46 protein-coding genes (2 of these 46 cut by a window edge) are annotated in these 57671 nt (G+C 53.4%); 17 read left to right on the top strand and 29 right to left on the bottom strand.

The features are described from left to right. Both ydiJ and ppsA read right to left on the bottom strand, forming a co-directional pair. On the bottom strand, positions 1-639 hold the beginning of the coding sequence (gene ydiJ / locus RC73_RS03960) for a D-2-hydroxyglutarate dehydrogenase YdiJ (RefSeq protein ID WP_039033410.1). Its footprint begins 2400 nt before the window's first position; only the first 639 of its 3039 coding nucleotides appear in the window; the start codon lies at positions 637-639; the stop codon falls past the left edge of the window. Between the two features lie 91 nt (positions 640-730). After that, positions 731-3100 (bottom strand): phosphoenolpyruvate synthase, encoded by a 2370-nt coding sequence (gene ppsA, locus RC73_RS03965; RefSeq protein WP_039033411.1) that lies wholly within the window; start codon positions 3098-3100, stop codon positions 731-733. A gap of 124 nt (positions 3101-3224) precedes the next feature. On the opposite strand from ppsA, the gene ppsR reads away from it, so the two are divergent. From ppsR to RC73_RS03985, 4 genes are all read left to right on the top strand, one after another. After that, the gene (gene ppsR / locus RC73_RS03970) at positions 3225-4037 is read left to right on the top strand and encodes a posphoenolpyruvate synthetase regulatory kinase/phosphorylase PpsR (protein ID WP_039033412.1); all 813 of its coding nucleotides are present in this window, start codon (positions 3225-3227) and stop codon (positions 4035-4037) included. A gap of 241 nt (positions 4038-4278) precedes the next feature. Next, positions 4279-5343 (top strand): 3-deoxy-7-phosphoheptulonate synthase, encoded by a 1065-nt coding sequence (locus tag RC73_RS03975; protein ID WP_039033413.1) that lies wholly within the window; start codon positions 4279-4281, stop codon positions 5341-5343. 195 nt (positions 5344-5538) lie between these two features. Continuing rightward, positions 5539-5970 (top strand): acyl-CoA thioesterase, encoded by a 432-nt coding sequence (locus tag RC73_RS03980; protein WP_025011189.1) that lies wholly within the window; start codon positions 5539-5541, stop codon positions 5968-5970. A 236-nt stretch (positions 5971-6206) separates the two neighbouring features. Continuing rightward, entirely contained in the window at positions 6207-6872 is a 666-nt protein-coding gene (locus RC73_RS03985; protein WP_039033415.1) for a response regulator transcription factor, read from the top strand. A 21-nt stretch (positions 6873-6893) separates the two neighbouring features. On the opposite strand, the gene RC73_RS03990 is transcribed toward RC73_RS03985, so the two are convergent. The 3 genes from RC73_RS03990 to RC73_RS04000 form a co-directional block, all read right to left on the bottom strand. Then, entirely contained in the window at positions 6894-7355 is a 462-nt protein-coding gene (locus RC73_RS03990) for a hypothetical protein (protein ID WP_039033416.1), read from the bottom strand. A 163-nt stretch (positions 7356-7518) separates the two neighbouring features. Beyond that, positions 7519-8355: an S-formylglutathione hydrolase gene (fghA, locus tag RC73_RS03995; protein WP_039033417.1), complete on the bottom strand. Its 837-nt coding sequence runs from the start codon at positions 8353-8355 to the stop codon at positions 7519-7521. A gap of 10 nt (positions 8356-8365) precedes the next feature. Beyond that, positions 8366-9490 (bottom strand): S-(hydroxymethyl)glutathione dehydrogenase/class III alcohol dehydrogenase, encoded by a 1125-nt coding sequence (locus RC73_RS04000; RefSeq protein ID WP_028781420.1) that lies wholly within the window; start codon positions 9488-9490, stop codon positions 8366-8368. A gap of 132 nt (positions 9491-9622) precedes the next feature. Between RC73_RS04000 and RC73_RS04005 the strand changes: the two genes are divergently transcribed. Continuing rightward, positions 9623-10516: a LysR substrate-binding domain-containing protein gene (locus tag RC73_RS04005; RefSeq protein ID WP_039033418.1), complete on the top strand. Its 894-nt coding sequence runs from the start codon at positions 9623-9625 to the stop codon at positions 10514-10516. A 221-nt stretch (positions 10517-10737) separates the two neighbouring features. On the opposite strand, the gene RC73_RS04010 is transcribed toward RC73_RS04005, so the two are convergent. Beyond that, positions 10738-11241, bottom strand: coding sequence for a YaiI/YqxD family protein (locus tag RC73_RS04010; RefSeq protein WP_256213869.1), 504 nt, complete (start codon positions 11239-11241; stop codon positions 10738-10740). A gap of 278 nt (positions 11242-11519) precedes the next feature. Here RC73_RS04010 and RC73_RS04015 point away from each other — a divergent pair, with 278 nt between their 5' ends. The 3 genes from RC73_RS04015 (at position 11520) to RC73_RS04025 (ending at position 14441) form a co-directional block, all read left to right on the top strand. Further along, positions 11520-11747 (top strand): hypothetical protein, encoded by a 228-nt coding sequence (locus RC73_RS04015; RefSeq protein ID WP_039033419.1) that lies wholly within the window; start codon positions 11520-11522, stop codon positions 11745-11747. 25 nt (positions 11748-11772) lie between these two features. Then, positions 11773-14010 carry a TonB-dependent receptor gene (locus RC73_RS04020; protein WP_039033420.1) on the top strand — a complete coding sequence of 746 codons (2238 nt, stop codon included), beginning with the start codon at positions 11773-11775 and terminating at the stop codon, positions 14008-14010. A 107-nt stretch (positions 14011-14117) separates the two neighbouring features. After that, positions 14118-14441 (top strand): hypothetical protein, encoded by a 324-nt coding sequence (locus RC73_RS04025; RefSeq protein WP_071475877.1) that lies wholly within the window; start codon positions 14118-14120, stop codon positions 14439-14441. 80 nt (positions 14442-14521) lie between these two features. On the opposite strand, the gene RC73_RS21415 is transcribed toward RC73_RS04025, so the two are convergent. The 4 genes from RC73_RS21415 to RC73_RS04040 all read right to left on the bottom strand — a co-directional run bounded on the left by RC73_RS21415 (position 14522) and on the right by RC73_RS04040 (position 19083). Beyond that, positions 14522-14779 (bottom strand): AAA family ATPase, encoded by a 258-nt coding sequence (locus RC73_RS21415; RefSeq protein ID WP_327268104.1) that lies wholly within the window; start codon positions 14777-14779, stop codon positions 14522-14524. 119 nt (positions 14780-14898) lie between these two features. Continuing rightward, on the bottom strand, positions 14899-15588 hold the full coding sequence (locus tag RC73_RS04030; protein WP_039033421.1) for a helix-turn-helix transcriptional regulator: 690 nt from the start codon (positions 15586-15588) through the stop codon (positions 14899-14901). A gap of 227 nt (positions 15589-15815) precedes the next feature. Further along, entirely contained in the window at positions 15816-16199 is a 384-nt protein-coding gene (locus RC73_RS04035; RefSeq protein ID WP_039033422.1) for a VOC family protein, read from the bottom strand. A 415-nt stretch (positions 16200-16614) separates the two neighbouring features. Then, the gene (locus tag RC73_RS04040) at positions 16615-19083 is read right to left on the bottom strand and encodes a VolA/Pla-1 family phospholipase (RefSeq protein ID WP_039033423.1); all 2469 of its coding nucleotides are present in this window, start codon (positions 19081-19083) and stop codon (positions 16615-16617) included. Between the two features lie 261 nt (positions 19084-19344). On the opposite strand from RC73_RS04040, the gene RC73_RS04045 reads away from it, so the two are divergent. The 3 genes from RC73_RS04045 to RC73_RS04055 all read left to right on the top strand — a co-directional run bounded on the left by RC73_RS04045 (position 19345) and on the right by RC73_RS04055 (position 21896). Beyond that, complete coding sequence (locus tag RC73_RS04045; RefSeq protein ID WP_039033424.1) at positions 19345-20082, top strand: YciK family oxidoreductase; 738 nt, start codon at positions 19345-19347, stop codon at positions 20080-20082. A gap of 95 nt (positions 20083-20177) precedes the next feature. Continuing rightward, positions 20178-21095 (top strand): M14 family metallopeptidase, encoded by a 918-nt coding sequence (locus tag RC73_RS04050; RefSeq protein ID WP_039033425.1) that lies wholly within the window; start codon positions 20178-20180, stop codon positions 21093-21095. 390 nt (positions 21096-21485) lie between these two features. Beyond that, positions 21486-21896, top strand: coding sequence for a hypothetical protein (locus tag RC73_RS04055; protein WP_039033426.1), 411 nt, complete (start codon positions 21486-21488; stop codon positions 21894-21896). A 37-nt stretch (positions 21897-21933) separates the two neighbouring features. Here the strand turns inward: RC73_RS04055 and RC73_RS04060 are convergent, their stop codons facing one another. From RC73_RS04060 to RC73_RS04080, 5 genes are all read right to left on the bottom strand, one after another. After that, the gene (locus tag RC73_RS04060; RefSeq protein WP_039033427.1) at positions 21934-22785 is read right to left on the bottom strand and encodes a tetratricopeptide repeat protein; all 852 of its coding nucleotides are present in this window, start codon (positions 22783-22785) and stop codon (positions 21934-21936) included. A gap of 122 nt (positions 22786-22907) precedes the next feature. After that, entirely contained in the window at positions 22908-24152 is a 1245-nt protein-coding gene (locus RC73_RS04065) for a peptidoglycan DD-metalloendopeptidase family protein (protein ID WP_152608408.1), read from the bottom strand. A gap of 210 nt (positions 24153-24362) precedes the next feature. Then, entirely contained in the window at positions 24363-27557 is a 3195-nt protein-coding gene (locus tag RC73_RS04070; RefSeq protein ID WP_039033428.1) for an AAA family ATPase, read from the bottom strand. After that, a complete protein-coding gene (locus tag RC73_RS04075) occupies positions 27554-28696 on the bottom strand; it encodes an exonuclease SbcCD subunit D (RefSeq protein ID WP_039033429.1) in 1143 nt (380 codons plus the stop codon). The genes RC73_RS04070 and RC73_RS04075 overlap by 4 nt, the downstream gene beginning before the upstream one ends. A 124-nt stretch (positions 28697-28820) precedes the next feature. Continuing rightward, positions 28821-29594, bottom strand: a complete 774-nt coding sequence (locus RC73_RS04080; protein WP_039033430.1) for a TSUP family transporter — start codon at positions 29592-29594, stop codon at positions 28821-28823. Positions 29595-29715: 121 nt separating this feature from the next. Between RC73_RS04080 and gcvA the strand changes: the two genes are divergently transcribed. Beyond that, positions 29716-30609 carry a transcriptional regulator GcvA gene (gene gcvA, locus RC73_RS04085; protein ID WP_039033431.1) on the top strand — a complete coding sequence of 298 codons (894 nt, stop codon included), beginning with the start codon at positions 29716-29718 and terminating at the stop codon, positions 30607-30609. Positions 30610-30904: 295 nt separating this feature from the next. Beyond that, a complete protein-coding gene (locus RC73_RS04090) occupies positions 30905-31309 on the top strand; it encodes a GFA family protein (RefSeq protein WP_039033432.1) in 405 nt (134 codons plus the stop codon). A gap of 106 nt (positions 31310-31415) precedes the next feature. Here the strand turns inward: RC73_RS04090 and RC73_RS04095 are convergent, their stop codons facing one another. Continuing rightward, a complete protein-coding gene (locus RC73_RS04095) occupies positions 31416-33035 on the bottom strand; it encodes a dipeptidase (RefSeq protein ID WP_039033433.1) in 1620 nt (539 codons plus the stop codon). Between the two features lie 202 nt (positions 33036-33237). On the opposite strand from RC73_RS04095, the gene RC73_RS04100 reads away from it, so the two are divergent. Next, on the top strand, positions 33238-35448 hold the full coding sequence (locus RC73_RS04100) for a M3 family metallopeptidase (RefSeq protein WP_039033434.1): 2211 nt from the start codon (positions 33238-33240) through the stop codon (positions 35446-35448). A gap of 125 nt (positions 35449-35573) precedes the next feature. Here RC73_RS04100 and RC73_RS04105 read toward each other — a convergent pair whose 3' ends face one another. Beyond that, a complete protein-coding gene (locus tag RC73_RS04105) occupies positions 35574-36002 on the bottom strand; it encodes a GFA family protein (RefSeq protein WP_235369956.1) in 429 nt (142 codons plus the stop codon). A gap of 47 nt (positions 36003-36049) precedes the next feature. Continuing rightward, a complete protein-coding gene (locus tag RC73_RS04110) occupies positions 36050-38215 on the bottom strand; it encodes a M3 family metallopeptidase (RefSeq protein ID WP_039033436.1) in 2166 nt (721 codons plus the stop codon). 494 nt (positions 38216-38709) lie between these two features. Between RC73_RS04110 and RC73_RS04115 the strand changes: the two genes are divergently transcribed. Next, complete coding sequence (locus RC73_RS04115) at positions 38710-40761, top strand: bifunctional 2',3'-cyclic-nucleotide 2'-phosphodiesterase/3'-nucleotidase (protein ID WP_039033437.1); 2052 nt, start codon at positions 38710-38712, stop codon at positions 40759-40761. A gap of 170 nt (positions 40762-40931) precedes the next feature. Beyond that, a complete protein-coding gene (locus tag RC73_RS04120) occupies positions 40932-41552 on the top strand; it encodes a DUF938 domain-containing protein (RefSeq protein ID WP_039033438.1) in 621 nt (206 codons plus the stop codon). 79 nt (positions 41553-41631) lie between these two features. Here RC73_RS04120 and RC73_RS04125 read toward each other — a convergent pair whose 3' ends face one another. The 10 genes from RC73_RS04125 to fabB form a co-directional block, all read right to left on the bottom strand. Continuing rightward, complete coding sequence (locus RC73_RS04125; RefSeq protein ID WP_039033439.1) at positions 41632-42414, bottom strand: class I SAM-dependent methyltransferase; 783 nt, start codon at positions 42412-42414, stop codon at positions 41632-41634. A gap of 115 nt (positions 42415-42529) precedes the next feature. Beyond that, a complete protein-coding gene (gene purF / locus RC73_RS04130) occupies positions 42530-44044 on the bottom strand; it encodes an amidophosphoribosyltransferase (protein WP_039033440.1) in 1515 nt (504 codons plus the stop codon). Positions 44045-44087: 43 nt separating this feature from the next. Further along, positions 44088-44576 carry a CvpA family protein gene (locus RC73_RS04135; protein WP_025010464.1) on the bottom strand — a complete coding sequence of 163 codons (489 nt, stop codon included), beginning with the start codon at positions 44574-44576 and terminating at the stop codon, positions 44088-44090. Between the two features lie 108 nt (positions 44577-44684). After that, positions 44685-45275 carry an SPOR domain-containing protein gene (locus RC73_RS04140; protein WP_039033441.1) on the bottom strand — a complete coding sequence of 197 codons (591 nt, stop codon included), beginning with the start codon at positions 45273-45275 and terminating at the stop codon, positions 44685-44687. 126 nt (positions 45276-45401) lie between these two features. Then, the gene (gene folC, locus RC73_RS04145; RefSeq protein WP_039033442.1) at positions 45402-46673 is read right to left on the bottom strand and encodes a bifunctional tetrahydrofolate synthase/dihydrofolate synthase; all 1272 of its coding nucleotides are present in this window, start codon (positions 46671-46673) and stop codon (positions 45402-45404) included. A 68-nt stretch (positions 46674-46741) separates the two neighbouring features. Further along, the gene (gene truA, locus RC73_RS04150; RefSeq protein ID WP_039033469.1) at positions 46742-47527 is read right to left on the bottom strand and encodes a tRNA pseudouridine(38-40) synthase TruA; all 786 of its coding nucleotides are present in this window, start codon (positions 47525-47527) and stop codon (positions 46742-46744) included. A gap of 132 nt (positions 47528-47659) precedes the next feature. After that, a complete protein-coding gene (locus RC73_RS04155) occupies positions 47660-50812 on the bottom strand; it encodes a FimV/HubP family polar landmark protein (protein WP_039033443.1) in 3153 nt (1050 codons plus the stop codon). A gap of 243 nt (positions 50813-51055) precedes the next feature. Then, positions 51056-52072: an aspartate-semialdehyde dehydrogenase gene (locus tag RC73_RS04160; protein ID WP_039033444.1), complete on the bottom strand. Its 1017-nt coding sequence runs from the start codon at positions 52070-52072 to the stop codon at positions 51056-51058. Beyond that, positions 52073-53203, bottom strand: a complete 1131-nt coding sequence (locus RC73_RS04165) for a 4-phosphoerythronate dehydrogenase (RefSeq protein WP_039033445.1) — start codon at positions 53201-53203, stop codon at positions 52073-52075. Positions 53204-53368: 165 nt separating this feature from the next. Continuing rightward, the gene (gene fabB, locus RC73_RS04170; RefSeq protein ID WP_039033446.1) at positions 53369-54580 is read right to left on the bottom strand and encodes a beta-ketoacyl-ACP synthase I; all 1212 of its coding nucleotides are present in this window, start codon (positions 54578-54580) and stop codon (positions 53369-53371) included. A gap of 209 nt (positions 54581-54789) precedes the next feature. On the opposite strand from fabB, the gene mnmC reads away from it, so the two are divergent. Next, on the top strand, positions 54790-56775 hold the full coding sequence (mnmC, locus tag RC73_RS04175) for an FAD-dependent 5-carboxymethylaminomethyl-2-thiouridine(34) oxidoreductase MnmC (RefSeq protein ID WP_143078357.1): 1986 nt from the start codon (positions 54790-54792) through the stop codon (positions 56773-56775). Between the two features lie 301 nt (positions 56776-57076). On the opposite strand, the gene RC73_RS04180 is transcribed toward mnmC, so the two are convergent. Continuing rightward, positions 57077-57671, bottom strand: partial view of a peroxiredoxin gene (locus RC73_RS04180; RefSeq protein ID WP_025009505.1) — the 3' portion only. It continues 11 nt past the right edge of the window; the window shows 595 of its 606 coding nt (coding positions 12-606); the start codon falls outside the window, past its right edge; the stop codon is at positions 57077-57079.

Here is a 57671-nt window from a genome sequence, read left to right on the forward strand (position 1 = left end):
GTTGCCGAGCGGGTTGTCAGTCACCTTCTCACCCGATTCCAGTGCCTCGCGGCTCACCGGAGCCGTGTGCAGCACACTGCCATCCACCAACACACTGGTAAGCTCCAGCACATGATCCGAGGTCTTGCCATACACCAGCGAGCCGGCGCCGGAGGCATCGGTATTAATCATGCCGCCCAGGGTGGCACGGTTGGAGGTGGAAAGATCCGGGCTGAAGAAAAAGCCGTGCGGCCGCAACGCATCATTGAGCGCATCCTTGACCACACCGGCCTCGACTCTAACCCAGCCTTCCTCTGGATTAACTTCCAACACCCGGTTCATATGGCGCGAGAGATCCAGCACTATCCCATGAGTCAGCGCCTGACCATTGGTTCCGGTACCGCCGCCGCGGGCACTGAAGACCACCTTGGCAAAAGCTTCCTCACAGGCGAGCTGCAACGCCATGGCAATATCGGCGCTGTCTCTGGGGTAGAGCACCGCCTGTGGCAGAAACTGATAGACGGAGTTATCCGTCGCTTGCGCCAAGCGGGCACTGTAACGCCTGTCGATATCGCCGCGAAAACCGCGCTGATCCAGCGCATCCAGATATTCCAGATACAGGGGTTCCAGAGTTTGTTGGTGTGATAGTAAGGGTAACATCTTATGCTCGAATAAATTTTTTGTTATCGGGCCATTATAAACAAAAAAAAGCCGCTAAAAAGCGGCTTCCTTCATAAGAACTGTTTCTGACTTAGCCGTGGGCTTCAGCCAGGTACAGCCAGGTGTCAATCACTGTGTCTGGGTTCAGAGACACAGTGTCTATGCCCTGCTCCACCAACCAGGCGGCGAAGTCAGCATGATCCGAAGGACCCTGACCACAGATACCCACATAGGCACCCTTGGCCTTGGCAGACTTGATAGCCATCGCCAGCAGCGCCTTAACGGCTTCGTTACGCTCGTCGAACAGGTGACTGATGATGCCGGAGTCGCGGTCCAGGCCCAGAGTCAGCTGAGTCAGGTCGTTGGAGCCGATGGAGAAACCATCGAACATCTCCAGGAACTGATCCGCTAGCAGGGCGTTGGATGGCAGTTCGCACATCATGATGACGCGCAGACCATCTTTACCACGCTCCAGACCTTGCTCTTTCAGTAGTTCGATAACCTGACGGCCTTCTTCCAGAGTACGAACGAACGGGATCATGATCTCAACGTTCTTCAGCCCCATGTCGTTACGAACCCGCTTGATGGCTTCACACTCGAGGGCAAAACAATCGCGGAACGACTCTGAGATGTAGCGGCTGGCGCCACGGAAGCCCAGCATTGGGTTCTCTTCCTCTGGCTCATATTTGTCACCGCCGATCAGGTTGGCGTATTCGTTTGACTTGAAGTCAGACATACGCACGATAGCCTTCTTGGGGTGGAATGCTGCAGCAATAGAAGAGATACCTTCCACCAGACGGGCAACATAGTATTCAACCGGAGATTCATAACCGGCGATCATCTCAGTGATCTCGGCTTTCAGCTCTTCGGTTTGCTGATCGAATTCCAGCAGAGCCTTGGGGTGAATGCCTATCATGCGGTTGATGATGAACTCGAGACGGGCCAGACCCACACCTTCATTAGGCAGACGGGCAAAGTCGAAGGCGCGGTCAGGGTTACCTACGTTCATCATTATCTTCATAGGCAGATCAGGCATGGAATCAACGCGGCTGGAAATCACATCAAACTCCAGCTTGCCTTGATAGATATAACCTGTATCACCTTCGGCGCAGGATACTGTTACTTCCTGACCGTTTTCAATTTTGTCGGTCACGTCGCCACAACCCACTACCGCAGGCACGCCCAGTTCACGGGCAATAATGGCAGCATGACAGGTACGGCCACCACGGTTGGTGACAATGGCGCTCGCGCGCTTCATGATAGGTTCCCAATCCGGGTCAGTCATATCGGTAACCAGTACATCGCCTGGCTGGATCTTGTCCATTTCGTCGATAGATTTGAGCACCTTGGCAACACCTGAGCCCACCTTGTGACCAATAGCACGACCTTCACAGATCACTTCGCCGCGGCTCTTGAGGTGATAACGCTCAATCAGTTGCACATCTTCACGGGAACGCACGGTTTCGGGGCGAGCCTGAACTATGTAGAGACGACCGTCGTTACCGTCTTTGGCCCATTCGATATCCATCGGACGGCCATAATGCTTTTCAATGATCATCGCCTGCTTGGCCAGTTCCATCACTTCTTCATCATTGATGGAGAAAGTCATGCGCTGTTCTTTGGCGACATCTTCAATTTTCACCTGCTTGCCGTGAGATGCATCATCTGAGTACACCATCTGGATCAGCTTGCTGCCGATATTACGACGAACAACAGCCTTGTGACCGGCAGTCAGGGTTGGCTTGTGTACATAGAACTCGTCCGGGTTAACCGCACCTTGCACTACCATTTCGCCCAAACCGAAGGAAGAAGTGATAAATACCACGTCCTTGTTGCCGGACTCGGTATCCATGGTAAACATCACACCGGAAGCCGCTTTATCGGAACGTACCATGCGCTGAACACCGGCAGACAGTGCCACACCGCGATGGTCGTAACCCTGATGCACACGATAGGAGATAGCGCGATCGTTGAACAGAGAGGCAAACACATGCTTGATGGCAACCAATACAGCTTCAAAGCCCTTCACGTTGAGGAAGGTTTCTTGCTGACCGGCAAATGAAGCGTCGGGCATATCTTCTGCGGTGGCAGAGGAACGCACGGCGAATGAAGCGTCTTGGGTTTCAGAGGCTAATTTTTCGTAAGCTTCTCGAATCGCTTGTTCGAGTTCTGGCTGAAATGGGGTTTCAATAACCCACTGTCTGATCTGTGCACCAACTTTAGCCAGTGCGTTGACATCATCTACATCCAATGTGTCAAGAATGTCATATATCTTCTGGTTTACTCCACTTTGCTCAAGAAACTCATTGAACGCGTGGGATGTGGTCGCAAAGCCGCCAGGTACTTGAACACCGGCATTGGCCAGATTACTGATCATTTCACCAAGAGAAGCGTTTTTACCGCCGACCTTGTTGACGTCACCCATGCCTAATTCCTGATACCAGAGTACGTATTGCTGCACAGTTCTATCTCCGCAAGTTTATTTCAGTGGCCCCTTCACACGAGGGCAGCGGCATTTTACACTCCGAGGCAACAAGCGTAAATCTATAATTTTATTTGTAATTTTATTACTACATGAGGTCGGCATGGCACGTAAAGTATTCTACATTTCTGATGGAACAGCAATCACGGCCGAAGTGTTTGGTCACGCAGTGCTTTCTCAATTTCCATTGGAATTTGATTCACTTACCATTCCTTTTGTGGAAAATACCGTTAAAGCAGAAGCCGTTAAAAAACAGATTAATGATAGTTTTATTACAACAGGGGAACGGCCTCTGGTGTTTCATTCCATCGTCAAACCGGAAATTCGCGACATCATTTATTCCAGTGAGGGCCTGGACTACGACTTCCTCAACACTTTCGTCGCCCCCTTGGAGCAACAATTAGGGGTCACCGCCAGCCCTTCACTGCATCGAACCCATGGAATGGCCAAAGCGGGTTATGATGCGCGTATCGACGCCATCAACTTTGCCATGGATAACGACGATGGCCAGACCATGAAGCATATGGACAAGGCCGACATTATCCTGCTGGGGGTTTCCCGCTGCGGCAAGACGCCATCCAGCCTCTATCTGTCGATGCAGTTCGGCATCAAGGCCGCCAACTACCCCTTTATTCAAGACGACATGGACAACCTCAAGCTGCCTGAAGTGCTAAAACGCAACAAATCCAAACTGTTTGGCCTGACCATTGAACCTGTACGCCTGCATGAGATACGTCAGAGCCGGATGGAAAACAGCCGCTATTCCTCTTTGCGCCAATGCCGCCTCGAAGTGAAAGAGGTGGAGATGATGTTTAAGAAAGAACGCATCCCTTATATAGACACCACCAACCAATCGGTCGAGGAAATTGCCACCAAGATCCTCGACGCCACAGGTCTTGAGCGCCATATGTTCTAAAAAACGCCCTAGCGGCAGACAAATGCTGCTCGAGTTGAAACTGAGTTACATATTGGCATTTTCTGGCTAACTACTTGTTACCACGGTGCGAATCCTGAATGATTCAAGTGGGTCTTGACACTTTTTCAAGGCCCACTTGGGCAATTATCGGACAATTGCCACTTTGCAGCTCGGCTCGATTGGTTATAATCCGACACAAGATAAGCGCAAAGCGCTCAAGAAATTTCCCCCGGTATCATGAATGACCATTAAAACAGACGAATTACGCACCTCTCTCTTATGTAAAGTGATCTCACCTGCCCAACTCGCATCTGAGTATCCATTGACTCAGGAAGCCGCAGATTACCTGATTGAACAGCGCCGCGAAGTCGAAGCCATTATTCAAGGTGACGATCCGCGTTTGTTGGTCATCATAGGCCCTTGCTCCATCCATGACACAGAAGCAGCACTTGAGTATGCCGGCCGCCTGGCCAAACTGCACCATGAACTCAAGGACGATCTGTGCATTCTAATGCGGGTCTATTTTGAAAAACCACGCACCATAGTCGGCTGGAAAGGCCTGATTTCCGATCCTGACTTGGACGGCAGCTTCAGCCCCAATAAAGGTCTACGCCTGGCCCGTAAGTTGCTGCAGCAGATCACCGAACTGAAACTGCCTATCGCCACCGAATTTTTGGATATGGTGAACGGCCAGTATATTGCCGATCTCATCACCTGGGGCGCCATCGGAGCCCGCACCACAGAAAGCCAAATTCACCGTGAAATGGCCTCGGCGCTCTCCTGCCCTGTAGGCTTCAAGAATGGTACCGACGGCAACATCAATATTGCCGTCGATGCAGTGCGCGCCGCCAGAGAACCGCATATCTTCTACTCTCCGGACAAGGACGGCTCACTGGCGGTCTATCGCACCCATGGTAATCCCTATGGGCATATCATTCTGCGCGGCGGTAAAACCCCCAACTACAGCGAGCAAGATGTAGCCAAAGCCAGAGAGCAGATGGATTCGGTTGGGATCCATTCCGGCATAGTGGTCGACTTCAGCCATGGCAATAGCCAGAAGCAGCACAAGAAGCAGTTGGAAGTCGCCGAAGATATCATGGCACAGCTGCGCAGTGGCTCTACTGCTATTGCCGGTATTATGGCCGAGAGCTTTATTGTCGAAGGCAATCAGAAAGTTATTGCAGGTGAGCCCCTCACTTACGGCAAGAGCATCACGGATGCCTGTCTCCATTGGGAAGACTCGGAAAAACTGCTCAGAGATCTGGCCGCTGCCGCCAAGGAAAGACGTCGCCTGCTGGGCAAGTAAGCCCCCCAGATACAGGCCACTGAAATGGAATCGCCCCGCTATCTCCACGCTGGAGATGCCGGGGCTTTTTCATGCCCGGATACTTTCGAACATCCAATATTTTTCATGCAGAGCTTTCTGGCCCAGGCTGTCAATCCGCCTTTGGTCGAACTATAATACCGCCCCTGATTTTCCAGCATAACCAGAGGTTGCCGTATGCCAGAAACGACACAGAGCCAATATGAAGTGGCCGTAGCACGCCGAATTGAACAAGCCGAGGCTCGGGTGATCAAGGCGGTTTTCCCGTCCATTACCAATCATCACAACACACTGTTTGGCGGTGAAGCCCTCGCCTGGATGGATGAAACCGCTTTTATTGCCGCCACCCGCTTTTGTCGCAAGACACTGGTCACCGTCAGCTCTGACAGAATCGATTTCAAAAAGCCTATCCCCGCCGGCAGCTTGGCAGAATTGATCGCCCGAGTGATCCATGTGGGCAACACCTCGATGAAAGTCGAAGTGAACATTTTTGTAGAAGATATGTATCAGGATAAGCGCGAGCACGCTATCCGCGGTGTCTTCACCTTCGTGGCCGTCGATGAAGACAGAAAGCCGACCCAGATCTGGAGCGATGATCTAGCCAACTAGGCCCTTTCGCTTATTTCGCATAATCCGAGCCTGTTTCTGACTAAAGGCTATGTAAGTTTTATCCGGCAACCCTGTTTGCCGCTGAAAAGGCTTTTATTGACTGTCGTTCTCGACTAAAGTCTAAAAGCGACGGTAACAAAAAGTCACTTAAAGCCTGATAAAGCAATAGGATTATTTGTCACTTTTCTGTTACATTGACCCTTCTTCAGCGTGCAGAGCCATAATCATAACAAGCCATGAAGCCAGAAAACTTAAATATTATCATCGCCGATGATCACCCATTATTTCGCAATGCCCTGCGCCAGGCGCTTAACAGCGGCTTTTCCAACACTCGCTGGTTTGAGGCCGACAGTGCCGATGGGCTGCAACAGCTGCTTGAGCAAACTCACCAGGACTATGATCTGGTGCTGCTGGATCTGCAGATGCCAGGCTCCCATGGCTACTCCACCCTTATCCATCTGCGTGCTCACTTTCCCGAACTGCCGGTAATAGTGATTTCAGCCCATGAAGATGCCGCCACTATCAGCCGTGCCCTGCACTACGGCGGCGCCGGCTTTATTCCCAAGTCAGCCTCAATGGAAACCTTTATCGACGCAATCACCGCGGTAATGTTCGGCGATATCTGGCTGCCTAGAGGCATAGAATTGGTTGAAATTGATGATGAAAATGATACCGACAAGGTCGCCGGCAAGCTCTCTGAGCTGACGCCGCAGCAATACAAGGTGTTGCAGATGTTTGCCGAAGGCCTGCTCAACAAGCAGATAGCCTACGACCTGGGCGTATCCGAGGCGACCATCAAGGCCCACGCCACCGCTATCTTCCGAAAGCTAGGGGTTCGCAATCGCACCCAGGCCGTGATAGCGCTGCAGCAACTGGGAATGGAAAAGGTCGAAATAAACTGATCTCAGCTTCCCTAAGGTTTCTCAATCCTCCTTGGCAGCACATTTGCCAAGATAGATGATTTCCGGCGCGCTCGGGCACAACACCTCAACACACTCATCGCCGGTGCAGATAAGATGTGACCAACCGTCACTGTGCCCATGGAAGAAACTGATTGGGCTTTCCTGCGACCAGGCGTGATCTTTAATCAGGCGGCTGTTGTAACCCTGTTCGTCCCCAAGCTCGCTCAGCGCCTGCCATAGCTCCAGCAACCCATGTTCATCCAACATACGAAACGCAGTGACCGAGCGGTAATGCAGCCGATAGCGCCCTTCACTCGGTAAATGAAACAGCTCCAGGCTGAGATCGCCCCCGGGATGGGGCGTATTTTTGATTTGATAGCGTTTGCCGCCGGGAAGCTGCAACATGAAATCACCGCCCCAGAAGAGCCCAGTGATAAAAAGATCCCCCTGCTCGAAGGGTGTCTGCCATCTGCCTATTTTCATGCTCCCTCCCATTAACCCCTGCGCTCGTTAATCCCCCTCAGACAAAAGTGGGGTAAACCAGAAAGTACTCAACAAGCGGATACCGGGCAATGGCCGCTATAACCCATAAAAAAGCGCCGCCGGGGCAAACCCTCGGCGGCGCTGCATTTGAGAGGCTCAGCGTTTACAAGCCCAGATGGCTGGCATGAAACTTAAGCTGCTCGTCGATAAATGAGGCGATAAAATAGTAGCTGTGATCATAGCCGGGGTGGCTGTGAAAACTCAGCGCAATTCCAGCGTCAGTGGCGGCGGCCTGCAAGGCCTGTGGCAGTAACTGCTCGGCCAGAAACAGATCACTCTCGCCCTGATCGACCCGCATCGGCAGCCCTTTGGCACCACTTTTTATCAGCTCTACCGTGTCATAGGCCTTCCAAGCCTCCCTGTCACTGCCAAGATAAGCGGCAAACGCCTTCTGGCCCCAGGGGCACTGGCTAGGATGACTGATGGGGGCAAAGGCGCTGGCGCTGAGATAACGGCCTGGATTTTTCAGGGCTATCATCAACGCGCCGTGGCCGCCCATTGAGTGACCGGCAATAGCGCGCTTATCCGATACCGGAAAGTGCTGCTCTATCAAGGCCGGCAACTCATCTACCACATAGTCATACATACGATAGTGATTGCTCCAGGGAGCCTGGGTAGCATTGACATAAAAACCGGCCCCCAACCCCAGATCGTAAGCGGCATCTTCGGCATCGGCCACACCTTCTCCGCGCGGACTGGTATCCGGGCAAACTATCGCCAGCCCCAGCTGAGAAGCGAGGCGCTGGGCCCCGGCCTTTTGCATAAAGTTTTCATCCGTACAGGTCAGCCCGGAGAGCCAATACAGCACAGGTACCTTTTGGCTATTAGCCTGCTCCGGCAGATAGATGGCGAAACGCATCTCGCAGTTCAGACTGCTGGAGTGATGACGGTACTGCTTGTGCCAGCCTCCAAACGACCTGTTATTACTGATATTTTCCATCAGAAGGTCCTCAGAAGTGGATCACGCTGCGTATACTCTTGCCTTCATGCATCAGCTCAAAGGCTTCATTGATATCTTCAAGCCCCATGGTGTGGGTGATAAAGTCATCCAGCTTGAACTTACCGGCCAGATAATCTTCCACTATGCCTGGCAACTGTGAGCGTCCTTTGACACCACCGAAAGCCGAACCTTTCCATACCCGGCCGGTCACCAGTTGGAAAGGTCTGGTGGAGATCTCTTGCCCGGCACCGGCAACCCCAATGATCACTGACTCGCCCCAGCCCTTGTGGCAACACTCGAGCGCCGAACGCATCACATCCACATTACCGATGCACTCAAACGAGTAATCGACGCCGCCATCGGTCAAATCCACAATCACCTGCTGAATAGGCTTGTCATAGTCCTTGGGGTTGATGCACTCGGTCGCCCCCAGCTTCTTCGCCAGTTCAAACTTGGACTCATTGACATCTATGCCTATGATACGACCGGCTTTCGCCATCACAGCGCCAATCACCGCCGATAACCCTATACCGCCGAGCCCGAAGATGGCTACAGTGGCGCCCTCTTCCACCTTGGCAGTGTTCATTACAGCGCCCATGCCGGTAGTGACACCGCAGCCCAGAAGGCAAATCTCTTCCAGCGGCGCCGACTTGTTGACCTTGGCCAGGGAGATCTCAGGCAATACCGTATATTCAGAGAAAGTCGAGCAGCCCATGTAGTGGAAAATCGGCTTGCCGTCTTTGAAGAAACGGGTGGTACCATCCGGCATCAGGCCCTTGCCCTGGGTCTCACGGATCTTCTGACACAGATTGGTCTTGCCCGAGCGGCAGAACTTACACTCACCGCATTCAGGCGTGTAAAGAGGAATAACATGATCGCCCACCGCCACACTGGTGACGCCTTCGCCGACCATCTCCACTATGCCGCCGCCCTCATGGCCGAGAATGGCCGGAAACACGCCTTCAGGGTCGTCGCCGCTCAAAGTAAAAGCATCGGTATGGCACACACCACTGGCAACAATGCGCACCAACACCTCACCGGCCTTGGGCAACATCACATCCACCTCTTCCATCTTCAACGGCTCACCTGCAGCCCAGGCTACGGCGGCGCGGGACTTGATAAATTTGTCTGTCATTGTCGCTTCCTTCTGTTGTGATTGATTCGGTATCGAACCTCTTGGCTCATAAACCGGATGCCAACATTGTATTTATTCCAAAATAAAAGATAATCAGCCAAATATACAAATCACTTTTACTGAGAAGTAATAATGAACCACTGGGAAGGGATCAGCGAATTTATCGCCGTGGCCGAGAGCCAGAGCTTTACCCGCGCCGCCGAGCGACTCAACTTGTCTGTGGCGCAGATAAGCCGCCAAATCGCCGCGCTGGAGAAACGCCTGGCGAGCAAACTCTTCTATCGCACTACCCGCAAGGTGTCGCTCAGTGAAGAGGGTCAGCTTTATTATCGCCACTGCCGCTTGCTGCAAGATGGTATAGAAGAAGCCGAACGCGCCCTTGGCAGTTTGAAACAAACCCCGCAGGGCTTGCTGCGGGTGACGGCGCCTGTCACTTACGGCGAGCAGTTTATTCTGCCGCTGCTGAATGACTTTCTCTGCCTGCACCCCAAGCTGGATCTGCAACTGGATCTCAACAACAAGACGCTGGATCTGATTGATGGCGGTTATGATTTGGCGATTCGGCTGGGTAAGCTGGCGGACTCTAGCTTGATGGCGCGGCGTCTTGGCAGTCGCCGCAATTATGTCTGTGCCAGCCCGGAGTATCTGGCCAACCACGGCGTGCCCCACACTCTGGGCGAGCTGCACCGGCATCAATGTTTGCTGGGTAACCACCCTTACTGGCGTTTTATCGAGCTGGGCCAGGAACGTCAATGGCGTTTGAGTGGCCGCTTGGTGTGTAATTCTGGCCCTGGGTTATTGGATGCCGCCCGCAAAGGGCTCGGGCTGGTGCAACTGCCCGATTATTATGTCGGCGAGGATCTCGCCAGCGGTGCCCTGGTATCAGTGCTTGAGGCTTACCAGGCGGCGCCGGAGGGGATTTGGGCCTTATACCCACAGAACCGCCATCTGTCGCCCAAGGTCAGCCTGCTCTTGGACTTTCTGCAGCAGGCGCTGCCGGAGGCGCCGGATCTGGCCGACTCTTGAGTGGATGCCCAGTCTTGAATGGAGCGTTAAGTCTTGAATGGATGACAGGTCTTGAGCTGCAGCCAAATCTTAAATAGGAAATAAATTCTGTATCGGCTCTGAATCTTGCATAGCCGCGAAACTTGCGAGCCACTATGTTTTCGAATCGCTGAACTTTCGAATCGCTGAGCTTTCAAGTTTCCAGGCTTTTGATTCTCTGAGCGAACTATTACTTGGCCGGCTTAGCCCTGACGCGTCTTAGCGCGCTGCCAGTGCAGCAGATATTTATCCAGCTCATTAGCAAAGGCCTGTCTATCTGCCTGGCTCAACTTGGGACTGCCGCCGGTATCTATACCGCTGGCACGCAGGGTATCGAGAAAATCCCGCATATTGAGGCGGGCACGCACATTGTCTCGATTCAGCAGCTCACCACGGCTATTGAGCGCCTTGGCTCCCTTGTCTATCACTTCGGCCGCCAGCGGAATATCATTACTGATCACCAAATCACCGGCGTGACACAGGCGCACGATTTCGTTATCGGCCACATCAAACCCCTTGGGCACCTGTAAGGTTTTGACACTGGCAGCGCCTGTGATCCTGAGTGCCTGATTGGCGACAAAAGTGATATTGATGCCGGTACGCGCTGCCGCCCGCACCAACATCTCGCGGACCACAACCGGGCAGGCATCGGCATCAACCCAGATTTGCGCCGGACAAGAGGCCTGATAAGGATTATTCTGCTGCACTGACACTCCTTCTATGACAGCAAGGCATTTCATCAAGACAGACCCCCATATTGACATCTGACTTTGCCTTGCACCGAAATTAGGTGGGTCATTTTATACTATTCCGGCTAAAAGTTTGATCTTTCAAGAACGCGAGTGAAAGCGATATATGTAAGATGAATTGCGTTAACGTGAGACTCATTCACAAGTAACCCCCATTCCCGCCCGCACTGTAAATTCAATTGCGAACCATTTTTATTTGCAATTAAAATATAGCCTCATTCTGGAGGCAAAATAATATGGAAACGTCCCCGCTGTTGTTGCGCTGTAACCAACTGCTTTGGTGTGAGGGATTGGTCTTGCTGGCAATCATGCTGGTATTGGCCAGTTTTGGGCTGGATGCCCGGCTGTTGATCCTGCTGTTGGCACCAGCCTTGGTGCTGTCTTTAGCCTTGGGATACCAACCCGGCAAGAAGACACTCAGCCTGGTGTTCGCCTGCTGGATCCCTGTCTGGTGCCTCATTTAACCCCTGATTTTTATAGGAGAATGTTATGCCCAAATCCACGGCTCGGATGAGCCTTGTTGCCGCTGCTGTCTGCAGTCAATTGCTGCTGATGGGAGCCGCCTTGGCCGAAGAAGCCCAGATGGAGCGTATGGTAGTCAGTGCCAACCGTACCCCGACCCAGATAAGTGAGCTCTCCGGCACAGTTTGGTTAATTGATGAAAACAGCATCCGTGAGCAGATAAACAGCGGCAAAGGCGTGAAAGAGATGCTGGCCGCCCTGGTTCCCTCCATGGACGTATCCAGCCAGGGCCGGACCAACTTTGGTCAGAACATGCGCGGCCGTGCCATGGTGGTGCTGATAGACGGCGTATCCATGAACACCTCCAGGGGGATCAGCCGCCAGCTGGACAGCATAGATCCCTTTAACATCGCCCGCATTGAAGTCTTGGCCGGCGCCTCGGCCCTCTATGGCGGCGGTGCTTTGGGCGGCGCTATCAATATAGTGACCAAAAAAGCCGCCGACAGCCTGGATACCTTTGAAGCCGAGGCAGGTTTCAAATCGGGTTTTAACGGCAGTGATGACTTGGATTACCGCACTGCCTTTGCCGTGGCCGGTGGCAGCGATACCCTCAAGGGACGTTTCAGTGCCGCCTGGCAGGAAAATGGCCAGTGGTTCGACGGCAGCGGCGATCAGGTGATGCCGGATATCACCCAAACCGGCATGCAGTACACCCAAGGTTATGATCTGATGGCCAACCTGGATTGGAGCCTGCCAAACAATGCCACCCTCAGTGCCCTGGTGCAGTTTTACAACAATGAGTCCGATGGCGACCACGGCCTCTATATGGGGGAAAACTTCAGCGGCGTCACCTCAGATGCTTCCCAGCTTGAAAGCCGCAAGGGATTGAATGCCGATCGCAGTCCCAAAACCGATCGTACCTTACTGAACCTCAGCTATACCCAGGCTGACTTTCTCGGCCAAACCTTGTACCTGCAAGGCTTTTACCGCAAGGAAGATCTCGACTTTCACCCCTTCCCTTATGTCAGTGAAACCCTCGGGGTTTACAACTTCTCGGCCTCATCACAAAACACCGGCATTTATGGCCTGAAAGCCGTGTTGGAATCCAGACCCAGCGACAGCCTCAAACTCACCTGGGGCATCGACTGGGACAAGGAGAGCTTCGACTCGGATCAGATGAGTTTTGATCTCGACGCCGCCAACCAGAGTGGCGGTTTGACCATGAAGGAGCTGTTCACCACAGGCCGATATGTCGACTTCAGTGTCGAGTCCATCGCAGCCTTCCTGCAGGGCAGCTGGGATATCAACGACTATCTGGTGCTCAACGCAGGTTATCGTTATCAGCAGATGGACAACAGTGTCGATGACTTTATCGGCTATAACCAACAGGTGGCGATTGCCCAGGGTAAGGCGCCGGGCGCCGATATTATCAAGGGCGGCAGCACAGACTACCATGTCGGCCTGGTTAACCTGGGCTTGGTGGCTAAACTGAGCCGGGATCAACAACTGTGGCTCGCCTACTCGCAAGGCTTTGAGCTGCCGGATCTGTCCAAATACTATGGTCGCGGCAGCTATCAGGCCGATGCCGATGGTTATCTGCAACTGACCAACAGCATCAATATCAATGATTCCCGCCTCGATGGCATCAAAACAGACTCCTTTGAACTGGGCTGGCGCTATCTGGCCGACCGTTGGCAGGCCCAGGCCAGTCTGTATTACGCCATCTCGGATAAGGTGATTGAGGTCAATCGCAGCGATCTGACCATAGAAGTCAAGGACAAGGATAAACGCACCTATGGCCTGGAAGCCCAGCTGAACTTCGATATCAGCAGCGCCTGGCAGGTGGGCAGCAACCTGCATCTGGTTCGCAGTGAAATCAAAAATGGCTCCGACTGGATTGATGAGACAGTCACCTATGCTTCACCTTCCAAAGCCACGGCCTTTATCGCCTGGCGCGGTGACAGCCAGCAGTTAAGATTGCAGGCCGAGCACAGCTTCAGCGCCGACTCTGACTATCGCTTCAAGGCAAATGATGGCCAGAGAAGTGAGTTAGGCAGCTATACCACTTTGGATCTGCTCGGCTCCATCGAACTGGCAGTCGGCACCCTGAGCTATGGCATCGAAAACCTGCTTGATAAGGACTACAGCACCCTTTGGGGCCAGCGAGCCGCTTACTTCTACAGCCCGACTTACGGCCCGGAGAAGATGTTTGACTATCACGGCCGTGGCCGCACTTTTGCCATCAATTACCACCTGAGCTGGTAAATGGCGTCAAAAAGCGTCGCCCCTGCGGCGCTTTTTCTCTTTTGCGCTTGTCAGCTCAGCTCTGATCCCTTAGTTTGTGGCGGCCAATTTATTTACAGGTAAGTGTCATGCTACTTTTAATCACGGCGATTATGATTATCCTGCTGCGCCGTCTGCTCAAGGCCGATGAGCCCTTTCTGGGCTATGAATGGCTCGCGATTATCACCTTGGCTATTTATCTGCTCTGTTACTTCTACCTGCCGCCATTTGCACCGGCAAGCAACCAGAGAATGGGGTTACTGTACGAGATGATCCCAAGCTTCAGCCTGGGCGCTATCCTCTTTCCCGAACTGGGTTCACGCTACCCGGAAAAAGTGGTTTGTGTTTTGGGCGGTCTTGGACTGCTGACCTCTGCTGTGATATTAGCAATATTTAAACTGAGCGTTTGGTAGGTTCAGCCCGGGGATTAAACCGTAACCTCTGGTTGAATGGCTGAGAAACAGAAAGTAACGAAGAAAATGTGAGCGACGGCTTAAGGCGTTTGCAGTGCCTCGCTCACCTTGAGCAAAATGAAACCGGCTCTCTTCGCAACCGACCATTTGGGCACTTCAATTAACTCATCACCGAAAGCCTCATAGGCTTTTTGCATCTCATGATAATTCGCCACCGTCTCACTGAAGTCCTGCTTACGTTCTATATCATTGGCTTTAAATGGCTTACCAGGCGGAAAGATAAATACCCTGGGGTGATAAACGAACTCAGGGCAATGACTCGGTAAACTCCCGGGAATGGATTATTGCGCCAGCAGGCTTTAAGCATAGGAATCCAGCATTCTGGGAGCAAAAAAGATAATGCCGACATATCAAGAACTATTAGATGCCGCGTCATTTATAAGGGTTAATCTTGGCTTTACACCTGGTTTTGATAGTCGGCTTCCATAAGGCGAACAAAATCTTCCATCTCTTGCCCCGGGGTAATAGGAAAACGCTCCGCCAGCTGTGACAGATTAACAATACGGTCCACCCGAAAGGAGCGAAAATCTTCTCTCAGTTCGCACCAGGCCAGCAAAGTCCAGGTGCCGCGCCAAAAGTAGATCGCCAGCGGCCTTATCTTGCGCTGACTGGCACTGCCTTTGACATCCTGATAGTCGAGCAGCACAAAATGGCGTAGCCTGGCGGCAATACGTAACGGATCCAGGTAGACAAAATCTTGTTGATCAAGGTAGAAATCCGGTGAAAACATCAAACTCTGCAACGCGCGTAAACGCTCCGGCACCACAGCTTCTACCTTGATAAGCGCCTGTTTGGCTGCCTTGCCAAGTTCATTACCGCCCCAGGTCTGCACCATACGGATCCCCAGTTGGATCGCTTCCAGTTCAGCCTCGTTGAACATCAAGGGTGGTACACTCACCTCCTGACGCAGCAGATAGCCCAGTCCCGCCTCCCCTTCGATGGGGATCCCGCTGAGACAGAGATCCTGAATATCCCGATAGATGGTTCTGACCGACACTTCCAAGCGCTCAGCCAATACGGCCGCCGTGGTCAAGCGGCGATGACGCAGTATCTGCACTATCTGAAACAAACGATCAGCACGGCACATGACTTATATCATTCCTTATAAATGTTTGATTTACCACCGAAGTGCGAATTGAAAAGCTGCGCATCCGACACTGGCCTATGTCGATGTAGCCAGACAAAACTTCCATTGCCCTATTAGCCTCGCCATCTTTTCATCCTCGCAGAATAAGTAAACTTCGATGCAAAGTGGGGTGACGCCATACAAAGACCGACAATGCGTCGGTCCCGATAAGGATAATTGCGCTGAGCTTACAGCTGCATGGCCCACAAGCCAAGTCGGTTGCCTTCAGAGTCGGCTATTTGAGCGCAATAACCACATTCACCTTCCTTGATAGCCATGGGCGGCAACAGGATCTGCACCCCTTGCGCTTCCAGTTTGCCTATTGTGGTACCCAAACTGTCACCCAGATTGAGATAAACCACTGAGGCCGTCAATGAAGGTGCCATCTGTGGGTGTTTGATCAAACCTAAACACGCACTATCGCTACTGGTACTGCTGACACTGACATACTCGCAATCAGGCATAGGATCTTCGTTGCAATGCAGCCCCAAAACCTCTTGATAAAAATGCTTGGCACGGGCCATATCGGCAACCGGGATCTCACTCCAGACCAAAGGGATTTCTGTTGACATTTTATCTTCTCCATCTTGATTCAATTATCACAGAAGGCTCATCCTCCAGCGCCCTTACACACTTGGCTATCAGTGCGACAGCAAGTATGCATCTGTGCTACTGACAACCTGTTGTCAGTAGTTGATGTGAAGATACGAGTAAACTTTTATGTGGCTGTCGACTGAGGTTGTCTTCCCCACAATATGGCGCTTGTCAGTGCGTTCATCATATTTCTGAGCTTAAGTCATACTTTGACTCCTGATGAAGTTATCTCCCTGATACGAATTAAACACTGAACGACAATCAAGCTTCACATAAAAAAATCCGATGACTCATCGTCATCGGATTTTTTAGTGCTTTGCGAAATCATTTGCCATGACTTGGCGACTTCAAGTGCTGCGTCTGCTCATGGCGAAACTTGCACCCAATAACGTTTCAACCGCCACAACCTTGCAAGACTGCTGGGTTTGTTACCAAAATACTGGCACCATCTTTACCGGCAGAAGAGGCAAAAATAGACACCTGAGACTGCATTTCTGCTGTCGCCTGAGCCGCCATGCCATCAGTCACGCCCGGAACTTCAGATGGGTCGATGAGCGAGCTGTGGTGCCCCTTGGCAAAGCGTACGGCGCCGCCACCAGCGCTGGTCTGATCGACGCAGTTAAGCCCCAGAGTCGCAATCAAAGGCTCAGTGCCGGACAGCGGGAAGCCCGCGACAGTACCAGGCAGAACCTGATCGCCCTTGTTACCAGCGCCATCACCGACGATTTCCACCAGATGAACCGGCAAACCCGTGGCCTTGAGCATGGCAGTCTGGTTGATAGGATCGGCTGACTCTATCCCGGTTTGCACCGCAAAGGCAAAGGTAGGGATAAATTCGGCGTATACCTCCTGAACCAGAGCTTCATATTCGGCCGAGCCCGGCTGATATCCTTGTTTATTGGCCGCATTCACCAAGGCCTTGAAGGTATCGGAAGCCGTCACATTGGCAAACAACAAAGGTGCAAAGGTGGCAGAACCGGCGAAAGAGCCCGCCAGGCCGCCGCTAGGCGCCACCAAAGATGCGCCCTTGATGCCATAGTAGTTGGGCAAGGCTGTGCCGGATGCAGGGTCTTTCAAACCTGTGCTGGCATAGGTCGCGAAGTTGGTGCCGACAATGGCGCCAAGGCTAAGCCCCTGAGCGGTTATCTGGTTATTGTCAAAAACCTGAGGCGCGCCCATTTCGATAAGTTGCGCCGACATACCTGTTATCGCGACTCTAAGCGCCAGATGATCCATGGTCGCCTGGCGGAAGTTATCCCTTACCGACAGCGTGCTTTCTATATTGACAAATACCAGCGGATTGCCATTTTGGAAGGCATCCGGCTTACCGACAACCTTACCATAGGCCGCACCTGAGGCCGAGACTTCATAGATGCCGTCACCATTGGCATCAAATGAACGGGCACCGTGCAGCGGCATATCTATGGCCACCGTAGCCACACCGGCTGCGGCATAACTGCCGGCATAGGCCAGCGACATCTCTTTGCCGCCACCCAAACCATGCAGCGCTATCGTGGTGGGCCAGCCACTGGTTGGTGGCGTAAAAGGCAAGCCCTGGCTGGCATAAAACGCCGCAAGCTTAGTGGCGTTGGGCATGGAGATCAGCACAGGCACAGTTTCGTAGTTGCGAATAGCCGGAATAGGATTAAAACGGGTTAGGTGCTTAGTCTTATCGACTGCACTGCCATCATCCAGCTTCCACGCTTTGCCGGCCAACAAGGAAGGATTGGCCAGTGCTGCGGCGGGATCTATATTGTACGCCATCGCCTGGGCGGCAAACTTCTCCTGGCTCAGAGTGCCGGCCTGCAACGCCAGCAACACAGATACCGGGCTGTCGCCCTGGGCTTGCCAGTAACCGTTAATGCCATCACAGCTCGCCGATGAACAAGTACCGTAAACCGGCACTTCAATGGCCGCAGTGTAGACATCGGCCAAATCCGCCAACGCATAGGCTATGCCATCAGCAGGGCTGAGCCCAGCTGCCATCGCCACTGTATAACCGGCGGGAGTCGGAGTTTGCAGCCACTTGGGTGCATAGGGTGAGCCGGGTTGCAACATCAGCAGCTTGGTCGTTTCATAAACATCGGCCACCGACTGGGTGGTAAACAGGCCTGAATAGGTAATGCTTTCCTTGTCAACGCCGTGAGCCGATGCCATGCCCTTCTCATAACTGTTTACCAGAGTTTGCAGCATCAATTGATCGGCGGTTTCCAGCGGCGCTGTGTCGATATCCAGTTTCAACAAACCATAGGTATAGGAAGGCGCTATCGGGCGCCCAGCCGAATCCATGATGAGTTTAGTGGTGGCGTAAATATAGGACTGAGCGGGCTTAAGCGGCTTCAGTGGAACAATAACTATCTTGTTGCCGGACGCTTGAGTGATGAAGTCTTCACCCCAAGCCAGCTCTTCACCCACTTCACAGGCAGAAACCGAAGGCTTGGTCTGGCACTCGGCTTTGGATGAAAGCGGGCCGCCGCTGACGGCTTCAAACATTCTCACCGCTCCCGGCTGGGCCACGGAAGATGCCAGCAGGCTCAGGGTATTGCCGCTGTTGTCTTTGGAAGGTTCAATGTCTATGGTTATCGGCTGGGTAGTTGACCAACCATCCAGCGCACCCAGCGCCAACTGCGGATTGGTATAGTCACCGGAGGCTTCCCCGGGAATATTCAAGGTACCGTCTGTGGTGCCATTGAGCAGTAAGTCGTTTGGCAAGGGAACTTCAGCTTTGGCAGGATCAAACACCAAATGGGACTCAGGGATGAGCGGCTCGGTCTTATCCTTAAGTTCGTTATAGCTGTCTTCACCACATGCTGTCAGTCCAAGTGCAGATGTGATTGCAACACCCAAAATGAGTCTTTTCATCTTTTTTCCCCAAATCTTGTTGTAATAATTTTGTTTTCCCCAAGAAATTGGTCACAATACCCCAGACACTGTGACCAGAGGAGCTGAAATCTGTACTCAGCCTGTCTCAAGTTAACGTAAAAATATTGAGTTAGCTACATTTTTGTCACAGTTGACCGCAACGAAAAGTAACTATGAACAGTCATTTGTTTTAAACAGATGTATACCGCTGTAGTGAGTCGAGTATTGGCGGGCTTTAGCGCGAAGAGGAAATAACTCCCCATGTTGGAATATCAAGCAGCAAAAGATCTTCTCAAGGGCAAAACTATTCTGGTAACCGGTGCCGGCGACGGTATCGGTAAAACCGCAGCCAAAACCTATGCCGCCCATGGCGCCACAGTGATCCTGCTGGGCAAGACGGTCAAGAAGCTGGAAGCCGTTTACGATGAAATTGAAGCCGCCGGCGGCCCGACGCCAGCGATTGTACCTCTGGATCTCAAGGGCGCCAGCGAACAAAACTACCGCGACATGGCCGAAACCATAGAGCAGCAATTCGGCAAGCTCGATGGCCTACTGCATAATGCCAGCCTGTTGGGCGCTTTGGGGCCGTTTGAACATATCGATATTCAGTCACTGGAAGATCTGCTCAAGGTCAATGTGGTGGCGGAAGTTATGATGACCAAGGCACTGTTGCCTGTGATGCGCAAGGCCGAGCACGCCTCAATTATTTTTACCTCCAGCAGTGTTGGCCGTAAGGGCCGCGCTTACTGGGGCCCATACGCCTTCTCCAAGTTTGCTACCGAAGGCATGATGCAGGTGCTGGCTCATGAATGTGAAGGCACCCAGGTGCGCGCCAACAGTATCAATCCGGGAGCAACCCGCACCGGCATGCGCGCCAAGGCTTATCCGGCAGAGAACCCACTGGATCTCAAGACGCCAGAGCAGATAATGCCCGTTTATCTATATCTGATGGGCGACGACAGCCTGCAGGAAAACGGTCAGGCCTTTAACGCCCAGTAACATTTTCCTCAAGAATAAACGCAGTCCAATGGGCTGCGTTTTGCTATTCATACGCCATTCATACACGTTTTATAAAAGAAATAAGGAGGCAATCCATGAGTCAAGAATACCCTATAGGCACTCCAGGTACTCCCTGGGGAGAGGCCGAAAAATCCGCCTGGCGCGCCACCCAAAGCATTAAACGCAGCTACCGTGAACAGGTGCTCGACAAGATCTATGCCCTCAACATAGCTTTTGAATGCCGCCGGTACGGCGCCTTAAGTTATGACCCGGAACGTTATCCCCTGCTCGCCCTGCAGAGTAAATCACCACAGGCAAATAAGCCCTGGGTATTGGTCACTGGCGGGATCCACGGTTATGAAACCAGTGGCGTTCAAGGTGCGCTGCAGTTTCTTGAGCAGGAAGCCGAGCGCTATCAAGCGGATTTCAACCTCCTGGTCGTCCCCTGTGTCAGCCCTTGGGGATACGAAGTCATCAACCGTTGGAATCCCTTGGCTATCGATCCCAACCGCTCCTTCTTTGAACCCAGCCCGGCAGAAGAGTCTGCCGCATTGATGGCTCTGGTTGCTAGCCACGGCGCCCCTTTCCTGGCTCATATCGATCTGCATGAAACCACAGACACGGATGAAACCGAGTTTCGCCCGGCGCTGGCGGCCCGCGATGGCAAAATCATAGCTCCCGGCGAGATCCCGGACGGTTTTTATGTGGTAGATGATGAAGCCATGCCGCAACCTGAATTCCAACGAGCCATTATCGAAGCGGTCGCCAAAGTGACCCATATCGCTCCGGCCGACAAAGACGGCAAGATCATCGGCTCTCCTGTGGTCGACCACGGCGTTATCCGTTATCCGCTCAAGCAACTTGGTTTATGTGCCTCGGTTACCAATGCCCCATACACCTGCACCACGGAAGTCTACCCCGACAGCCCGCAGGCAAGCGATGAACAGTGCAATGCCGCCCAGGTAGCTGCGGTTTGTGGCGCATTGGATTATCTAAAACGAATTCAAGGTTAGGGTTTTCGGCTCCGGTCCCCTCTTGCAGGAATGAAGTGACTCTCGCCCAAGAGTAAACCTGAAACAGCGCTGCATCTGATATTCAACCTGTCAGGTCAAATAACCCGTCAGATAGAATAACTATGACCCGGCATTTGCCGGGTCATCTGTTTCAACCGTCTATCAAACCCTCATTGAAGATAAAAGTAACCACAGGAGAGTTCTGTTTATTAACAATCTTTTATTGACTGATAATGGTTTTCATTTAAAATCACTTTCAGTTCCAGGTATCGACTTTGCTTTTTTACTCTGACTTTTCAGGCCGTCATTGAATGCTGCGATTAACCAGGTCGGCATATGACAGCGCTTTTCTGTTTTAGCAGACGATACCAATTAGATGTGGAGTGGTTTATGCCCAAGATAAGCAAGCATATTTCCAAGATATGCCATAAGCAGGCCAAGAAGGCGTTGAAAAAGACGCAACCCGCACTCGGCAAGTCCAGCCGCAAACGCCTTGGCAAAGGCTTGGTTAGTGCATTAGAGCAGCAACTGCCCACTGAACTCTCCCGGCAAAAGAAGCTCAAAAAACCGCAAAAGAAACTGCTCAAGGCAGAGCTGCAAAACCGAGCCAGCACCTGGATTGCCGCCAATCAAGCTTCTGTCGAACTCGGACAACTTCACAGCCTAAAACCCCAGACCGGCAGCATGAGCTTTGCGCTGCGCCCCTTTAAGAAATCCCCCTGCGGCGGCTGCCCGGCACTCAAGGGCAAACTGTGCCGCTGCGCCCTTAAGTATCAACAGCGGCTACAGCAGGCAGGTTAACCCTTCCGCAGAACTAGATAATTGCCCGACATTACTGTTAGTCGTCGCTGATCAGATCGTCAAAACGTTTGTAGCCATGCAGGGAATCAAAGTCTTTCTCCTCCTTGGCCGCCTCACTGAGTGAGGCACTGAAACCCACAGCCAATTCCAGATCGGAAATCGCCTGCTCTTCCGAGCCCATGCGGGTAAAGGCGCAGGCCCGCTGATAAAGCGCATTGGCGTTCTTGGGATCCACTTCCAACACCCGGTTACAGATGCTCATCGCCCAGTGATACTCGCCCATTTCCATGGCGGCATCGGCCTTGTAGGTTAAGGCTTCGAGATCGCCCGGACGTATTTTGAGAATATCGTTGTAGATTTCGATTCGCTGCTCCGGCGTTTGCGAATGTTGAGCGCGGATCCACAGGTTGTGTATCTCGTTGATCCGTTCAATTTCCTTGTTGTTTTCCGTAATGATCCGGCTCTTTCGTTTCAGCTCACGCTCCATCTCCTGAAACTTTTTCTCATACTGGGCGGCAATCGCCTCCAGTTTCTCGTTGGCCATCTCCTGGGTCTTATCGCGAATATCCTTGAGTGACTGCCACCCCACCAAGGCGATCAGAGACACAGCGGCGGCAATGAGGTAAAAGAAGTAGGTCACAGTCACATTGGCATAGTTCATCGACTTGTCGGCCACCGCCAACTCTCGGTCGGTAATATCGACCGTGACCCGTTTTTCCAGCGACTGCATATCTTGCCGTATCGACTTGAGCTCATCGAGCACATAGCGCTCCATCAAGGGTTTGTCGTAAATACTCTGCTCCGAATAAGGTTTTGGGGGCTCTTCAGCCGCCATAACCGGCAGCGCCAGGCTCAATAACATCAATACCAGTGCATGCCATAACTTCATTTTTCCTCCTGTTGCACTCAGGTTTTCTCCACACCCTAACAAATGGGCCTGGATGGGTAAAATTTGCTTATAAAAAAGCCAGCACCGTTGAGCGCTGGCTACTGCAAAACCAATAAGCGGATTTAACCGAGATCCATCATCATCTTGCGGGTACTGACCAATTGGCTGAACTCACGCATCTGCTCTTTGGAGAGTTGGCTGGCCATGGGGATATCCGCCTTCATGGCATTCACCGGCCGCCCGTTGACATGAAACTCATAATGCAGATGCGGCCCGGTCGAACGCCCGGTATTACCGGAAAGCGCAATAACCTGACCACGACTGACCCTCTGGCCCTTATGCACCAAAGGTTTGGACAGATGCAGATATCGGGTACGGTATTTGTTGCCATGCTCTATCACTATATATTTACCGGCGTATCTATGATTGGTCACCAGAGTCACCACTCCGTCACCCGGTGCTACTACCTTGGTGCCTATCGGTACGGCAAAATCGGTGCCGTTATGGGGGGAAACCCGCCCTGTGACCGGGTGACGGCGATTGGGGTTGAATGATGAGCTGATCCTATAGCGTTTCTCCAGCGGGATCCGCTGGAAGGCCCGCGCCAAACTCCGCCCTTTCTCATCATAGAAGTTGCCATCTGTGCTCTGAAACGCAGTGATTTCATTGCGGCCGTTTTGAATGCGTAATCCCAACACCTGGCTGACACCGGTCGACTCCCCTTCTATGTACTGATCATTCATCAGCACAGAAAAGTGGTCACCGGCACGCAGATCCCGGGCAAAATTGAGCTTTTCTTTCAACAAGCTTTCAATTTTTTGAATTTCGGCGGCGCTCAGACCGACTCGCTGCGCCGAGCGATAGAAAGATCCTTGGATCTCACCGCTGACAATCCGGTTTTGCCAGAAACCTTCGATGTTGATCTCTTCCACCCCATAGCCACCATCGTCGAAGCGCTTGAACAGCACCTGATGTGCGGCGTTGAAGTAGAGTTCCAACTGGGTCAGATTGCCCTGTTCATCAAGCCAGAAACGGATCCTGTTACCCGGTTGCAGGGTATCGAGTGCCAAGATATCCAAATCGGCTTCCAACACCTTGTACATGGTCTGCAGGCCAACCCCCGCCTTTTGAAACAATACACTGAGGGTGTCACCACTTTGGATCACGCGTTCAAAGTTCGGACCGGCCAACTCAACAACCGAAGGCTCAGTACCGACTTGAGGCAGCAGAGCTTCAATATCCAGATGCAAGGGAATACGTTGTGGGGTGACTTCATGAGTCCCGGGCCAAAGCAGCGCCGCGCCCACCAATAACCCAGAGCTGAGCAGCAGCTTCTTGTGAAAGGATGGTAAGGTCTGCAAACGCATAGGGATTATACTCAACCAGGATATTCTATCTGTCTGCAACTGTTGCCTCACCGAGTTCAAACTGAAAAAACCAATAGCTGGAACCCCTATTTTCAAGGGGCCAACTGCAAACTTATATCAAAAAAAGTCCCTGAGACAAGTATTATTCGCCAAAACCCCATGATTACTGGGTGGATTTCAGATTTGACCGACAAATTTGCCCTGTTTGCATCAAGCTGTAACCAGGCGAATGCTGCTACCCAGTGCATGCTTGCTGATATCTATACGGCAGCTTATCTGCTCTTTCATCTCCGACACATGGGAAATAACCCCTATCATGCGGCCACTGGATTGCAGATCCATCAGGGTACGAACCGCCAGTTCCAGTGAGTCCTGATCCAGACTGCCAAAACCTTCATCAATAAACAGGGTATCGAGCTTGATACCACCGGCATAAGCTTGCACCACATCAGAGAGTCCCAGCGCCAGCGACAAGGCCGCCATAAAGCTCTCACCACCACTGAGTGTGGCCACCGGACGCACCTTGGAGCTGTAAGCATCTTCCACCTCAAGCTCCAGACCGGAGGCCTTATTGCCCTTGGCCCTGTCCTCTTTACGCAGCAAGCGGTAGCGGCCTTTGCTCATCAGCGCCAAACGGCGACTGGCCTCGAGCAGCACATCATCGAGCAAGACGCTGAGCACAAAGCGCTGCAGACTCACCTTGCTATGACTGTTGCCATTGGCCACATCACTCAGAGTGCCGATAAGGGCGTACTCTTGCTCCAGCGCCTGAGCGGCTAACGCTTCTTTATTGAGCTGGGCTTCTGTACCTTTAAGGCTCTGCATTCGGTTGTTGAGCGTCTGCCAGGCATCCTCCGCCTCGGCGAGTTGCTGCTGCTGTTGCTGCCAGAGGCTTTCAAGCTGCCCAAGCTCAGGCAGACTTTGTCCGGCGAGCCGCTCATCCATGGCTTTGAGCAGCGTCTGCTGCTCCGAGCGCTGAGTGCGCCAGGCCTCTATCTTCTCAGCCAATGCCTGCATCTGCGCTTCATCCAGCTGCGCCTGTTCCAACGCCTGACGGCCGGCAAATCCAGATTGTTTCAGGGCATCATCAAGCGTTTGTTGTGCTTTGATGGCAAACTGCTCGGCCCGGGCGTTGTCTTCACGGCTCGATGCCAATGCCTGCATCAGTGCCTTATGCTGGCTGACGGCCTCGGTATACTGTTGATTGATATCTTGTTGCTGCTGTTTGAGCTGTTGCCACTCACTCTGCTTTTGCTCAAGTTGCCGCGCCATCAGTTCAAGCGCCGCCTCCGCTGCCAAAGAATGATATTCATTGGGCAGAGCAGCAAGCGCCGCGTCTTTACGGGCTCCCGCAAGACTCAACTGCGCTCTTAGCTGCTGCAACTGCTGTAATTGAGTCTCGCTGTGTTTGAGTCGCTGCTCCACTTGCTGCTTGGCCTGCTGCAATTGTTGCCTGCAGTTATTGAGGCGGGTTTGAGCCGCTTCGGCTTGTTGCAATTCATTGAGCAGCTGCCTGCGCCGGGACTCAAGCCTGTCTATTTCCGTAGTGAGATCGGCTTTGACATAGGAGTCGGCATCCATAGCAGCGTCAGCCTTAACCTCTGTCGTAACATCAGTCTTAACATCAGTCTTAACATCAGCCGTAACATCAACCATAACATCCGCTGCAGCACAGGCCTGTAGCTCAGCGCTCAAGCGCTGCAGTTCGAGCTGCAACTCCTCGGTTTGCCGCTTGATATGACGATAATCGCTGCGGGCCGCCTCATGCCTTGCCGAGGCTTGCTGCTCGGCGTCTCTCGCCCGGTTGAGCTCGGCTTCACCCGGAATATCCTGCGCCATCTCGGCCGGTGCCGGATGATCCAAACCGCCGCATACGGGGCAAGGCTGCCCCGGCTGCAACTTAGCCGCCAGAATAGCCGCCTGCCCTGTATGCCAGGCCAGTTGCAACCTTTGATGTTCCATTTCGGCGCTCTGTCTTTCGGCCTTGCATTGATGACCATGGGCCTCGGCCTGCTGCAGGCTGACTCGGGCTTGCTGCCATTTTTGCTTAATGTGCCCGAGCTGCTCCGTCTTCTCCAGGCGAACATTCAGCGCCGCCAGAGCCTGATACAGCAGCCCTTGGCGCTCGGCGCTTGAGAATAGTTCGTTCTCCTCTGAATTGAGTCTTTGCTGTTTCTGCTGCCATTGTTCCAGTTCAGTGCGACTCTGCTGCTCTGCCCGCACAAGGCGCCCAAGCTCCACTAGGCCAAGCTCATGCTCCTCGGTCAGTTGCTTAAGCTCGTTAATAGCCGGCTGCAGCTTGTCGAGTTGTTCAAGCTCCCGTCGCAGCTTATTAGCGTGCTCATCCAACTCGGCGAGTGTAGCCTTATCATCTGTGGCCTGTTTCAGACGCTGCTCAGCGCTCTGCAACTGCTTGGCATAGTCAGCCTCCTTGGCTTTAGCCTGCTGCCACTCCTGCTGGCGAAACTGCAACTCTTTAAGGCTTGGCAGCAACTTTTCAGCCTTGCGGGCATTCTCCAACGTCTGCTGATGCAGCTCGATTTCAGCGCGCCGCTGCTCAAGCGCATCAAGCTGGGTTTGCAGCAGCTTGCGGCGCTCAAACTCGGCGGTTAACGCCTTGGCGTTATCGAGCGTCTTGGCACTCTGGGTCAAGGCATCGCTGGCTTTTTGTTTGTTACTTGTCGCTTCGGTCAAAGAGGGGGTCAGAGCGGCAATTTCTGCACTCAACTGCTCGAGACTCTCGACACCGGCAGTTTCCAAAATCCCGGCGCGGCGTGATTGCAAGTCTCTGGCCTTTGCCTTGATTTCCAGCGCCTGCTGTTTGAGGCGCTCTTCAATGCGGCGGTAGATATGGGTTTGAAACAGCTGGCTGAAGATCTTTTCCCGCTCTTTGGAGTCCGCCAGCAAAAGCTCGCGGAACTTACCCTGGGGCAGCACCATCACCTGGCGAAACTGATCCACATCCAGGCCAGTCAACTCTTCGATACAGGCGTTGGCATCCGTGACCTTACTGGCCACCAGCAACTCTTCGGTGCCATCGGGCAACAGCCGCTTGAGTTCCGCCTCGCTCTTTTGCAGGGTAAAACCCTCGCCGCGGCTTTTAGCTCTTTGCTGCTCGGGGCAGCGGCGAATGCTGTAGCGTTTTTGCCCCAATTCAAAACTGAAATACACTTCGGTGAGCAGGCCGTCATCGGCATTATCGCAGCGCATCTGGCTGCCTTCCCGCTCGTTACCTGTGGTTTTGCCGTACAGGGCAAAACAGATAGCATCCAGAATCGTGGTCTTGCCCGCCCCTGTGGGGCCATTGATCAGAAACAGCGGCTTGTCGCCCAGCTCGGTAAAGTCGATGCGCTGACAATCGGCGAAGGGGCCGAAGGCGCGCATTTCCAAAATCAGCGGTCTCATTGTTCCTGCTCCCTGTGCAACTCTTCAATCAAACGGCTCATGGTCTGCTGCTGCGCCTCTGTCATGGCCTCACCCTGTACCTGACTGAAAAAATCGCTGAACATGTCGAGCTCGCCTTTTTTGATTCTGTCGCGGCCAATCTCCTGCCCCTGCTGCCGGGACATCAGGCCCGTGCGCTCCAGATGCAGCACATTGGGATAGACGCCGCGCAGCTTGCCCATGGGATCCAGCAGCGCCTGGGTATCGAGCAGACGCACCATCAGGTAGTCCTCTCGCCCCGGATCTTTTTCGCCCTGTTGCAGCAGTTCATCGAGCAGGCCTTCAATCACCCTCACATCCCGCCTGGGTTTTAGCGGTAGCAAAGTGATTTTTGGGGTATTAGCTGCGCTCAGCTCCACCAGAGTCACGGATTTTTTCTGTTTGTGTTCACTGAAGGAATATTTCAGCGGCGAGCCCGAATAACGCACGTGCTCGGCGCCCTTGTATTGCGGGCCATGCAGATGCCCGAGTGCTGCGTAGTCAAAGCCGCAAAAGAGTGCAGGGTCGATTTTATCGGCGCCGCCGATACTCAAGGGCCGCTCGGATTCAGACTCATTGCCGCCATCGAGGAAACAGTGGGCCACCACTACCTTGGGCAGGCCTTGGCTGTCGTGCGCCTGAACCTGCTCCAGCAAGCAGGCCATCGCCTGCTGATGACTGCCGGCATCTACCTCCAGCACATGCCTTACCTGCGCCGGCTCGGCATAGGGAATGGGATAGAAACAGGCATCGCCGTCACGGCCTTTGAGGATAAGCGGCTTAACCTGCGCTTGCAGAGGGCCGCTAATATAAAGGCCGCTGGCGGCCATTTGCCGCGCCGCAAACCCCAGCCGCTCCTGGCCGTCGTGATTGCCGGCTATCATAAGCACAGGAATTTGATGCTCATTGAGCAGGGTATTGAGGAACTTATCCAGCAGGGCAACCGCGCTGGCAGGCGGGATCGAACGGTCATATATGTCACCGGCAACCACCAGGGCATCAACCTGATGCTCAGCGGCAAGTGCCACTATCTGCTCAAGCATATAAGCTTGTTCATCCAGCAGCGACTCGTTGTGCAGTTGCCGACCGATATGCCAGTCCGAGGTATGGATAAATTTCATTGGGCGCTAAGATTGCAGGCGAATACGTGAGCCTTATGGTATGCAAAATCAATGCAATAGTATATGCGCCTGCCGAGGTTCTGCGACCGAGTGCTTATCACTCAGCCGTCTGTCTTATTTGGGTTTAAAAACTCCACTGATATTGATCGGCCAGCAGCTTGAGGCTCATCACCAGAGACATGACCACCACCAGCGGCTTGATGATCTTGCTGCCCTTGGTGATCACCAGACGAGAGCCCAGAGTCGCCCCGGCGGCCTGCCCTGCCAGCATCACCAACCCCAGCAGCCACACCACCTTGCCACCGAGGGCAAAAAAGATGAGCGAAGCAATATTGGTGGAAAAATTCAGTACCTTGGCATGAGCCGTCGCCTTGGCCAGACCGAACCCCGCCAAAGACACAAACGCCAGGGCAAAGAAGCTGCCGGTGCCCGGGCCGAAAAAGCCGTCATACAAACCCACCCCGAGTGCGGCGGTAAAGGCAAATACCCCAGGTGTCAGAACCCTGGCGCGGTCATCTTCGGTGATTTTTTTGGAAAACAAGAAGTAACAACCAATAGCCAAAATAAGAAACGGCAGCATCAACTCCAGCACACTGGCATCTATCAACTGAACCAAAATCGTACCGACTGAGGCGCCGACAAAGGCGCAGCCAATTGCCAGTTTCATCTCACCCAAATTCACCATTCCTTTACGGACAAAGTAGAGGCTGGCGAAGAAACTGCCACCACAGGCCTGTAGCTTGTTGGTGCCGAGCGCAGTCGCCGGAGGCAGTCCGGCCCACATAAGCGCCGGAATAGTCAACAGGCCACCGCCACCGGCGATAGAGTCAATAAAGCCCGCCACCAGAGCAACCAAAAACAGAACCGTAGCCAATTGCAGAGTGAGTTCAAATGCCATTTTTATGTTATCGAATACTGAGTTGAAGGATTGCTATTAGACGCAGTTTGCCCGCAAAAGGCAAAGGAGTTATTCTCGTTTTCACGTGAGATTTTCTCACACAATAAACAGCGGAGAAAACATGTTTCAGGAATTACCGCCTCTCAATGCCCTGCGTTCATTCGAGGCGGCGGCAAGGCTACAAAGCATTACCCTGGCGGCGCAGGAGCTGTATGTGACCCACGGTGCCATCAGCAAACAGGTGCGCTTACTCGAGAGTTTTCTGGGGTTCAGTCTGTTTGTGCGTCAACACAGGCAACTGGCGCTCACTGATGAGGGGCGGCAATACCTGCCGCAGGTGCAGGCGGCACTGCAGACCCTGGCCAATGCCACCGCCGAGTTGAAACGTCAAAGTCTCAAGGCGCAGACCCTGGCTATCAATGTGTTGCCCAGCCTGACCATCAACTGGTTAATCCCGAGAATGGAGGAATTTAAGTCACGCTTTCCGCAATTGTATGTGGATCTCACCATAGGCGACTTCGCCGTCGACTTTGCCAGCGGTCGCTACGACATCGCCATTCGCTCCGCCACCAGTGAGCCTCAGGGAGTGAATGTGATCAAACTGATGGATGAAGAGCTGTGTCTGGTGTGCTCACCACTGCTGGCTCCCAAGCTAAAGCAACTGGAAGATATCAACCAGGTGACGCTGCTGAAACACACCACCCGTCCTGAGCTTTGGCCTTACTGGGCCAGGCAACTGGGGATAAAACTTACCACAGAGCAGAAGTTTGGCGTCGAGCATTTCTATATGCTGAGTCAGGCCGCCGCCAGCGGCATGGGGGCGGCGCTGATCCCGCGTTTCTTTATCGAAGATCAGCTCAAGGCCGGCACTCTGGTGATCCCCTTTGAAGCCCCCTTTGTCAGCCCCTACAGCTATTATCTGTTAACCCCCAAGTCCAGCAGTCTGCCCCGTAAGTCGGCGCTGTTTATCGACTGGTTGCTGTCCGAGTTTGCGCCATATCGCGTGCAGTGTTAGTGCAAAACAGAGAATCGTGCTGAGTAATAAAGCCTGGCAGCTAATCACAGCTCAAATCTTTTTATAGCTACTTTTCAACACTATGAAGTAAAAAGTGACTCCCAGGTAACTGATAACCCGGATTCAAGTCCAAAGTACAACACTGGCGGTTTGATTCGGTGACCTACATTACAGGCAACCGACGCCATTAGAATGAACTCGTTTGCTTATTCCTTGCTCCAGTGAGCCTGGAGGGGCAACCAAGATTTTGGCAAGGGCTCGAAGGGGAGTAACCTATCAACACCAAGGAGGAGGTATGAAGCACTATCGAGGCAGTTGCCTTTGCGGCAAGGTTCGTTTTGAAATCAACGCTGAGCTGCAGCAATTCTTTTTGTGTCACTGCAGTCGCTGCCGCAAGGATTCTGGTTCGGCCCACAGTGCCAATCTGTTTTCAGACAGCGCCGAGTTAACCTGGCTCAGTGGCCAGGACGCCATTACTGCGTTTACCCTACCCGGTACCCGCCACAGCCGCCACTTTTGCGCCGTTTGCGGCTCGGCGCTGCCCCAAGCGGTCGAGGGTGGCCGCCTGCTGCAAATACCCGCAGGCAGCCTGGACGATGAGCCGGGCCTGACTCCCCAGGCGCACATTTTTTGTCAGGCGCGCGCCGCTTGGGATCAGGCTTTGGAGCAAGTGCCCTGCCTGGAGCATGGCCCGGTTTAAGAGTATAGGGCACCGCACTGTGATAAAGGCGCCTACTGCCAGTCCGCGTAGCGGTGCCTGACTCGGAAGCGGTTATCTCAGCAGCGATTACCTAGAAAGCTGAGACTTATGATCCCGGGTTTACCGCCAACTCCACCATGGCGGCGGTGTACATCTTAAGGTTCAGCTGCAACTGCTCGCGGGTGATAAACTCATGTTCACTGTGGCCTGTATACTCGACATCCGGCATGGCCGGACCAAAACTGAGGGCATTGGGAAACAGTTTACTGTTGGTGGAACCGCCAATAGCAACAGGTTTAGGGTCGGCAATACCGGTAAACTCGGCAAACACATTGAGCAGGGTCTGCAGATGCGGCGCCTTATCCATCACTTTGGGCTCGCCCCAATAGCTGCTGACATCGACCAGAGTCACGCCGTGGGATTGCTGCCAACCGGCCAGCGCCGCAGACAGCTGTTTATCCAAAGTTTCCGGGCTCTTGCCTACGGGGCGCCTTAGGTTAAGCGTAATGCTGGTCCCCCCCTGCCCCCACTCCACCACAGTCGGCGCCAGCGACATAGGCCCCATAAAGTCATCGCTATAGCCCAGCTCACCAAAGCGCTGGGCATAGAGGTCCAAGCCTATCATTTCATTGATAAATGCCAGGGTTAATGCCGACTGGCTCGGTGCGAATGCCTCAGACTCCAACAGCGCAGCCAGATGCGTTACTGCATTGACACCATCTTCAGGGGTTGAGGAATGGGCCGATTTGCCGTTGGCGGCGATCTCCAGGCTGTCGAAATCCAGGGTAAAATCATAGCGCATCCCCTGCTGGGAGTCTGCGGCGCGTTGCAAACGGCTGACCATGGCGCTGTCGGCTCCGCGGATCAGGGCCAAGGCCTGCTGGGGGATCTGACTGGCAAAGGAGCCACCGCTGAAATGCTGCAGCTGCGGTTTATCGAAATTAGGCGCCTTGACTTTGGCTTCAGGTATCGTGAGTTTTATCTGACTCCAGCCCTTCTCGGCGGTGACCACAGGGTATTCGGCGTCTATGGTGATATTCATATCGGCCGCTTGATAGTCCTTGAGAAACACTTTCAGCGGCTCCCAGTCCGACTCCTCGGCCAGATATACCATAAGCTCAATGCGGCGATTCAGTTTTACCGACTTGTCCTTGAGCGCCTTCATGGCGTACATGGCGGTGACTATCGGCCCCTTGTCATCTTCGGTGCCGCGGCCTATCAGCTTGCCCGGTTGCGATTGAGTATCCAGTTGATAGGGACTCTGGTGCCAAAGGGTTGAATTGGCCGGTTGCACATCCCCGTGAGTAATAATGCCTAGCTTGTTAGCGCCGCCGCCCCTGTCTTCGCCAAGGCCTATCAAGAGCACATAACCGTGATCGGCATAATCCAGCCCCAACTGCTCCGCTTGGGCCTTGAGCGCCTGCTTGAAGCCGATGAATTCCGGATTGGTGTCGGGCGTCAACCCTGGGATAGCCTCGGTATTGAAGTACACCAACTCGGCGAGGCTCTGTTCCATCTCGCTGCCGTAGCGGTCAAAACTGTACTGGGCCAAGGTTTTCGACAGTGGCGAGACTTTACTCAATGCAGACTCAGTACCTTGGGCAGCGCTTACGCTTGAAGTCTGGCTCGAAGCCTGAGGCGTAAAGCCGCTCTCTGCGCTTACAAAAGGAGCGAACAAGCACAGGGACAGCGACAGGGATAAACGGGAAACTGTTCTTATCATCATGGCAGGGTGGCTTTTGTTATCTTTTATTATCAAAGGCCTGAGAGTGTGCCACAGATACAGTTTCGATACTGCATTCGCTAAATTTTGTTACAAACTAAACAGGACAAAATTGGCCTTTTTCAATACGCCATGTTACTAAGGACGGCTTCGGCGCGGCCCGCCGCGCCATACGGGAGATAAACACCAGCATAGAGGAATAACAATGAAGGGAATGACCCTCTCTCCAGTGGCTCTGGCCCTGGGACTGGCGCTGACACTGAGCGCCTGCGACAACCAGCCTGTATCCCAGAGCGACACATCTGCCCAATCCCAAGCGCCTGCGCTCCAGAATGGCACGGGCACCAACCCAGCCGCAGCCAAGGCCGAACAAACCCGGGACAATCCTTTCTTCCAGCCCTGGAATACTTACCTTGAAATCCCCGCCTTTGATCGCATCCAGTCCGAGCATTACCTGCCGGCCTTCAAACAAGGGATTGCCGAGCGCAAAGCGGAAATTCAGGCCATCATAAACAATCCGGCCGCCGCTGACTTTGCCAACACCATAGAAGCCATGGAACGCAGTGGCGCCTTGCTGACCAAGGTGTCAGGGGTGTTTTATAACCTCACCAGCGCCGACACCTCCGCCGAGCTGCAGAAGATCTCCAAGGAAGTATCCCCGCTGTTGTCTTCCAGCCGCGATGATATTTACCTGAACAACGCCCTGTTTCAGCGGGTCAAGGCTGTCTATCAGCAAAAAGATCAGCTGGTACTGAACCCGGCGCAGCAGAAACTGCTCGAAGACACCTACAAACGCTTCAGCCGCGGCGGTGCCAACCTGGATGACGCAGGTAAAGCGGAGCTTCGAAAGCTCAATGAGGCGATTGGCAAGCTGAGCCTGGAGTTCGGCGATAATGTGCTGGCAGAAACCAACGACTTTGAACTTGTGATAGACCAGCAGGCCGATCTGGCCGGTCTGCCGCAGGATGTGATTGACGTTGCCGCCCAGGCGGCCATCAAGCGCGGCCATTCCGGCAAGTGGGTATTTACCACCCAACGCCCCTCCGTCACCCCGTTTTTAACCTATGCCGATAATCGTGAGCTGAGAGAAAAACTCTACAAGGGTTATATCGAGCGCGGTAACAACGACAACGCCCACGACAACAAGAAGGTGCTGGCAGAACTGGCGGCTCTTAGAGCCAAACGAGCCCAGCTTCTGGGCTATCCGAGCCACGCCCACTATGTGCTGGAAGAGCGTACCGCCAAGACTCCGGAAAATGTCTATGCCCTACTGGATAAAATTTGGCCCACCGCCCTGGCCCAGGCCGAAGCCGAAAAGGCCGAGATGCAAAAGCTTATCGACAGCGAAGGCAAGGACTTCAAACTGGCCGCCTGGGACTGGTGGTACTATGCCGACAAGATACGCGTCGCCAAGTACAGCTTCAACGAACAGCAGACCAAGCCATACTTCTCGCTGGAAAACACCCTCAAGGGCGTGTTCTACACCGCCAACCGCCTCTATGGCATCAGTGTCACCGAGCGTGACGATCTGCCCAAGTATCACCCGGATGTACGCACCTTCGAGGTGAAAGACAAAGACGGCAGCGTTATCGGTATCTTCTTTGGCGATTACTATGTCCGTGACAGCAAACGCGGCGGCGCCTGGTCCAATGCCTATCGCCGTCAGGCGGTGGTCGATGGCGTCAACGAGCAGCCCATCATAGTCAACGTGCTCAATTACCCTCGTCCCAGTGGCAATGAGCCGACGCTGCTGACCTTCGATGAAGCCGGTACCCTGTTCCATGAATTCGGCCATGCGCTGCACGCCTTGCTGTCCAAGGTGGAGTATCGTTCCCAGTCCGGCACTTCTGTGCCCCGCGACTACGTGGAGTTCCCGTCACAGGTGATGGAAAACTGGATGACTCAACCGGATGTGCTGGCGCATTTTGCCAAGCACTATCAAACCGGCGAGGTGATCCCCCAGAGTTTGGTAGACAAGATCCGCGCCGCCAGCAAGTTCAACCAGGGTTTCGCCACAGTGGAATATATGGCAGCCACCAAGCTGGATCTGGACTGGCACAGCAGCAACGTCACCGAACCTCAGGATGCGGCCGCCTTCGAGCAGCAATCCCTGAACAAGATGGGGCTGATCTCTGAGATAGCGCCGCGCTATCGCTCCACCTACTTCAGCCACATCTTCTCCGGGGGATATTCGGCCGGTTATTACTCCTATATCTGGTCTGACATTCTTGGCGCCGATGCCTTTGAGGCCTTCAAGGAAAACGGTATTTTTGACCCGGCTACCGCCAAGGCTTTTCGCAGCAACATCCTAGAGCGCGGTGGCAGTGAAGATCCTATGGCACTTTACAAGGCGTTCCGTGGTCAGGAAGCCGCCATTGAGCCACTACTGCGCAGCCGCGGCCTGCTGGCGGAATAAACGCTTGCCGGATTGGTAATGCCCAGCCACGCAAACAAAAAAGCCGTTCGCTGAGTGAACGGCTTTTTTGTTCTTTCTCAGGGCTGGACTTTTTCAGGGCTGGGCTTTCTCAAGACTGGGCTTTCTCAAGGCTGACTGGTGTATTGCTTGACTCCGGGCGGGATAACAAACCAGTCCTGCTTTTCACTGACCCAGGCATGGGCGCTCGGCTCAATGATACGGGTATCTTCCAGGTTGCTGGGCTTGAGCTTGATGCTCTGCGGCTCCGCCGGGTTATAGTGATAGATACGATTGCCGCAACGACCACAAAACTTGGCGGCGCTGATATTGCCGCTGGCCGAACCACGCTGCCAATGGCTCAGTTCGCCACTGAATTCTATATCTTCGGCTCTGACAATCGCCGTAATGCTGAAGGCACTGGTGGACAGCTTCTGGCATTCCTTGCAGTGGCAGGCCACCACCATCTGCGGCGGCGCCAACAAGCGATAACTGACAGCGCCGCACTGGCAACTGCCCTTGATGGGATAACGAATAGCTTCCATAGCTTTTATCATCTTATCTTAGAAAAACACCCGCCATTTGGCGGGTGTTATCAAAGGGTTCAGTCTACCAGACCTCGGCGCTTGAGCAGCGCATCCACTGTGGGTTTCTGGCCGCGGAACTGGATGTAGTCCTGCATCAGATCCTCACTGTTCCCCTTGGAGAGAATTGCCTGACGATACTTGTCACCATTGGCTCGTTTGAGGCCGCCTTCTGCCATGGTATGGGCAAAGGCGTCGGCAGCGAACACTTCGGTCCACAGGTAAGCATAATATCCGGCCGAGTAACCACCACCGAATACATGGCTGAAATAAGTCGACTGGTAACGCGGCAACACAGGCGCGTAATCCAGGCCATGTTTGGCACGAGCCTTGGCTTCGAAGGATTTAACGTCCGCCACTTGTTCACCGGCCTTGAGGGAGTGCCACTCCATATCAAGCAGCGCTGCGGCCAGATACTCTACCGTGTCATAGCCCTGGTTGAAGCTGGCCGCTGCTCGCACTTTTTCCAGCAAGGCTTGCGGAATCGGCTCGCCGGTTTTGTAGTGCTTGGCATAGTGAGCCAAAACATCCGGATCTGTGGCCCAATCCTCGTTGGCCTGGGAGGGGAACTCAACAAAGTCCCTCGGGGTAGCGGTACCAGCCAGGCTTGGGTATTTCACCTGCGAGAACAAACCGTGAATGCCGTGGCCAAACTCATGGAACATGGTGGTCACTTCATCAAAGGTCATCAGCGTAGGCTGACCTTCGGCTGGTTTGGGAATATTGAGCGCGTTATAGACCACAGGTTTGTTATCCAACAGGAAACTCTGGGTCACCAACTCATCCATCCAGGCGCCACCGCTCTTGCCCACTCTGGCGTAAGGGTCCAGATAGAAAAGCCCGATGGAGCTGCCGTCTTCGTTGAATACTTCCCAGGCGCGGACATCCTCCTGCCATACCGGCAGATCCTTACGCTCTTTCATCGTGATGCCGTAGAACTTCTGCATGGCGTAGAACATGCCGTCATTCAGCACGGTATTGAATTCGAAGTAGGGCTTGATCTGGCTCTCATCCAGATCGTATTTGGCCTTGCGAACCTGCTCGGCATAGAAGGCCCAATCCCATGGCTGCAGCTCAAAGTCGGCACCACTAGCCTTGATTTGCGCCTGGATATCCTTGCCTTCAGCCTTAGCCTTGGCAACGGCCTTGGGTGCCAGGTCATCCAAAATGGCAAATACCGCATCCGGATTAGCAGCCATCTGATCGGCCAGTACATAGTCAGCCCAGGTTTCATAACCCAGCAGTTTGGCCTTTTCGGCGCGCAACTGTGCCTGCTTGAGTACGATAGGACCATTGCTGGCCATGGCACGATTGGCCGAAGTCTGCCAAATTTTCTCTCTCAGGCCTCTGTCCTCCAGGCTCGACAGCAGTGGCTGGCGGGTAGTATTCACCAGGCTTATCAGGTAGCCCTCTTTACCCGCTTCCTTGGCGGCATTGGCCAGGGCGCCTATCTCATCCTCGCTCAAGCCTTTGAGCTGCGCCTTATCGGTCACCAGGATCACATCATCCTTGAACGACTTGAGAATGTTTTGCGAAAACTCGGTCGACAATGTAGCCAGCTCACCGTTGAGCTCACGCATTTGGGTCTTGTCGGCTTCGCTCAATTTGGCGCCGGCACGAACGAATTGATTGTAATAGAAGTCCACCAGGCGTTGATCTTGCGTGCTCAGGCTATCTTTATGGTGGTAGACGGCTTCAACCCGGGCAAACAACTTGGGATTGAGGAAAATATTGTCGCTGTGCTCGGTAAGCTTGGGAACGATTTCCCCTTGAATGGCTTGAAGCTCATCATTGGAAAGCAAGCTCACCATACTGAAAAACACTCTTGTTGTGCGGTTGAGAAGAGCACCGCTCTTTTCCATAGCCACTATAGTGTTATCAAACGAAGCGGCTTCGCTGTTGTTGATTATACTGGCGATCTGCTGCTTGTGTTCCTTGAGCCCGGCTTCAAAGGCCGGCAGATAGTCTGCTGTCTTTATCTTGTCGAACTGCGGCGCATGATATTGCAGCGGACTTGGGCTGAGCAGCACATTGCTTGCGGTTTGCTCAGCACTTTTTGCCTCTGGCATACTTTGACTCACTTGTTTTACCTGGGTATTGCTGACAGTTTCTTTGGTTTGCTGTTCGGCACAGGCGCTCAGCACCAGTGCAGCGCCTATGGCGGTGGCGATTAATGTCTTACGCATCTTGACTCCATTAACGGCAGGCTATTGCTTAGGGAGGGTACGAATCAGTCCTCATGGCATTCTGCATAGGACTTGTTCGCACCTTCCATTGTTATAATTTGCTACCCGGGACACCTGTCTCGGCGGGGCAACAGCCCTGTTGATTCCCGCCCCTACCTTAACAACTCTTCCGCTCTTTGGACAATGACTTAACTGTAAGAAATTCTGCTCACTTACCGTCAATTCGATATGAATGCGCATGCGTCCCGCCGATAACTCAGGCTTATCTGTCTAGACAAGAAAAGTGTGCGCCTGCCACAGCATCGGGTGGCACCAACCTGCCCAATGTCACAAATTGTCACTGGCTTTTACCGTCCAATGTCACATAAATGTCTTCGCCTTTCGCTATACTGCGCCTCGCCTAACCAGGTTAATCATATGATTAACAACAGGTTGACAAGGTGATGGCGGGAAAGTCTCCCGGGGTCAATAATAAAAACCAAGAGTAGTAAACAATGCAAACCAAGACATTAATCACACTGGCGATTGCCGCCGCACTGGGACTCAGTGCCTGTAACAGCGACGACAATGATGAACCAACGGTCAGCGTAAATCTGCGGGTATTGGAAACCACAGATCTGCACACCAACATCATGGATTACAACTATTACAGCGGCAAGGAAGACCCCACTATAGGTCTGGCCCGTACCGCCAGCCTGATCCATGCCGCCCGCAAAGAAGTCACCAACACTGTATTGGTCGATAACGGCGATCTGCTGCAGGGCAGCCCTATGGGCGACTATATGGCCAAAGTGGGTATCGCCGATGGTGAAGTGCACCCCGCCTACAAGGCGATGAACCTGCTTGATTATGCCGTGGGTAACATAGGCAACCACGAATTCAACTACGGCCTGGATTTTCTGGAAAAATCCCTCGCCGGCGCGCAGTTCCCCTATATCAACGCCAACGTTTATTGTGATGCCGATGATTGCTGGAACGGGATCAAAAAAGGTGACAACCTGTTTACCCCATACCTTATCAAGGAAACCGAGGTTAAGGACACTGACGGCAACAGCCACAAGCTCAAGATTGGTTATATAGGTTTTGTGCCTCCGCAAATTATGCTGTGGGACAAGCAGAACCTCACCGGCAAGGTACGTGCCGAGAGCATAGTGGAGAGCGCCAAGAAATTTGTGCCGCAAATGAAGGCTGAAGGCGCCGATATCATTATCGCCATTCCGCACTCAGGCATTGGCTCCACCGAAAACCCAGGCGATCCTGCTGCCGAAAACGCCACCTATGCCCTCACCTATGTCGACGGCATTGATGCCATCATGTTCGGCCACAGCCACTCCATCTTCCCCGATGCCCGCTATGGCGACTTGCCCAACACAGATGTGGAAAAAGGCCTGCTTAACGGTGTCCCCGCCGTGATGCCGGGTCGCTGGGGCGACAACATGGGCCTGGTCGACTTCAAACTGCAGCTTAAAGACGGCAAATGGACAGTGCTCTCGGCCCGCACCGAGGCACGCCCCATCTATGACGGCACCAACAAGACACCGCTGGTGGAAGCCGATAAGGACATTCACGACGCGGTTGAGCTGGAACACCAGGGCACTATGGACTTTGTCGAGCAGCCAATCGGGGTCGCCGCCGCCGACATGTTCAGTTTCCTGACGCTGGTGCAGGACGACCCGACTGTGCAAATTGTCTCCGACGCCCAGATAGCCAACGTCAAGGCCAAACTGCCGGAAGCACTCAAGTCATTGCCGGTGCTCTCTGCAGCCGCGCCGTTCAAGGCCGGTGGCCGTCACAGCACCACCAGTGATGCCGATCAGTATGTGATGGTGGACAAAGGGCCGCTGACCTTCAAGAACGCCGCCGATCTCTATCTCTACCCCAACACTATGGTGGCGGTTAAGCTAAACGGCGCTGAGCTGAAAGACTGGCTCGAGTGTTCGGCCAACCAGTTTAACCAAATAGATCCAGCCAGCACTGAGCCGCAAGAGCTGGTGAACTATAACCACCCCACCTATAACTTTGATGTTATTGATGGCGTGACCTACAAGATAGACGTGACTCAACCGAGCAAATTCGACGCCGATTGTGCTCTGGTCAATGCCGATGCTTCGCGGATTATAGATCTGGCTTTCACCGACAACGAAGGCACTGTTTATACAGGTGAAACCCTGGCGGCCAAGGAGTTTATCGTCGCCTCCAACAACTACCGCGCCTTTGGCGGAAAGTTTGCCGGCACCGGCAGCGAGCACGTGGTACTGGAACTGCCGGACACCAACCGTGAAGCTCTGGCGGCTTACATCACAGAGCAATCCAAGTACAATCCTGAAACCGACAAGTATGACGCCATGGTTAACCCCACGGCCGACTATAACTGGGACTTCAGGAATATAGATACGAATGTTGCTCTGGACATCCGCTTTGTCACCCAGGACAGTGACAAGGCCGCCAACTTCATCCAGGCCAACCAGCAAAGGACCATGACCAAGCTGAGTACCGATGAACTGGGCTTTGCCGTCTACCGCATAGATCTCAAGCCTGCCCAATAAGGCTGTCAGCTGAGACATAAAACGAACCAAGCGCCCTCAGGGGCGCTTTTTATGTTTCTTCACAGATTAAACTTGCCATGATTTAAGCCTTTGACAATGTTATAAAGTAAGTACAGTAAAACACCAGACTCACTCAGCCGTCACGACGGCAAGATTGCAGGAAATCTTTTATGTCTTCGATACCCGCGCCCTTCTCCCAAGCCTGTGAAAACAACCGCGAACCGATACTCAGGATTCTCAAACAGGCATTCTCAGGCTGCCGCAGGGTATTGGAGATAGGCAGTGGTACCGGTCAGCACTCGGTCTACTTTGCCCCAGAGTTACCGCACCTGGTGTGGCAATGCAGCGATCAACCCCAGTATCTTGATGGGATCCGCGCCTGGCATAGCAAACTCCCGGCGAGTAATCTGGCCGAGGTGATCACTCTGGAGGTGTGTTCCCCCTGGCCGCAGGCGGCAACTGAGCCGGCACCGGATGCCATCTATAGCGCCAATACTGCGCATATCATGAGTCAACCCATGGTAGAGGCGATGTTTGCCAGCATAGGCAGAGTATTGCAAAGCGGCGGCCGTTTCTGCCTCTATGGCCCCTTCAACTACCGAGGCGATTACAGCAGCGACTCCAACCGGGTGTTCGATGCCATGTTAAGGCAGCGCGATCCGCAAAGCGGCATTCGCGATCAGGAGTGGATCCTGATGCTGGCCGCAGCCCAGGGGCTTGAGCTTTGTCAGGATCATGCCATGCCCGCCAACAACCGCCTGCTGGAGTTTATTCGTAAAACGGTTCGCTAACGGAGGCAAAGTGATGGGCAAAACAAATGTTTTGCCTGAAAAGTCCAGGCGCTATCTGCCTCTGAAACGCCTTTGGTTTTTACACGGCTTTGGCGTAGAGAAACAGATCTGTGGCCTTGACTTCGCCCTGCTCCAGATAGGGTTTACGCAGACTATCAATAAGCTCAAACCCGGCCGCGGCCAACTCACTGACGAAAAACACTTCGGGATAATAGTGGATAAAGACCCTGTCTCCGGAACTGGAGCTTTGATAGCCGGACTCTTGATAGTCATCCTCCATCGAGGCCAGATACAGGAGCCCGCCGTCATTCAGTAGCGCACGGCAGTCTTGCAGTAAGGCCATCACGTCCTGACGTTCAAGATAAGGCGTGACGAAGAGCAGAAGTATTGCATCAAAACCCTCTGGCGTGTCTAAGTCTTCTAGGTCATCAAGGGTATTAGAGCCATCAGAAACCCCAATACTTACGGGCGCAGCAGTGTTTTCAGACACATCAAGGGGGGCGATAGCCTGCACGGCATCAGTTTCAAGCAGCGACGTCAGACAACCAAGCTTGCGGCTATCCAGCCGATAAAAACGTCCCTCGGGCAACAATTCACCGGCAAGCGCCACCATGGCCGGCGCCGCATCTATACCCACTATCTCGAGCTCAGGCACCCTGTCTACCAACGTGCCGCAGACATGCCCTGGGCCACAGCCTATATCCAGTAACCGCAGGCGCCGCCCGGCACAGGCCTGATACTGCTTCAGCAAAGAAGCGAATCGGTTATGGGCCGAGTCATAACAATCGTTGCCGGCAAACTTATCCCGATAGGAAAGCGCCATTTTGTCAAAGGTTGCCACGGTTTCCCGGTACTTATCCATTGTGCTTCTCTCCCTGCACCATCAAGAGTCGAGGCTCAGCATACTGACTAGCACAGAAAAAAGCCAACCTCAAGGGTTGGCTTTATCAGAGAGGACTTATTCGCACCTTCCCTTATCAAGGATGGCAGACGTTATGCAGCTCCAGGTTGGTACCTATATCCTTGTTGCGGTTGGCCTTGGCATCGTCGTTACGCAGCTGGGTCAGATGATCCAGATAGGCCTGATCCACATCCTTGGTGATGTAGTGACCATCAAACACTGAGGTTTCAAAGCGCTTGATATCCGGGTTTTCCATTCGCACCGCTTCCACCAGATCGCTCAGATCCTGGAAGATGATGCCATCTGCGCCAATGATACGGGCGATTTCATCGGCATCACGGCCATGAGCAATCAGCTCATTGGAGGTTGGCATGTCTATGCCGTAAACGTTGGGGAAGCGGATCTCAGGCGCAGCCGAGGCGAAATACACCTTCTTGGCGCCGGCTTCACGGGCCATCTCGATGATCTGCTCTGAGGTGGTACCACGCACTATGGAGTCGTCCACCAGCAGCACATTCTTATCCTTGAATTCGGCGCTGATGGCATTGAGCTTGCGTCTGACCGACTTCTTGCGCTCCTGCTGCCCAGGCATAATGAAGGTACGGCCGATATAGCGGTTCTTCACGAATCCCTGACGGTAAGGTAGATCCATACCACGGGCAATTTCCAGGGCGATATCACAGGAGGTTTCCGGAATAGGGATCACCACATCGATATCATGGTCATACCATTCCTTACGGATCTTCTCACCCAGCTTGGCACCCATGTTGACCCGGCTGGCATAGACTGACACCTTGTCTATGGTGGAGTCCGGACGGGCAAAGTAAACGAATTCGAAGATACAAGGGGCATAACTTGGCGCTTCGGCGCACTGACGGGTAAACAACTCACCTTCCGTGGTGATATACACGGCTTCGCCGGGAGCCACATCGCGCATCACTTCGAAACCAACGGCATCCAGTGCCACACTCTCTGAGGCCACCATATACTCGGTCCCAGAGGCTGTCTCATGCTTACCAAGCACCAGAGGACGAATACCGAAAGGATCGCGAAATGCCACCAGGCCCTGACCAATAATCATAGCCACCACGGCGTAGGCACCGCGGGTATCGGCGTGCACCCGGGAAACGGCATCGAACACTTCATCCGGGCTCAAGGTCAGGCTGTCGGTTTTGTCCAGCTCATCGGCCAACAGGTTGAGCAACACTTCAGAATCGGACGTGGTGTTCACATGGCGGCGCTTGTTGCGCAGCCCTTCGGCCAGTTGCAGTGTGTTGGTCAGGTTGCCGTTATGCGCCAGAGAGATCCCGAAAGGAGAGTTCACATAAAACGGTTGGGCTTCAGAGGCACTGGAGCTGCCGGCGGTGGGATAACGCACATGGCCTATGCCGGCGTTGCCCTGCAGCCGCTGCATATGCTTGGGTTCAAATACGTCCTTGACCAGACCATTGGCCTTACGCAGGCGAAAGGCATTCTGATCGATAGTCACTATGCCTGCAGCATCCTGGCCACGGTGTTGAAGCACTGTCAGTGCATCATAGATGGTCTGATTGACCGCCGAGCGGCCAACGATTCCGACGATACCACACATGGGTAAGCTTCCTCATTGTAAGATGTTCTGATAATTGTATTTTTTATATTTTGGGTACAAAGCTTGAGGTATTTTCCAAGTAGTCAAAAAACCACTGGATAACCACCCCGAATTCGGGCACCAGTTGCGAACCCTGCCACCAATCGGTTTTGGGCGCGCCGGTAAAGGCATCCATAAAAAAGAGTATGGCACTGACTATCAATGCGCCGCGCAGCGCACCGAAACACAGGCCAAGAATTCTGTCCGTTCCCGAGAGCCCTGTCTTGGAGACCAACTGGCCTATCAAATAGTTCACCAAGGCCCCCACTATCAGGGTGACAACAAACAGGATGGCGATAGCAACCCCGTTTCGCAGCACCTCATCATTGATTTGGGTGATATGAACGGCAAGGTCTTGATAAAACTGGCTGGCGATGAAAAAAGCGGCGAACCAAACCACCAGCGACATGGCTTCTTTGGCAAAACCACGGATCAGACTGATAAGAGTCGATAATCCGATAACTATGATAATGGCGTAATCTATCCAAACCATGGGTAGAAGTATCCGGTGAAGATTTAAGTCGGCGGGATTCTACCAGAGAAGGCAAGCATTCTCACCCCCGGGGGCGTAAATAATTGCTTGCCGACTCGGGGCAAACTGTCATCTTTCCTGTGGGTTATAGCGAACTACTTTACCCTTGAGTTTGGTCAGCTGTTCCACTTTCTGCTGTTGCTGTTTGATGCGTTCGCTGGAGACATCCGGACCGACAAACACCCGGGTCAATTTGCCGTCCACAGGCTTATCCGGCAAGGTATAGGCGCTGAATCCGGCCTTGCGCAATTTGGCCACCAGGGCTTTGACATTGGCCGCATTACTGAAGGCGCCGAGCTGTAAAGTCCAGGCCGCATCACTGGGTTTGGCCTTGGGTTCGGGAGTCTTTTTGGCCTCCTGCGGCTTGGATTGGGCGGTGTTGGAAACACTGTTTTCGGTAGCCTTCACCTCGGGAGCGGGTTCGACTTCAACCTGAGGCTCGTCTGTCTCCTGCGCCAAGTCCAGAGTCTCGGCGACATCCAGGGTTTGAAACTCCCTCGGCTCCGCCAATTGCGATTCGGTATCCGGCCGCAGCGGAATTTCAGTGAACTGCTCTTGCTGGCGCTCTTTCTTGCCATCGAGAATGTCAGGTAAAAAGATCACCCCCAAGGCGACCAATACTACGGTACCTACCAGACGGTTATGAAACTGAGTCGACAAAATATCTTCCTTCCAGTCAATAATGGAAGTTCTTGCAAAGGACTAGGGCCATTTGCTGCGAACCACGCCTTGCATCCAGGCCCGTAAGCCGACGCAGAGCACACATGGGACTTGTTCGCACCTTCCTTAGATAAGCGCTTTAAAGCCCGAAACAGTGTAAAAGGAGCCAAAGACAATTACCACATCTTCGGCGCCGAGTTTGGGTTTGAGGTATTGCCAGCAATCTTGCATCTGTTCAAATTCCCGGGCGTCACAGCCATCCGGCAGGGCTTTTCGCAAACAGCCGGCATCGGCACCACGCTCATTATGCAGCGTCACCAACAACCAGCTGTCTATGCTAGGCGCCAGCGCTTGCATTACGCCTTCGATATCCTTGTCCTTAAGCATACCGCAAACGCCATAGACTCGCCCCTTGGCCTGCAGTTCATCCAGCCTTTGCGCCAGGTAACGGGCCGCGTGGGGATTGTGCGCCACATCCAAAATAATCAGCGGCGCCTCGCAGATATGCTCCATTCTGCCGCTGAGCCTGGCACTGGCGAGCCCTGAGCAAATCGCCGCTTCGGAAAGCTCAGGCCAGAGTTGTTCCAGCGCCGCCAAGCTGGTGGCGGCATTGGGCAGAGGTAATTGCGGCCTGGGTAAGCCCTCAAACTGCCAGTGCTCACCGCAAAAATCCCAGCCAGTGCTGGTTTGCTTGTAGCAAAACGCCTGCCCCACCGCCTTGAGTAAGGCGCCCTTTTCATTGGCAACCTCAACCACGCTGGCAGGCATCTCGGCATCGCCCACTATCGCCGGGCGGTTGTGACGGAAGATGCCGGCCTTCTCACGGCCAACCAGTTCCCGGGTGTCACCAAGATACGCCTGATGATCAAGATCTATGGCGGTTACCACACTGACATCGGCATCTATTATATTAGTGGCATCCAGCCGGCCTCCCAGGCCCACTTCCAGAATAACCAGATCCAGCTTGGCCTGCTTGAACAGCAATAATCCGGCCAAGGTGGCATATTCAAAGAAGGTCAGCGAGGTGTCGCCTCTGGCCGCCTCTATGGTTTCAAAGGCCGAAATAAAGTCGCTATCCGGCGCATCGACACCGTCTATCCGCACCCGCTCATTGTAATTGAGGATATGGGGCGAACTGTAAACCCCGACCCGATAACCCGCCGCGCGCATGATTTGCTCCAGCATACGGCAGGTGCTGCCCTTGCCATTGGTACCGGCAACTGTGATCACCTTGGTGCTGCCTAGTGACAGCACCCCGAGCCTGGTGGCAACTTGGGTGACCCGCTCGAGCCCCATATCGATTTCGGTCGGATGAATGGCCAGCAGGTAGTCCAGCCAAACAGACAAAGGAGCGTCGGCTCCCGGAAGCGGATGCTGATGAGCGGATGATTGCGACATTTGATTCTTCCCTTAAATCTTGATGTCGCCGCAAGCAAAAGCGTGGCGGCAACAGCATGCTAATGGTTTCAGTCCGGCATAAACAGTGGGCCCATGGCCAACTTGGGCAGTTGATATTGCTCAGGATAGCTGACATGCACCAGATAGAGGCCATTAGGTTTAGCCGTGGGGGCAGCCTGGGTTCTGTCTTTGAGCTCCAGCAACTGTCCCAGCCAATCCAGCGGCTGATTGCCAAGTCCTACTTCCAGCAGCGAGCCGACTATGTTGCGCACCATGTGATGCAAAAAGGCATTGGCTTCGATATCCACTATCACATACATGCCCTGGCGGGTCACACTGACCCTGTGCACATTGCGAAACGGGGTGCGCGACTGGCATTGGATCGCCCTGAAACTGGTGAAGTCGCGCTCACCCAGCAGATACTGGGCCGCCTGATGCATCTTCTGCTCGTCGAGGTCACCGTGATAATGGCTGACGCCACCACGCAAAATGCCGGGACGGAAATTATGGTTGTAGATGATATACCGGTAGCGGCGAGCAGTTGCCGAAAAGCGGGCATGAAAACTGTCGTCTACCTCTTTGGCCCAGCGCACCGCAATATTGTCCGGCAGATTGGCATTGACGCCCAGGGTCCAGGCGCCTTCTTTACGAATGGCAGAAGTATCAAAATGCACCACTTGCCCGGTGGCGTGTACCCCGGCATCGGTGCGACCGGCGCATTGCAGTGCTATCGGCTCATTGGCGACCAGAGACAAAGCTCGCTCCAACTGCCCCTGAACTGAATCCACTTCGGCCTGGCGCTGCCAACCATAATAGCCGCTGCCGTCATATTCGATACCCAACGCAATACGCATCTGTTTCTCCCCTGATCTCAAGGCGGCGAATTCTACCACAGAGCAGGCATTCGCCTCCAAGAAAAAGCCCGGACAATAAACGGACTGCATAAAAAACGGCGCCTGGGGCGCCGTTTGAGTATTGACTGAGCTCTAGCCCAAGGTTTTTATCAGGGCTGCGGCTTCCTCTTGCTGGCGGGCGTTGCCGTCCAGCTCCACCTCTTTAAGCAATGCCTTGGCGCTGTCTTTGTCATCGATTTCGATATAGGCCCGCGCCAAGTCCAGCTTGGCGTTGACAGAGTTTTCCTCATCATCGACGTCGACCATAGCGGCGGCGCCAACGAGGGAATCGAGTTCGCCCATATCCACGTCCAGTTCCTTGTAGGGGTCGGTATCACTGTTGCCTTCATCGGCTTCACTGAGCAGGCGCTCAATATCGATAAATCCGTTTTCCTTCTGGAAGGCGCTGAGATCGTGCTCCGGCACCATGCTGGAAGCGACCTTGCCTTTTGCTTTGGCATCGAGGGCTGCCAGCGCTTCATCCACTGTCAGTTTATGATCTTCGAGATCCAGCGAGTCATCATCATCCAGTTCAAGACTGAATTCTTCATCCACCTCGGCTTCGTTGACAACGTTTTCAGAGAAAGCGGCCAACAGATCATCGTCGCTCAGACTCTTATCACTGTCGTCACTATCCTGGGCCAGGCCGATATCCAGAGCCTGCTCGGTATCTGTTAGGCTGTCTTCAACTTCAACAGCCTGTTCCTGGCTTGAGAGCTCCTCTTGAGTCAAGAGCTCTTCTATGGCTGTAGGCTGTTGCTCTTCTTGCGCCGAGGGCTCTTTTTTCGCTGAAGGCTCTTCCTCAACCAAGGGCTCTTTGGGTGCGGAGGGCTCCCACTCAAGCATATGGGGATCATGGCTTTTGCCGCCGGCCTTGAGATCGTCGAAGAAGCCGGAATCCTTGTCGCTGCGTTGACCGCTTTGCAGCTCGTTATCGCTATCCCTGCTCTCATCGGCCAAAATATCGGTTTCATCAGGCTTCTTAGGCTCGTCCAAGTCCTCAGCCTGCGACAAGCCTGCCAGCATGGTATCCAATTCGGCATCGCTGCGCTCAGTGGCATCATCAGACTCAACCTCTGAGCTATCTTCCTCGTCTGTTTCAGCGATTGCCTCATCAGGGTTGTCTAGCGCAACAACATCATCCGCAAGCCCTGCCAACAAGGCGTCCAGATCTTCACTCTCTTCCTCAGCTTGAACCGGCTCTGCTGCTTGAGTCTCGACAGCTTCGTCCAAGTCATCGAAACCTGCCAGCAAGGCATCTATGTCTGCCTCTGTATCGCTGGAGTCTACGGCAACCTTGTCATCTTCAAGCTCGGCGGCGATAACGTCGCTTAAGTCTTCCTCTTCAGAATTCAGTTCTACCGGCGAGTCGAATCCTGCGAGCAAAGCATCTATGTCCGCTTCTTCGCCCAGCTCGGTACCAGTTGAGTCATCCTCATCCAGCTCGGCGGCTATGGCAGCACTGAGATCTTCCTCGGCTTCAGCCCTACTATCGTCTTCAACTTGAGCACTGGCTTCAATTTGAGGTTCTGTGTCTTCTTTGACGTCAAACCCGGCCAGCAGCGCATCGATATCGGCTTCCTGTGTCTCATCCAGAGTCTCGTCAGCCTGCTCATCTTCGGCCAATTCGGCGGCGATAGCGGCACTGAGATCTTCATCCAGCTCTGCCTTCGCTTCTCTCTCTGAAATCACCTCTTTGTCTTGTTCAAAAGCAAACTCTTGATCGAGTTCTTGGCTAAAACCCTGTTCAAAAGCAGCAGTCACATCTTCCGGTAGGGTTTCACTCAGATCAGGCTCTGATGCTGGAACACTTTCGGCCTGCCAATCTTCAGGAATAACTTCCTGTTTATCGGTATCGTCCAAGCCAGCCAGCAATGAGTCCAAGTCTTCCTCGCCAGCATCTTCCTGCTCACCGGCCTCTTGTTCACCCATAGCTTCAGCCCAGAGATCATCGAGCGACTGACCTTCATCTTCAGCCTCTTGGCTGGTATCCCCTTCGCCTGAGTCGATGAACATCTCCTGCGCCATATCCATCTGCTCGTTGTCACTCTCAACTTCCGGCTCAGGCTGCAGCGCTGAGCTGTCGACATCCAGCAATGAATCAATGGAATCGTCCGGATCATCGTCCAGACGCACGGCCAGTTCATCGTTGGCGTTTGCCATCTCGGCCGTGGCCGCGCCGGCAACAGCTGCGGCTGCCATTGGGGCAGCATCTGTCTGTGGCGCTTGACCATTAGCCTGCTTACGCTTGCGGCGCAACATGCTCCACAGCAGCAACAACAACAATACCGCGGGTACTGCGGCAGCCAGCACCAACAATAATGGGTTATCCATCAAACTGCGCCAGAGGTCGTCCGGCTCATTCGCCGTAGCATTGGCGACTTGAAGCTGCTGTTTGAGATCAGCATTTTCGGCCTTGAGTTGCTGTTCCTGTTTTTTACTGGCCTGTAGTGACTCTTCCAATACCGATAGACGCTGATTCAGCTCATCAATTTGCGCCTGCAGCCCTTGGTTATCCGTATTGGCCACCAAGAGTTGATCCTGAGCACGCCCCAGCTCATCGGTCAGACTCAGGTTGCGGCTCTGCAATGCTTCAATGCTGTTATCGTCTGCCGTTTCTTGGGTTGCTTCTGTTACTGTATTTGAGGATTTAGTAGAAGCCACTTGAGTGGGTTCAGTGGATGACTCACTGACTTTGGGCTGCTCACTGTTATCCTTGACACTTGTACTCACCTTGGATAGCTGCGTCGCCGGTTGAGGTTGGGTGGCCGTCGTTGGCTCTTTTACGGCTTGGCTTGAACGCTCTGGGGCTTTAGCGGTTTCAGTTTTGCCATTATCTGCTTTTAGCGGCTTACCGGAAGACCAGCGCTTATCATCCTGTTCGGCGCGAGCTCTGGCCATACTCAAAGGAATAGCCTGCATCACCTCCTTGGAAGGGATAAGCAGTATCATGCCCCGTTCGAGGCTGTTGTAGTTATTGGATGAGAAAGCGTGCGGGTTGGCTTCAAAAATCGCGGCCATGACCTGATAGATACTGACACTGGGATCCGGTCTGACTTTCTGGGCAATACTCCAAAAGGTGTCCGATGTTGTCGTCGGGCCATACTGGCGCACCTGCTGGCGCACTTGACCGTCGGGACCGGTAATTTTCAGGCCTTCTGCATGGGCGGGTTCTATAAGACTACTTGGGTTCAGGGCAAAAAAAGCGGCCATCAGGCCAACAAGATATGAAGTGCGAAAGTTCATCCATTCTTCCCTTTCAAGCGCTGGTTTCGCCGGCTGACGACTGGCTTTAGGCATTTGTATTTATTGAGATTACTATAAACCAGAAATGTCCGCCCTGCTACTGTTCACATTTGCAAAACAAAAAAAGCCTGCAAACTGCAGGCTTTTTCAACAGAAACAAAGCGTTTAGGAAAAGTGCTTCCAGCCTTGCATGTAAGTCTGAAAGCACAGGCAGAGCCCTCGTGGGACTGACTCGCACCTTCCTTAGAGATAATCGCGGATCAGGATCTCACCTATCTGTACACTGTTGAGCGCCGCACCCTTACGGATATTGTCAGAGACCACCCAAAGATCTATACCCAGATCGTGGGAGATATCCTTGCGCACCCGGCCGACATACACAGGATCACTACCGGCGCCTTCAGTAACAGCTGTCGGATAATCGTCATCATCTTCAAACAGCACCACGCCTTCGGCATCCCGCAACACTGCCTTGACTTCGGCAGCATCAACCGGCTGCAGCGTCTCGATGTGAATCGCTTCCGAGTGTCCATAGAACACAGGGACCCGCACCGCAGTAGGGTTCACCAGAACTTCGCTGTCGCCGAGGATCTTATGGGTCTCCCAAACCATCTTCATCTCTTCTTTGGTGTAGCCATTTTCCATAAACCTGTCTATGTGCGGCAACACGTTGAAAGCTATCTGCTTATCATAAACCTTGGGTTCTGAAGGCAAGCCTTGCAACAACTTTGCAGATTGACCCGCCAGCTCTTCAATCGCCTTTTTACCTGTACCGGAAACCGACTGATACGTGGCCACATTGATACGGCTGATCCCAAAAGCATCATAGATTGGCTTGAGCGCCACCAACATCTGAATCGTCGAGCAGTTGGGGTTGGCAATAATATTACGGTTACGGAAGTCGGCAATCGCCTGTGGATTGACCTCTGGAATAACCAATGGAATATCCAGGTCGTAACGGAAGTGAGAGGTGTTATCTATCACCACACAACCTGCATCGGCCGCAATTGGCGCCCATTTCGCCGAGACGTCACCGCCGGCAGAGAAGAAGCCTATCTGCGCCTGAGTCCAGTCGAAGCTTTCTACATCGAGGATCTCCACCTGTTTACCGTGAAAACTCACGGTTTCACCGGCGCTGCGACTACTGGCCAGTGGAAACAGATTCGCCACCGGGAAGTTACGCTCCTCGAGGATTTCTATCATGGTTTGACCCACGGCTCCTGAAGCACCCAATACGACAACGTTAAATTCCTGCGACATTTACAGACCGACTCCTGAAAAACCTAAATGAGACAACCAATCTACCCCAGAACCGCCGACATTTGAAAGAGTCAAAGCACTGAATTCTCGCCTATGGCGGTGATTTTTTCTCATGTCATCAAAACCTGTGGGGTTTTTCAGCATTTTCCGGAATTTTTCATCGTCATCACGCAGATCATAAATAAATCGGCACAAGGACAATAATGCCTTTTCATCGGGCGAACTACTGATATCGAGCCGGGAGCTCCAACGCTCAGGCAATAACGCCCCAAGTGACTTGTCCGCCGGGCGGTTGAGTATCGCCATCAAGGACTGATATAACATGAAAGTGCCCCGGGCCTTGCCCTCCAGGCTGTAACCGGCAATATGCGGTGTAGCAAACTCCACCAGAGGCACCAGCTCCAGCATGGGATTAGGCTCCCCTTGCCAAACATCCAGCACTAACTTGAGATCCGGTCGCTTGGCCTTGACCCGGATCAGCGCGTGATTATCTATCACTTCACCGCGGCAACAGTTAAGCAACCAGCAGCCGGGTTTCAGCGTTTCCAGTCGCTGCTCGTCAAACAGATACCAAGTAGGATGCTCGCCATCTCGGGTCAGAGGTACGTGCAGACTAATGATATCGGCACCGGCAATCAGTTCATCCAGGCTAACAAAGCGGCGGCTGTCACCGGCCTTGGCCAGTAAGGGATCGCAGAGCAAGGTATTAACTCCGTATGCCTCCAGGCAGCGCGCCAGTGCCGAGCCTGTGTTACCGGCACCGACTATGCCAACGGTTTTGCCCTTAAGCTGAGTGTCAAATCTGTTGGCCAGCTCCAACATGGCGATAAAAGCATACTCGCCAACCGCGATGGCATTGCATCCGGGTGCGTTGAAAAAGGGGATGTTGCGGGACGCCAGATAAGCCTTGTCCACATGATCTGTCCCTATGGTGGCACTGCCGACAAACTTAAGTTTATGTGCGCCTGCCAGCAGTGCCTCATTGACCTTGGTGACCGAGCGCACCAGCAAAACATCGGCGTCGGCTACTGTGGCCGCATCCAGATGACGGCCATCGACGGCTACTATCTCCCCCAGCTCGGCAAACAAGGGCTGCACATAGGGCATGTTTTCATCAACCACCAACTTCATCGACTTTCCTGCTCTGTTGTGGATTAAACCGCTATTCTATCAGCGAGCTAGATGCTTGTCTGAGTCCGGCGCACATTTGCGGAAGCTACTAACAAGTTCTGTGTCAGCTCATAAGCAAAGAAGGAAGCCATTTGGCTTCCTTCTTGATTCAGTGAAACAAGGCGTTTACTTGTATTTACGCATCACCAGGGTAGCGTTGGTGCCACCGAAACCGAAGCTATTGCTCATAACAGTGTTGAGCTCGGCGTCGCGGTATTCACGCACAATTGGCATACCTTCTGCGGCCTCGTCCAGGTTGTCGATATTGATTGATGGCGCGATAAAACCTTGTTCGAGCATCAACAAGCTGTATATAGCCTCATGAACACCGGCTGCGCCCAGGGCGTGGCCTGTCAGTGACTTGGTTGAGGCAATCGCCGGCATCTGGCCGTCGAAGACTTCAAGCAGGGCTTCCAGCTCTCGCACATCACCGACAGGGGTAGAAGTGCCGTGAGTGTTAACGTAATCGATAGGTGTATCTACTGACTCCAGCGCCATCTTCATGCAACGCACCGCACCTTCGCCGCTTGGGGCTACCATGTCATAACCGTCAGATGAAGCGCCATAACCTATGACTTCAGCATAAATCTTGGCGCCGCGGGCCAGCGCGTGCTCCAGCTCCTCGACAATCACTATGCCGCCGCCGCCAGAGATAACAAAGCCATCACGGTCGGCATCATAGGTGCGGGAAGCCTTTTCCGGTGTGTCGTTATACTTGGTCGACAAGGCGCCCATAGCGTCAAAGCCCATGGTCAGGGTCCAATCGATCTCTTCAGCGCCGCCGGCAAAGACCATATCCTGTTTACCCATCTGGATCAGTTCCACCGCATGGCCGATACAATGCGCACTGGTGGCACAGGCTGAGCTGATGGAGTAATTCATCCCTTTGATTTTGAAGGGCGTCGCCAGACAGGCACTGGCAGTAGAAGACATTATCCGCGGCACAATATAAGGACCCACGCGCTTGACGCCTTTAGCACGCAGGGTGTCAGCCGCCTGAACCTGGTTGGAAGACGAAGCGCCACCGGTACCAACAATGAGACCTACACGAGGATCTGAATACTGCTCTTCGGTCAGACTGCTGTCTTCAATAGCTTGCTGCATAGCCAAATAGGCGTAGGCTGCGGCATCCCCCATAAAACGCAACGCCTTGCGATCGATATGCTCGGCGGGATTGAGTTTGATGTCGCCCCAGACATGACTGCGCAGCTGCATCTCCTCAAACTGATCTGAGTGGGTGATACCACTGCGGCCAGCCTTGAGAGATTCTGTCACTTCTTGTTTGTTATTACCGATACTTGATACAACGCCAATTCCGGTGATCACGACTCTTTTCATGTTTTACTATCCATTCCGTACAATTCAGTACCTACTTTTGCTGACGCCATGTTAGCCGTTTTACAGCATTTAAGTGGTCAGCTTTCCGTAAACTTGGGTAAAATAATGCCGAACAAGGCCTCCAGAGTAAAAAATTGCCCGTGAAACAGGAACAACTTCGGCCATCCGGCAGTGAAAATACGCAAACTTGCAGTCAAAATCCCACATCTGTGGAAACAACACAAGCCCCGACGGCGACTCTTGCGCCCTACCAACAAATCCGTTTCGGTGACAAGCCCTTCGGGCGGCAAATTTGTCTGGCGGCGGTAGGCAGTGAAGCCCTGTTGCCGCTGCTGCAACTCTGGAGCCAACTACGACAGAATTATCCCAAGCTTGTGTTACAACTCTTGCTGTTTGCCGCCGATAAAGATTCCCGGGCAGAATCGCTCAAGGTCCTGCAAAGCAAACTGCCATTATGGCAGACCACCGAAGCTACGGCATTCGCCGAACATCAAACAAGCGCAGTAATGGCGCTTCTTGCCGAGCTGCAGGCAGGTAAACCTCTGGCAATCCCCGGCTGCCAACGTTTTGTGCTCGATAGTGGCAGGTTGACACTGGATCTCTACCTTGAATTTGACGCCACCTTGCTCAAAGAGTTGCCAGGGGTAAACCATAACGGCTGGATAGACAACTGGCTCTGGCTTGCAGAGTCCTTACCCTCTCAGGCAGCGGTCTGGCAGATGGCGCGCTTGGCTAAAGACTACGCCTCCTTGCTTTGCCTGCCAAGTAAGAGAAGCGCTCTTGCCTCTATTGTGGTCAATAGCGGGCTCAATATAGTAGATTTTAACGGGCCGGCAGCACTGCTTTTGACTCAACAAACTGAGCTCGAGCCCATCGCCAAGGCAGAACGCCTTGCCTTGCGGCGCCAAAGCAATGCCAGACTGGCGCCCTGGCCGCTCTACCGGGAGCCCATGCTTGCAGATGATGAATCTATTGCCATTATTGGCGCCGGTGTGGCCGGCAGTCAGCTGGCATTGTCATTGGCAGAGCGCCAACAAGCCAGCCAGGTATTTTGCAGCGAGGATAACGCGGGTGAAAGTGCCAGCGGCAACCGACAAGGTGCACTATACCCGCTGTTGACGCCGGAAACATCAGAGCTCAACACCCTGTTCCAACAAGGTTTTCTCTTCAGTCGACGGCGGATAACCGCCCTGACTGCCGCCGGGTTCGATATCGCCCATGACTTTTGCGGTGTGTTACACACTGGCTATGATGAGCGAAGCCGCGCCCGCCTGGATAAGATTGCCGAGGGCCAAAACTGGCACCCGGATATTCTGCGCCGGGTCGACAGCTTTGAGGCTACTGAGCTTGCGGGATTGGATATAGAAGAAGATGGCCTTTTTTACCCTCTGGGTGGCTGGGTCTGCCCCAGAGCCCTGTGCCGCGCCGCCATCCAATACGCCGTCGACTCGAGTTACTGTGACTTTCAACCCCGAACCCATATCAAGGCGATTTCAAGAGAGGATCACCTCTGGTGGTTAAGTGCTGCCGATGGTCGCCGCTTTGGGCCATTCAAGAAGCTGGTGTTGGCAAGCGGCGCTTCGCTGACGGCGCTGCCACAAACTTCGGCCCTACCCGCCTCACCTTTTCGCGGCCAGGTCAGTGAAGTTGCAACCCAAGGCGGGTTGGGAGCGCTTAAGGCAGTGCTGTGCGCCAAGGGATACCTCACTCCGGCCTGGGAGGGGATTCATTGCCTGGGAGCCAGTTATATCAAAGATCCCGAGCAGTTGGCCTACAGCGACGCCGAGCAGAGAGAAAACCTGCAAAAAATCGCCATGAGTTATCCGGATGCCGACTGGCACCGGGGGCTGGTGATGGGACAAGATGCCAGAGTAGGGGTGCGTATGGTCACCCGGGATCACTTTCCCATGTTGGGGCAAGCACCGGATGTCAGTGCACTAATGCAGGCTTATCAGCAACATCAGCACACCCCCGAGAGTGCCCGCTACTGGCAACAGACACTGGCGCCTGTGCATCCCGGTCTTTATATTCTTGGTGGTTTGGGCTCACGCGGCCTCAGCACAGGTCCATTGGCGGCGGAAATTCTGGCATCAGAGCTTTGTCATCAACCCTTGCCGGTAGGCAGTACGCTGCTGCAGCGCCTTAATCCCAACCGGATGTGGATGCGCAAACTTATCAAGGGTAAAGCGCTTTAATATTGAATGAATTAACCAAGACATGCATGGGCAAACCGAGCTTAATAGAGGAAGCTGTTATCAAAGCCTCACTCAGAAACTATCGTATCCATGGATAATCTATATCCATTAGCCGACAGTATTGCCATTCTGGCATCGGCCACAGCTCGTCAAACCGTTTAAGTTGAATGGAACGCCCGTCCACGAATAACATTCCAAATGAACCAACACAGGTAATCAATCGAGATAAAAAATGCCGCTCAGCATAACTGAACGGCATTGTACTTTAAGACTGCTTTTGCAGATGCAGACTTAAACTATATTACAGTTCTTCAGCATTCTCAGACAGATAGGCAGCAACACCGTCTGGGCTGTCTTTCATGCCTTTCTTGCCTTTTTCCCAACCTGCCGGGCAAACTTCACCGTGCTCTTCGTGGAATTGCAGCGCGTCGATCATACGCAGCATTTCATCGACGTTACGACCAAGAGGCAGATCGTTAACGACCTGGTGACGCACCATACCTTCTTTGTCGATCAGGAAAGAACCGCGGAAAGCCACACCGGCTTCTGGGTGTTCAACGTCGTAAGCCTTGCAGATGTCGTGGCGAACGTCGGCTACCAGAGTGTATTGAACCTGGCCGATACCGCCTTTTTCCACTGGGGTGTTACGCCATGCATTGTGAGTAAACTGAGAATCGATAGAAACACCGATCACTTCAACGCCACGCTTCTTGAACTCTTCCATGCGGTGATCGAAAGCGATCAGCTCAGATGGGCACACGAAGGTGAAATCCAGTGGGTAGAAGAACACTACCGCAGGCTTGCCTTTGATTGCTGCAGTCAGGTTGAAGCTGTCAACAATTTCGCCAGAACCCAGAACAGCTGCTGCAGTAAAGTCCGGAGCCGGACGGCCTACT

Origin of the sequence: Shewanella sp. ECSMB14102 (genome assembly GCF_000813075.1) — a bacterium.
Lineage (GTDB): Bacteria > Pseudomonadota > Gammaproteobacteria > Enterobacterales > Shewanellaceae > Shewanella > Shewanella indica.

Bases quoted from the DNA above. Each gene is read 5' to 3' on its own strand.
- purF (WP_039033440.1), bottom strand. From the start codon at position 44,044: ATGTGTGGTATCGTCGGAATCGTTGGCCGCTCGGCGGTCAATCAGACC.
- RC73_RS04015 (WP_039033419.1), top strand. From the start codon at position 11,520: ATGGAAACGTCCCCGCTGTTGTTGCGCTGTAACCAACTGCTTTGGTGT.
- RC73_RS04120 (WP_039033438.1), top strand. From the start codon at position 40,932: ATGTCTTCGATACCCGCGCCCTTCTCCCAAGCCTGTGAAAACAACCGC.
- RC73_RS04075 (WP_039033429.1), bottom strand. From the start codon at position 28,696: ATGAAATTTATCCATACCTCGGACTGGCATATCGGTCGGCAACTGCAC.
- RC73_RS04035 (WP_039033422.1), bottom strand. From the start codon at position 16,199: ATGTCAACAGAAATCCCTTTGGTCTGGAGTGAGATCCCGGTTGCCGAT.
- fghA (WP_039033417.1), bottom strand. From the start codon at position 8,355: ATGGAAAATATCAGTAATAACAGGTCGTTTGGAGGCTGGCACAAGCAG.
- RC73_RS04160 (WP_039033444.1), bottom strand. From the start codon at position 52,072: ATGTCGCAGGAATTTAACGTTGTCGTATTGGGTGCTTCAGGAGCCGTG.
- RC73_RS04065 (WP_152608408.1), bottom strand. From the start codon at position 24,152: ATGCGTTTGCAGACCTTACCATCCTTTCACAAGAAGCTGCTGCTCAGC.
- ppsR (WP_039033412.1), top strand. From the start codon at position 3,225: ATGGCACGTAAAGTATTCTACATTTCTGATGGAACAGCAATCACGGCC.
- RC73_RS04165 (WP_039033445.1), bottom strand. From the start codon at position 53,203: ATGAAGTTGGTGGTTGATGAAAACATGCCCTATGTGCAGCCCTTGTTT.
- RC73_RS03975 (WP_039033413.1), top strand. From the start codon at position 4,279: ATGACCATTAAAACAGACGAATTACGCACCTCTCTCTTATGTAAAGTG.
- RC73_RS04135 (WP_025010464.1), bottom strand. From the start codon at position 44,576: ATGGTTTGGATAGATTACGCCATTATCATAGTTATCGGATTATCGACT.
- RC73_RS03985 (WP_039033415.1), top strand. From the start codon at position 6,207: ATGAAGCCAGAAAACTTAAATATTATCATCGCCGATGATCACCCATTA.
- RC73_RS04040 (WP_039033423.1), bottom strand. From the start codon at position 19,083: ATGAAAAGACTCATTTTGGGTGTTGCAATCACATCTGCACTTGGACTG.
- RC73_RS04155 (WP_039033443.1), bottom strand. From the start codon at position 50,812: ATGAACTTTCGCACTTCATATCTTGTTGGCCTGATGGCCGCTTTTTTT.
- RC73_RS04105 (WP_235369956.1), bottom strand. From the start codon at position 36,002: ATGATAAAAGCTATGGAAGCTATTCGTTATCCCATCAAGGGCAGTTGC.
- RC73_RS04025 (WP_071475877.1), top strand. From the start codon at position 14,118: ATGCTACTTTTAATCACGGCGATTATGATTATCCTGCTGCGCCGTCTG.
- RC73_RS04045 (WP_039033424.1), top strand. From the start codon at position 19,345: ATGTTGGAATATCAAGCAGCAAAAGATCTTCTCAAGGGCAAAACTATT.
- RC73_RS04050 (WP_039033425.1), top strand. From the start codon at position 20,178: ATGAGTCAAGAATACCCTATAGGCACTCCAGGTACTCCCTGGGGAGAG.
- RC73_RS04080 (WP_039033430.1), bottom strand. From the start codon at position 29,594: ATGGCATTTGAACTCACTCTGCAATTGGCTACGGTTCTGTTTTTGGTT.
- RC73_RS04060 (WP_039033427.1), bottom strand. From the start codon at position 22,785: ATGAAGTTATGGCATGCACTGGTATTGATGTTATTGAGCCTGGCGCTG.
- RC73_RS04020 (WP_039033420.1), top strand. From the start codon at position 11,773: ATGCCCAAATCCACGGCTCGGATGAGCCTTGTTGCCGCTGCTGTCTGC.
- RC73_RS04095 (WP_039033433.1), bottom strand. From the start codon at position 33,035: ATGATGATAAGAACAGTTTCCCGTTTATCCCTGTCGCTGTCCCTGTGC.
- gcvA (WP_039033431.1), top strand. From the start codon at position 29,716: ATGTTTCAGGAATTACCGCCTCTCAATGCCCTGCGTTCATTCGAGGCG.
- RC73_RS04005 (WP_039033418.1), top strand. From the start codon at position 9,623: ATGAACCACTGGGAAGGGATCAGCGAATTTATCGCCGTGGCCGAGAGC.
- folC (WP_039033442.1), bottom strand. From the start codon at position 46,673: ATGTCGCAATCATCCGCTCATCAGCATCCGCTTCCGGGAGCCGACGCT.
- RC73_RS04000 (WP_028781420.1), bottom strand. From the start codon at position 9,490: ATGACAGACAAATTTATCAAGTCCCGCGCCGCCGTAGCCTGGGCTGCA.
- RC73_RS04055 (WP_039033426.1), top strand. From the start codon at position 21,486: ATGCCCAAGATAAGCAAGCATATTTCCAAGATATGCCATAAGCAGGCC.
- RC73_RS04090 (WP_039033432.1), top strand. From the start codon at position 30,905: ATGAAGCACTATCGAGGCAGTTGCCTTTGCGGCAAGGTTCGTTTTGAA.
- truA (WP_039033469.1), bottom strand. From the start codon at position 47,527: ATGCGTATTGCGTTGGGTATCGAATATGACGGCAGCGGCTATTATGGT.
- RC73_RS04070 (WP_039033428.1), bottom strand. From the start codon at position 27,557: ATGAGACCGCTGATTTTGGAAATGCGCGCCTTCGGCCCCTTCGCCGAT.
- RC73_RS04115 (WP_039033437.1), top strand. From the start codon at position 38,710: ATGCAAACCAAGACATTAATCACACTGGCGATTGCCGCCGCACTGGGA.
- RC73_RS03990 (WP_039033416.1), bottom strand. From the start codon at position 7,355: ATGAAAATAGGCAGATGGCAGACACCCTTCGAGCAGGGGGATCTTTTT.
- RC73_RS04030 (WP_039033421.1), bottom strand. From the start codon at position 15,588: ATGTGCCGTGCTGATCGTTTGTTTCAGATAGTGCAGATACTGCGTCAT.
- RC73_RS04100 (WP_039033434.1), top strand. From the start codon at position 33,238: ATGAAGGGAATGACCCTCTCTCCAGTGGCTCTGGCCCTGGGACTGGCG.
- fabB (WP_039033446.1), bottom strand. From the start codon at position 54,580: ATGAAAAGAGTCGTGATCACCGGAATTGGCGTTGTATCAAGTATCGGT.
- RC73_RS04110 (WP_039033436.1), bottom strand. From the start codon at position 38,215: ATGCGTAAGACATTAATCGCCACCGCCATAGGCGCTGCACTGGTGCTG.
- RC73_RS03980 (WP_025011189.1), top strand. From the start codon at position 5,539: ATGCCAGAAACGACACAGAGCCAATATGAAGTGGCCGTAGCACGCCGA.
- RC73_RS04125 (WP_039033439.1), bottom strand. From the start codon at position 42,414: ATGGATAAGTACCGGGAAACCGTGGCAACCTTTGACAAAATGGCGCTT.